This window comes from Streptomyces sp. YIM 121038, from assembly GCF_006088715.1.
Taxonomy (GTDB): domain Bacteria; phylum Actinomycetota; class Actinomycetes; order Streptomycetales; family Streptomycetaceae; genus Streptomyces.
The window spans coordinates 4398345-4456015 of sequence record NZ_CP030771.1; the positions used below are offsets into that span (position 1 = coordinate 4398345).

The 57671-nt window shown below is 74.7% G+C and carries 48 protein-coding genes (2 of these 48 cut by a window edge); 19 read left to right on the forward strand and 29 right to left on the reverse strand.

Annotated features, from left to right (window positions below; all coding sequences use genetic code 11):
- Positions 1–1026, forward strand: partial view of an NAD(P)/FAD-dependent oxidoreductase gene (locus tag C9F11_RS18355; protein ID WP_138960314.1) — the 3' portion only. 165 nt of this gene lie to the left of the window's left edge; only the last 1026 of its 1191 coding nucleotides appear in the window; its start codon lies beyond the left edge, outside the window; the stop codon is at positions 1024–1026.
- Between the two features lie 355 nt (positions 1027–1381).
- Positions 1382–3607, forward strand: a complete 2226-nt coding sequence (locus C9F11_RS18360; RefSeq protein WP_138960315.1) for an acetate--CoA ligase family protein — start codon at positions 1382–1384, stop codon at positions 3605–3607.
- A 15-nt stretch (positions 3608–3622) separates the two neighbouring features.
- Here C9F11_RS18360 and C9F11_RS18365 read toward each other — a convergent pair whose 3' ends face one another.
- A complete protein-coding gene (locus C9F11_RS18365; RefSeq protein WP_138960316.1) occupies positions 3623–4645 on the reverse strand; it encodes a helix-turn-helix domain-containing protein in 1023 nt (340 codons plus the stop codon).
- Between the two features lie 59 nt (positions 4646–4704).
- On the opposite strand from C9F11_RS18365, the gene C9F11_RS18370 reads away from it, so the two are divergent.
- On the forward strand, positions 4705–6036 hold the full coding sequence (locus tag C9F11_RS18370; protein WP_138960317.1) for an MFS transporter: 1332 nt from the start codon (positions 4705–4707) through the stop codon (positions 6034–6036).
- Between the two features lie 10 nt (positions 6037–6046).
- Here C9F11_RS18370 and C9F11_RS18375 read toward each other — a convergent pair whose 3' ends face one another.
- The 5 genes from C9F11_RS18375 to C9F11_RS18395 form a co-directional block, all read right to left on the reverse strand.
- A complete protein-coding gene (locus tag C9F11_RS18375) occupies positions 6047–6655 on the reverse strand; it encodes a flavin reductase family protein (RefSeq protein ID WP_138960318.1) in 609 nt (202 codons plus the stop codon).
- Positions 6656–6801: 146 nt separating this feature from the next.
- The gene (locus tag C9F11_RS18380; RefSeq protein WP_138960319.1) at positions 6802–7593 is read right to left on the reverse strand and encodes an enoyl-CoA hydratase-related protein; all 792 of its coding nucleotides are present in this window, start codon (positions 7591–7593) and stop codon (positions 6802–6804) included.
- Between the two features lie 65 nt (positions 7594–7658).
- Positions 7659–8708, reverse strand: a complete 1050-nt coding sequence (locus tag C9F11_RS18385) for a Zn-dependent alcohol dehydrogenase (protein ID WP_138960320.1) — start codon at positions 8706–8708, stop codon at positions 7659–7661.
- Positions 8709–8718: 10 nt separating this feature from the next.
- A complete protein-coding gene (locus tag C9F11_RS18390; protein ID WP_138960321.1) occupies positions 8719–9924 on the reverse strand; it encodes an acyl-CoA dehydrogenase family protein in 1206 nt (401 codons plus the stop codon).
- 8 nt (positions 9925–9932) lie between these two features.
- Positions 9933–10913, reverse strand: coding sequence for an SDR family NAD(P)-dependent oxidoreductase (locus tag C9F11_RS18395; protein WP_138960322.1), 981 nt, complete (start codon positions 10911–10913; stop codon positions 9933–9935).
- A gap of 83 nt (positions 10914–10996) precedes the next feature.
- Between C9F11_RS18395 and C9F11_RS18400 the strand changes: the two genes are divergently transcribed.
- On the forward strand, positions 10997–11953 hold the full coding sequence (locus C9F11_RS18400; protein ID WP_138960323.1) for a cyclase family protein: 957 nt from the start codon (positions 10997–10999) through the stop codon (positions 11951–11953).
- Positions 11954–12492: 539 nt separating this feature from the next.
- On the opposite strand, the gene C9F11_RS18410 is transcribed toward C9F11_RS18400, so the two are convergent.
- From C9F11_RS18410 to C9F11_RS18420, 3 genes are all read right to left on the reverse strand, one after another.
- Positions 12493–12960: an ATP-binding protein gene (locus C9F11_RS18410; protein WP_138960325.1), complete on the reverse strand. Its 468-nt coding sequence runs from the start codon at positions 12958–12960 to the stop codon at positions 12493–12495.
- 504 nt (positions 12961–13464) lie between these two features.
- Complete coding sequence (locus tag C9F11_RS18415; protein WP_138960326.1) at positions 13465–14325, reverse strand: acyl-CoA dehydrogenase family protein; 861 nt, start codon at positions 14323–14325, stop codon at positions 13465–13467.
- Between the two features lie 8 nt (positions 14326–14333).
- The gene (locus C9F11_RS18420; protein WP_138960327.1) at positions 14334–15467 is read right to left on the reverse strand and encodes an acyl-CoA dehydrogenase family protein; all 1134 of its coding nucleotides are present in this window, start codon (positions 15465–15467) and stop codon (positions 14334–14336) included.
- Positions 15468–15637: 170 nt separating this feature from the next.
- Between C9F11_RS18420 and C9F11_RS18425 the strand changes: the two genes are divergently transcribed.
- Positions 15638–17188 carry an AMP-binding protein gene (locus C9F11_RS18425; protein WP_138960328.1) on the forward strand — a complete coding sequence of 517 codons (1551 nt, stop codon included), beginning with the start codon at positions 15638–15640 and terminating at the stop codon, positions 17186–17188.
- A gap of 86 nt (positions 17189–17274) precedes the next feature.
- On the opposite strand, the gene C9F11_RS18430 is transcribed toward C9F11_RS18425, so the two are convergent.
- Positions 17275–17766, reverse strand: a complete 492-nt coding sequence (locus tag C9F11_RS18430) for an EF-hand domain-containing protein (RefSeq protein WP_138960329.1) — start codon at positions 17764–17766, stop codon at positions 17275–17277.
- 306 nt (positions 17767–18072) lie between these two features.
- Positions 18073–18447, reverse strand: coding sequence for an STAS domain-containing protein (locus C9F11_RS18435; protein WP_138960330.1), 375 nt, complete (start codon positions 18445–18447; stop codon positions 18073–18075).
- Positions 18448–18720: 273 nt separating this feature from the next.
- Here C9F11_RS18435 and C9F11_RS18440 point away from each other — a divergent pair, with 273 nt between their 5' ends.
- Both C9F11_RS18440 and C9F11_RS18445 read left to right on the forward strand, forming a co-directional pair.
- Positions 18721–19329, forward strand: coding sequence for a sigma-70 family RNA polymerase sigma factor (locus C9F11_RS18440; protein ID WP_138960331.1), 609 nt, complete (start codon positions 18721–18723; stop codon positions 19327–19329).
- A 161-nt stretch (positions 19330–19490) separates the two neighbouring features.
- Positions 19491–20690 (forward strand): maleylpyruvate isomerase N-terminal domain-containing protein, encoded by a 1200-nt coding sequence (locus C9F11_RS18445; protein ID WP_249402195.1) that lies wholly within the window; start codon positions 19491–19493, stop codon positions 20688–20690.
- A gap of 43 nt (positions 20691–20733) precedes the next feature.
- Here C9F11_RS18445 and purU read toward each other — a convergent pair whose 3' ends face one another.
- Together purU and C9F11_RS18455 are read right to left on the reverse strand one after the other, a co-directional pair.
- Positions 20734–21639, reverse strand: coding sequence for a formyltetrahydrofolate deformylase (gene purU / locus C9F11_RS18450; RefSeq protein ID WP_138960333.1), 906 nt, complete (start codon positions 21637–21639; stop codon positions 20734–20736).
- 51 nt (positions 21640–21690) lie between these two features.
- On the reverse strand, positions 21691–22191 hold the full coding sequence (locus C9F11_RS18455) for a hypothetical protein (RefSeq protein ID WP_138960334.1): 501 nt from the start codon (positions 22189–22191) through the stop codon (positions 21691–21693).
- 118 nt (positions 22192–22309) lie between these two features.
- On the opposite strand from C9F11_RS18455, the gene C9F11_RS18460 reads away from it, so the two are divergent.
- Positions 22310–23608 carry an ABC transporter substrate-binding protein gene (locus C9F11_RS18460; protein WP_138960335.1) on the forward strand — a complete coding sequence of 433 codons (1299 nt, stop codon included), beginning with the start codon at positions 22310–22312 and terminating at the stop codon, positions 23606–23608.
- A 19-nt stretch (positions 23609–23627) separates the two neighbouring features.
- On the opposite strand, the gene C9F11_RS18465 is transcribed toward C9F11_RS18460, so the two are convergent.
- Positions 23628–25397, reverse strand: coding sequence for a hypothetical protein (locus C9F11_RS18465; RefSeq protein ID WP_138960336.1), 1770 nt, complete (start codon positions 25395–25397; stop codon positions 23628–23630).
- A 208-nt stretch (positions 25398–25605) separates the two neighbouring features.
- Positions 25606–26994 (reverse strand): transcriptional regulator, encoded by a 1389-nt coding sequence (locus C9F11_RS18470; RefSeq protein ID WP_138960337.1) that lies wholly within the window; start codon positions 26992–26994, stop codon positions 25606–25608.
- A 403-nt stretch (positions 26995–27397) separates the two neighbouring features.
- Between C9F11_RS18470 and C9F11_RS18475 the strand changes: the two genes are divergently transcribed.
- The 4 genes from C9F11_RS18475 (at position 27398) to C9F11_RS18490 (ending at position 32317) form a co-directional block, all read left to right on the forward strand.
- Positions 27398–28060 carry a bifunctional DNA primase/polymerase gene (locus tag C9F11_RS18475; RefSeq protein WP_138960338.1) on the forward strand — a complete coding sequence of 221 codons (663 nt, stop codon included), beginning with the start codon at positions 27398–27400 and terminating at the stop codon, positions 28058–28060.
- Between the two features lie 68 nt (positions 28061–28128).
- Positions 28129–28902, forward strand: a complete 774-nt coding sequence (locus C9F11_RS18480; protein ID WP_249401786.1) for an ABC transporter ATP-binding protein — start codon at positions 28129–28131, stop codon at positions 28900–28902.
- Positions 28899–30527: a transporter gene (locus C9F11_RS18485; RefSeq protein WP_138960340.1), complete on the forward strand. Its 1629-nt coding sequence runs from the start codon at positions 28899–28901 to the stop codon at positions 30525–30527. The genes C9F11_RS18480 and C9F11_RS18485 overlap by 4 nt, the downstream gene beginning before the upstream one ends.
- Positions 30528–30949: 422 nt before the next feature.
- The gene (locus C9F11_RS18490) at positions 30950–32317 is read left to right on the forward strand and encodes a PAS domain-containing protein (protein ID WP_138960341.1); all 1368 of its coding nucleotides are present in this window, start codon (positions 30950–30952) and stop codon (positions 32315–32317) included.
- A gap of 42 nt (positions 32318–32359) precedes the next feature.
- On the opposite strand, the gene C9F11_RS18495 is transcribed toward C9F11_RS18490, so the two are convergent.
- Positions 32360–33151, reverse strand: a complete 792-nt coding sequence (locus C9F11_RS18495; RefSeq protein ID WP_138960342.1) for an SIS domain-containing protein — start codon at positions 33149–33151, stop codon at positions 32360–32362.
- Between the two features lie 179 nt (positions 33152–33330).
- On the opposite strand from C9F11_RS18495, the gene C9F11_RS18500 reads away from it, so the two are divergent.
- The gene (locus tag C9F11_RS18500) at positions 33331–34023 is read left to right on the forward strand and encodes a metal-dependent transcriptional regulator (RefSeq protein WP_030361523.1); all 693 of its coding nucleotides are present in this window, start codon (positions 33331–33333) and stop codon (positions 34021–34023) included.
- A 617-nt stretch (positions 34024–34640) separates the two neighbouring features.
- Positions 34641–35507, forward strand: coding sequence for an alpha/beta hydrolase (locus C9F11_RS18505; RefSeq protein ID WP_138960343.1), 867 nt, complete (start codon positions 34641–34643; stop codon positions 35505–35507).
- Between the two features lie 47 nt (positions 35508–35554).
- On the opposite strand, the gene pdxH is transcribed toward C9F11_RS18505, so the two are convergent.
- Positions 35555–36196 (reverse strand): pyridoxamine 5'-phosphate oxidase, encoded by a 642-nt coding sequence (pdxH, locus tag C9F11_RS18510; protein WP_138966670.1) that lies wholly within the window; start codon positions 36194–36196, stop codon positions 35555–35557.
- A 326-nt stretch (positions 36197–36522) separates the two neighbouring features.
- On the opposite strand from pdxH, the gene C9F11_RS18515 reads away from it, so the two are divergent.
- Positions 36523–37623, forward strand: a complete 1101-nt coding sequence (locus tag C9F11_RS18515) for a citrate synthase 2 (protein ID WP_171075776.1) — start codon at positions 36523–36525, stop codon at positions 37621–37623.
- A gap of 72 nt (positions 37624–37695) precedes the next feature.
- Here the strand turns inward: C9F11_RS18515 and C9F11_RS18520 are convergent, their stop codons facing one another.
- The 9 genes from C9F11_RS18520 to C9F11_RS18560 form a co-directional block, all read right to left on the reverse strand.
- On the reverse strand, positions 37696–38328 hold the full coding sequence (locus C9F11_RS18520; RefSeq protein WP_138960345.1) for a TetR/AcrR family transcriptional regulator: 633 nt from the start codon (positions 38326–38328) through the stop codon (positions 37696–37698).
- Positions 38316–39065 carry an enoyl-CoA hydratase family protein gene (locus C9F11_RS18525; protein WP_138960346.1) on the reverse strand — a complete coding sequence of 250 codons (750 nt, stop codon included), beginning with the start codon at positions 39063–39065 and terminating at the stop codon, positions 38316–38318. Before C9F11_RS18525 ends, C9F11_RS18520 begins: the two co-directional genes overlap by 13 nt.
- 29 nt (positions 39066–39094) lie before the next feature.
- Positions 39095–40261: an acyl-CoA dehydrogenase family protein gene (locus C9F11_RS18530; protein WP_138960347.1), complete on the reverse strand. Its 1167-nt coding sequence runs from the start codon at positions 40259–40261 to the stop codon at positions 39095–39097.
- A gap of 5 nt (positions 40262–40266) precedes the next feature.
- Positions 40267–42210 carry a biotin carboxylase N-terminal domain-containing protein gene (locus tag C9F11_RS18535; RefSeq protein ID WP_138960348.1) on the reverse strand — a complete coding sequence of 648 codons (1944 nt, stop codon included), beginning with the start codon at positions 42208–42210 and terminating at the stop codon, positions 40267–40269.
- A gap of 12 nt (positions 42211–42222) precedes the next feature.
- Positions 42223–43821: a carboxyl transferase domain-containing protein gene (locus C9F11_RS18540; RefSeq protein WP_138960349.1), complete on the reverse strand. Its 1599-nt coding sequence runs from the start codon at positions 43819–43821 to the stop codon at positions 42223–42225.
- On the reverse strand, positions 43818–45536 hold the full coding sequence (locus tag C9F11_RS18545) for an acyclic terpene utilization AtuA family protein (RefSeq protein WP_171075777.1): 1719 nt from the start codon (positions 45534–45536) through the stop codon (positions 43818–43820). Before C9F11_RS18545 ends, C9F11_RS18540 begins: the two co-directional genes overlap by 4 nt.
- The gene (locus C9F11_RS18550; protein ID WP_212767824.1) at positions 45533–46336 is read right to left on the reverse strand and encodes a TIGR03084 family metal-binding protein; all 804 of its coding nucleotides are present in this window, start codon (positions 46334–46336) and stop codon (positions 45533–45535) included. The genes C9F11_RS18545 and C9F11_RS18550 overlap by 4 nt, the downstream gene beginning before the upstream one ends.
- A gap of 128 nt (positions 46337–46464) precedes the next feature.
- The gene (locus tag C9F11_RS18555) at positions 46465–47442 is read right to left on the reverse strand and encodes an EamA family transporter (RefSeq protein WP_138966676.1); all 978 of its coding nucleotides are present in this window, start codon (positions 47440–47442) and stop codon (positions 46465–46467) included.
- A gap of 159 nt (positions 47443–47601) precedes the next feature.
- A complete protein-coding gene (locus C9F11_RS18560) occupies positions 47602–50478 on the reverse strand; it encodes an FAD-binding and (Fe-S)-binding domain-containing protein (protein WP_138960350.1) in 2877 nt (958 codons plus the stop codon).
- A gap of 1032 nt (positions 50479–51510) precedes the next feature.
- On the opposite strand from C9F11_RS18560, the gene serC reads away from it, so the two are divergent.
- Entirely contained in the window at positions 51511–52629 is a 1119-nt protein-coding gene (serC, locus tag C9F11_RS18565) for a phosphoserine transaminase (protein WP_138960351.1), read from the forward strand.
- A 95-nt stretch (positions 52630–52724) separates the two neighbouring features.
- Here serC and C9F11_RS18570 read toward each other — a convergent pair whose 3' ends face one another.
- A complete protein-coding gene (locus C9F11_RS18570) occupies positions 52725–53579 on the reverse strand; it encodes an ABC transporter permease (protein WP_138960352.1) in 855 nt (284 codons plus the stop codon).
- Positions 53576–54532, reverse strand: coding sequence for an ATP-binding cassette domain-containing protein (locus tag C9F11_RS18575; RefSeq protein ID WP_249402197.1), 957 nt, complete (start codon positions 54530–54532; stop codon positions 53576–53578). The genes C9F11_RS18570 and C9F11_RS18575 overlap by 4 nt, the downstream gene beginning before the upstream one ends.
- A 231-nt stretch (positions 54533–54763) precedes the next feature.
- On the opposite strand from C9F11_RS18575, the gene C9F11_RS18580 reads away from it, so the two are divergent.
- Both C9F11_RS18580 and C9F11_RS18585 read left to right on the forward strand, forming a co-directional pair.
- Complete coding sequence (locus C9F11_RS18580) at positions 54764–55531, forward strand: TetR/AcrR family transcriptional regulator (RefSeq protein WP_138960354.1); 768 nt, start codon at positions 54764–54766, stop codon at positions 55529–55531.
- Between the two features lie 31 nt (positions 55532–55562).
- Positions 55563–56003: a PPOX class F420-dependent oxidoreductase gene (locus tag C9F11_RS18585; protein ID WP_138960355.1), complete on the forward strand. Its 441-nt coding sequence runs from the start codon at positions 55563–55565 to the stop codon at positions 56001–56003.
- Between the two features lie 25 nt (positions 56004–56028).
- On the opposite strand, the gene C9F11_RS18590 is transcribed toward C9F11_RS18585, so the two are convergent.
- Positions 56029–57018, reverse strand: coding sequence for a WD40 repeat domain-containing protein (locus C9F11_RS18590; RefSeq protein ID WP_138960356.1), 990 nt, complete (start codon positions 57016–57018; stop codon positions 56029–56031).
- Positions 57019–57104: 86 nt separating this feature from the next.
- Between C9F11_RS18590 and C9F11_RS18595 the strand changes: the two genes are divergently transcribed.
- Positions 57105–57671, forward strand: partial view of a GDSL-type esterase/lipase family protein gene (locus tag C9F11_RS18595; RefSeq protein ID WP_138960357.1) — the 5' portion only. The gene runs 111 nt beyond the window's last position; the window shows 567 of its 678 coding nt (coding positions 1–567); the start codon lies at positions 57105–57107; its stop codon lies beyond the right edge, outside the window.

The following is a 57671-nucleotide window of genomic DNA, read 5'->3' on the forward strand; positions in this document are numbered from 1 at the left end:
CGCGTCGGCGCGTCCTGGCGCGGTCACTACGACCGCCTCCATCTGCACACCACGCGCCGCCTGTCCGGGCTTCCGGGGCTCGCGATGCCGCGCTCGTTCGGCCGCTGGGTCGCCCGGGACGACGTGGTCCGCTATCTGGAGAAGTACGCGGAGTACCACGAACTGGACGTCGTCACCGGCGTGGAGGTGACCCGTCTGGAGCGCGCCGACGGCGGCGGCTGGCTCCTGCGGGCCACCGGCGGGCGCGAGCTGACCGGCCGCGCGGTGATCGTCGCCACCGGTTACAACCACACCCCGCACGTGCCCGACTGGCCGGGCGCCGACACCTTCCCCGGCGACCTCCGGCACGCCTGCGCCTACCGCGAGCCCAGCCCCTACGCGGACCAGGACGTCCTCGTCGTCGGCATCGGCAACACCGGCGCGGAGATCGCCGTCGACCTCGCGGAGGGCGGCGCCGCCCGCGTCCGGATCGCCGTGCGCACCGCGCCGCACATCATGCGCCGCTCCACCGCGGGCTGGCCCGCCCAGCGCTCCGGCATCCTGTGCCGCAGGCTCCCCGTGCCGGTCGTCGACCGCCTCGGCCGCGCGATCGCCCGCGTCAGCGTGCCCGACCTGTCCGCGCACGGCCTGCCGCGCCCCGGCACCGGCCTGTACTCGCGCGTCCGCGAGGGCGCCATCCCGGTGCAGGACGTCGGCCTGATCGACGCGGTGCGCTCGGGCCGGGTCGAACCGGTCGCCGCCGTCGAGTCCTTCGAGGGCGGCAAGGTGCTCCTCGCCGACGGCAGCCGCGTCGGCCCCGACGCCGTCATCGCCGCCACCGGCTACCGCCGCGCCCTGGAGCCCCTCCTCGGCCACCTCGGCGTCCTCGACCCCCGCGGCCGCCCCCGGGCCCTCGGCCCGCGCACCGCCCCCGAGGCCCCGGACCTGTACTTCACCGGCTTCACCACCCCCATCAGCGGCACGCTGCGCGAACTGGCCAGGGACGCGGGCCGGATCGCCCGCGCCGTGGCCCGCGCCGGGGCGTGAACCCCTCGCCGGTGCGCCCCACCGCCGCGCCGGACGTCCGCGGCACCGTCGCGACCGGCCGCGCGGCTCTCCGCGCCCCCGGCGGGGCGACCCCGCACAACCGGCCAGTTGCCCGAGGCGGTCTTGGCAGGCCGCGGGTTATGCGGTTCCGTGGGAGGGCCCTGTGCGCTGCCGCCGCAGCGGCCCCGGACGCCCCACCGGACTTTGCCCGCAGCCCCATTCCTGACAGGCCGTCAGTTCAGTAATCTGACTAAGCGTCAGTTTCGAGTTCCGGCACTGTCGCAGCCGTCCGCGGCCCCGCACCCCGGGGCCCGGCCGGCCCAGTCGTCGCCGTCACACAGGAGCGGGCGTACCGATGCTTGGATCGACGTACGGCACCTTCACCTCCGACCCCCGCCGCGCACGCGCCGTCGCCTGTGGCGGCCTTCCCGCCGCCACCGTCCACGGCCGTGCCGCCACCCCCGGTGACCTGGACGTCAGCGGGCGCCCGCTGTACGCCGACGTCCCCGACCTCGACCGGTTCTTCCGCCCGGAGTCCGTCGCCGTCATCGGCGCCTCGGACGCCGAGGGGCGGCCGCACACCGGCATCACCCGCCAACTCGTCGCCTGGTCCTGCCGCGTCGGCGCCCGGCTCCACCCCGTGCACCCCAGCAGGCCCGCCGTCTTCGGCATCCCCTGCGTCCGCTCGGTCGCCGAGCTGCCGGGCCCCGTCGACGTGGCCGTCGTCCTGGTGCGCGATCCGCTGCCCGTCGTGGAGGAACTCGCCGAGGCCAAGGCGCGGTTCGCGGTGGTCTTCGCCGCCGGCTTCGCCGAGACCGGCGCGGCGGGCGCCGCCGCGCAGGACCGGCTCACCGCCGCCGTCGGGCGCTCGGGCCTGCGCCTGCTCGGCCCGAACACCAACCTCAACGCCTTCGAGGAGTTCCGCGAGGACCTCCAGGGCCCCGCCATCGCCCTCATCACCCAGTCCGGCCACCAGGGCCGCCCCGTCTTCACCCTCCAGGAGCTGGGCATCCGCCTCTCCCACTGGGCGCCCACCGGCAACGAGGCCGACCTGGAGACCGCCGACTTCCTCTCCTACTTCGCCGAACAGCCGGAGGTCGGCGCCATCGCCGCGTACGTGGAGGGCCTCAAGGACGGCCGCGCCTTCCTGCTCGCCGCCGACCGGGCCGCCCGGCGCGGCGTCCCGGTCGTCGCCGTCAAGGTCGGCCGCACCGAGACCGGCGCCCGCACGGCCGCGTCCCACACCGGCAAGCTGACCGGTGCCGACACCGTCGTGGACGCGGCGATGCGGCAGTTCGGCGTGATCCGCGTCGACGGGCTCGACGAACTCCAGGACACCGCCGCCCTGCTGGCGCGGGCCCGGCCGCCCCGCGCCGACGGCGTGGCCGTCTACTCGATCTCCGGCGGCACGGGCGCGCACTTCGCCGACCTGGCGACGGCGGCGGGCCTGCGCCTGCCGACGCTCCCGGAGACCAGGCAGACCGAACTCCACCAGTGGATACCGCACGACCTGAACGTCTCCAACCCCATCGACAACGGCGGCCACCCGGTCGGCGACTGGCGCGGCCGGAAGATCATCGACGCGATCCTGGCCGACCCCGCGATCGGCGTCCTGATCTGCCCGATCACGGGCCCCTTCCCGCCGATGAGCGACAAGCTGGCCGAGGACCTGGTGGCGGCGGCCGAGACGACGGACAAGCTGATCTGCGTGGTCTGGGGCTCCCCCGTGGGCACCGAGGACGCCTACCGCACGACCCTGCTCGGCTCCTCGCGCGTGGCCACCTTCCGCACCTTCGCCAACTGCGTCACGGCCGTCCGCGCCTACGTGGACCACCACCGCTTCACCGCCGCCTACCGCTCCCCCTTCGACGAGGCCCCGCGCACCGCGTCGCCCTCCTACCGCAAGGCCGAGGCCCTGATGCGCCCGGGCCGCCGGCTCAGCGAGCACGCCGCGAAGCAGCTCCTGCGCGCGTACGGCATCCGCGTACCGCGCGAACAGCTCGTCACCAGCGCGGCCGCGGCCGTCCGCGCCGCCGGGCAGGTCGGCTACCCCGTCGTCATGAAGGCCTCCGGCGCGCGCATCGCCCACAAGACGGAACTCGGCCTGGTCCGGATCGGCCTCACCTCCGCCAGCCAGGTCCGCGACGCCTACCGCGACCTCACCGACATCGCGCGCTACGAGGACATCGACCTCGACGGCGTCCTGGTCTGCCAGATGGTGGAGCGCGGCGTCGAGATGGTCGTCGGCGTCAGCCAGGACCCGCTGTTCGGGCCCACCGTGACCGTGGGGCTCGGCGGGGTGCTCGTGGAGGTCCTGCACGACACCTCGGTCCGCGTGCCGCCCTTCGGCGAGGACCAGGCCCGCGCGATGCTCGACGAGCTGCGCGGCCGGGCCCTCCTCGACGGGGTGCGCGGGGCGCCCCCGTCCGACCTGGACGCCCTGGTCGAGGTCGTCCTGCGCGTCCAGCGGATGGCCCTCGAACTGGAGGGACGGCTCGCGGAGCTGGACATCAACCCCCTGATGGTCCTCGGCCGCGGGCAGGGGGCGGTGGCCCTGGACGCCCTCGTGCGCTGCGGCTGACCGGCGGCGGGCGGGTCAGCGCCCGTTCGCGCCGCGGAACGTACGGCGGTACGCGGTCGGCGTCACGCCCAGGACCGACTGGAGGTGCTGGCGCATGGACTGGGCCGTGCCGAAGCCGCACTCGCGGGCGACCCGGTCGACGGACAGGGCCGTGGACTCCAGGAGGTGGCGGGCCCGCTCCACCCGCTGCCGGGTGAGCCACTGGCCGGGGCTGACGCCGACCTCCTCGCGGAAGCGGCGGGTGAAGGTGCGCACCGACATGGCCTCCTGCTCGGCGAGGTCGCGCAGCTGGAGCGGCTCGTGGAGGCGGCCGAGGGCCCAGGCCCGCGCGGTGGTCGTCGTCGCCAGCTGCGGCTCGGGCACCGGGCGCTGGACGTACTGCGCCTGCCCGCCGTCGCGGTGCGGCGGCACGACCGTGGAGCGGGCCACCTCGTTGGCGACGGCCGAGCCGTGGTCGCGGCGCACCACGTGCAGACACAGGTCGAGGCCCGCGGCGACCCCGGCGGAGGTGAGCACGTCGCCGTCGTCGATGAACAGCACGTCCGCGTCGACCTCGACGCGCGGGAAGAGCCGCTGGAAGTGGTCCGCGTGCGCCCAGTGCGTGGTCGCCGGGCGGCCGTCCAGGAGGCCCGCCGCCGCCAGGACGTAGCCGCCCGTGCAGATCGACACCATGCGGGTGCCGGGGCGCACGAGCGCGAAGGCCGCGGCGAGGTCGTCGGTCAGACGGCCCTCCTCGTACACCGGGCCCAGCTCGTGCGACGCGGGCACCACGACCGTGTCGGCGGTGGCGAGCGCCTCGGGCCCGTGCTCGACCAGGACGGCGAAGTCCGCGTCGGTGCGGACCGGCCCCGGCGGCCGTACGGAACAGGTCACGACCTCGTACAGGCGCCGTCCGCCGGCATCGCGCGCGCGGCCGAAGATGCGCTGGGGAATGCCCAGCTCGAAGGGGATGACACCGTCCATGACGAGGACGGCGACGCGGTGCGGGGCCAGAGACCGCCGCCCCCGCCCGCCCCCGCGCACCCGCTGCTCGGCCATGGCCCGATCCTAGCGAACGCTGTCCCCCCGGCCACTCGATCGCACCGGCCCCGGACCGGATGCTGGCTGACGTGACCCAGACAAGCGAGACCTCCGCACGGGCGGACGGCACCGAGTCCCCACGGGGCCCGCGGCGGCGGGCGCCCCGCGTCCACCGCGCCTGGTTCGTCGCCGCCGTCACCTTCGTGACGATCATCGGCGGCGCCGCCTTCAACTCCCTGCCCGGCCTGCTCATCGACCCGCTGCACGAGGAGTTCGACTGGTCCCGGGGCGAGATCGGCCTCGCCGTCTCCGTCGACATGGCGCTGTACGGGCTCACCGCGCCGTTCGCCGCCGCGCTCATGGACCGCTTCGGCATCCGCAAGGTCGTCGTGACCGCGCTCGGCCTGGTCGCGGCGGGCGCGCTGCTCAGCGTGTGGATGACCGCGAGCTGGCAGCTGCTGCTCTACTGGGGCCTCCTGGTCGGCCTCGGCACCGGGTCCATGGCGCTCGCCTTCTCCGCGACCGTCACCAACCGCTGGTTCGTCGAGCGGCGCGGCCTGGTCACCGGCGTCCTGACGGCCGCGGGCGCCTCCGGCCAGCTGGTGTTCCTGCCGCTGTGCGCGTGGATCGTGGACGAGCACGGGTGGCGGCCCGCGTCCGTGACGGTCGCGCTCGCCGCCCTCGTCGTGGTGCCGTTCGTGTGGCTGCTCCTGCGCGACCACCCCGCGGACGTCGGACTCGCCCCGTACGGCGGCGCGTTCACGCCCAAGCCGGAGCCGACGCGGGGCGCCGCCGCGCGGACCGTGCGGGTGCTGCTCGACGCGGCGCGCACCGGCCCCTTCTGGCTGCTCGCGGGGACCTTCGCGATCTGCGGGGCGTCCACCAACGGGCTCGTCCGCACGCACTTCGTGCCGTCCGCCCACGACCACGGCATGCCGGTCACCGCCGCCGCGTCGCTGCTCGCCGTGATCGGCGTCTTCGACGTCGTGGGCACGATCGCCTCCGGCTGGCTCACGGACCGCTTCGAGGCCCGGCGCCTGCTCGCCGTCTACTACGCGCTGCGCGGCGTCTCGCTGGTGTTCCTGCCGATCCTGCTCGCGCCCAGCGTGCACGTGCCGATGGTGTTCTTCATCGTCTTCTACGGGCTCGACTGGGTGGCCACGGTGCCGCCCACGCTCGCGCTGTGCCGGGAGCACTACGGGGCCGACAGCGCGATCGTCTTCGGCTGGGTGCTGGCCTCGCATCAGGTCGGGGCGGCGCTCGTGGCCTTCCTCGGCGGCGTGGCCCGGGACGTCTTCGGCTCGTACGACGTGGTCTGGTACGCGTCCGGCGGGCTGTGCGCGGCCGCGGCCCTGATGTCCCTGGTGATCCGGCGGGGCACCGGCCGGGGAGCGGAACTGGCGGTGTGAGCGCGCGCCTTCAGGACAGGCGGCCCCGGTGGAAGAGCAGCGGGGCCGCGTCCCCGTCCGTGGCGTCCAGGGCCTCCACCCGGCCGACCACGATGAGGTGGTCGCCGCCGGTGTGCACCGCGTGCACGGCGCAGTCGATCCACGCCACGGCGCCCGCCAGGCGCGGGGCACCGGTCACGGGCGCGGCGTCGTAGGAGACCCCCGCGAACTTGTCGGCGCCGCTGACCGCGAACGCCCGGCACAGGTCCGCCTGGTCCGCGCCCAGGACGTTGACGCAGAAGACGCCCGCGCGGGCGATGCGCGGCCACGTCGTGGACGTACGGCCCACCATGAAGCAGACCAGGGGCGGGTCCAGGGACAGCGAGGAGAAGGACTGGCAGGCGAAGCCCGCGGGGCCCAGGGGGGCGGCGCCGGGGGCCGTCACCACGGTGACGCCGGTCGCGAAGGCACCGAGGACGCGGCGGAACTCGGCCGCGTCGAGCGGCGCGCGCTCGTCCTCGCGGACGGCCCGCAGCCGGGGCCGCGACACGTCCCCGGGCGCCGCCGTAGGGGCCCCCACCGACCTGAGATAACGAACGACCGTGGCCGCCATGCCCGCGTGTCCCATCACACCCCCCATTGAACCTGACGGGCCATCAGATGTGAAGGCGGCACGGAGAACCGCCCCGAGCAGGAGCGCCCCAAAGGGGGCGCGGGGAACTGCGCGACCAGCCACGACGGAGCCGCAGACGCCCGACGGCCAGCGCGGCACACCCCGCGAAGCGCCTAGCGCCCCTCGAAGGAGGGCGCCCGCCGCTCCCCGAAGCTGGCCACGCCCTCCCGCGCGTCCCGGGAGCCCATGTTGATCTCCTGGGCGGCAGCCTCCGCCGCGAGGGCCGTGGCGCGGTCGGCGTCCAGCGAGGCGTTGACGAGCTGCTTGGTGAGGGCGAGGGCCCGGGTGGGCCCGGCGGCCAGGCGCTCCGCCCACGCCCGGGCGGTCTTCTCCAGGTCGCCGTCGGGCACGACCCGGTTGACGAGCCCGAGCCGCTCCGCGTCCGCCGCGGCGAGCGCGTCGCCGAAGAACATCAGCTCCTTCGCGCGCTGCGGGCCCACCAGGCGCGGCAGCAGATAGGCCCCGCCGCCGTCCGGGACGAGGCCCCTGCGGACGAACACCTCGATGAACGCGGCCGATTCGGCCGCGAGCACCAGGTCGCAGGCCAGGGCCAGATGGGCGCCGAGCCCCGCTGCGGTGCCGTTCACGGCGGCGATCACGGGCTTCTCGCAGTCGAGGACCGCCGTGATCAGCCGCTGGGCGCCCTCGCGCAGGGTCCGGGCGATGTCCCCGGCGACGCGCTCGCCCCCGGTGCCCGCGCCGCGCAGATCGGCGCCCGAGCAGAAGGCCCCGCCACCGCCGGTGATCACGACGGCCCGCGTGTCCGGGCTGCGGGACGCCTCGCCCAGCAGCCCGATGAGGCGGTCCCGGTCGGCCGGGGCCAGCGCGTTGCGCACCTCGGGCCGGTCCAGGGTGATCCAGGTGACGTGGCGGCTGGTGGTGTGGTGGATCCGGGGGTCGGCCATGGGGGTCCGCTCTCTCGGAGGGGTGGGGATGGACGGGCGAGCACCGGCTGAGGGCCGTGGGCGGTTCAGAACACCACCACCCCCCGCGCCACCCGCCCCGCCTCCGCGTCCGCGCGGGCCCGGGGGAAGTCCTCCACCCCGTACGTGCGCGTCACCAGCTCGTCCAGGAGCAGCCGCCCCGCCAGATAGAGCTCCGCGTACAGCGCGAAGTCCCGCTGCGGACGGGCCGACCCGTACCGGCAGCCCAGGATCGACTTGTCCAGGAACAGCGAGGAGACCACGAACGACGCCTCGGCGGTGGCGGACGGCATCCCGAGGAGCACCGCCTGCCCGTGCCGGTCCAGGAGGTCCACGGCCTGCCGGACGAGCTCGACCCGGCCCACGCACTCGAAGACGTGGTCCGCGCCCGTCGGCAGGATCTCCGCCACGCCCTCCGCCGACGGCAGGAAGTGCGTGGCGCCGAACCGCCGCGCCGTCTCCTCCTTGTCCGGGTTCGCGTCGACGGCCACGACGGGCCGCGCGCCCGCGATCCGCGCGCCCTGGAGCACGTTGAGCCCGATGCCCCCCGTGCCGATGACGACGGCGGAGTCCCCGTACGCGACCCGGGCCCGGTTGAGGACCGCGCCGACGCCGGTGACCACCGCGCAGCCGATGAGCGCGGCCGACGGCAGCGGGATCTCCTTGGGGATCCGCACGGCCTGCACGGCCTTGACGAGGGTCCGCTCGGCGAAGGAGGAGTTCGCCGCGAACTGGTACAGCGGCCTCCCGCCCCGCGTGAACGGCTGCCGGGGCCTCCCGATCGCCTTGCGGCACATGGTGGGCCGCCCCCGGTGGCACTCGGCGCAGGCCCCGCAGTTCGCGATCGTCGACAGGGCCACGTGGTCACCGGGGACGACGTGCGTGACGCCGGGCCCCACGGCCTCCACCACGCCCGCGCCCTCGTGCCCGAGCACCACCGGCACCGGGAACGGGATCGTCCCGTCCAGCACCGAAAGGTCGCTGTGGCAGAGCCCGGCCGCCGCGACGGCCACCAGGACCTCGCCGGGCCCCGGGTCCCTGACCTGGAGGTCGTCGACGACCTCCACGCTCCGCCCGTCGAACACCACGCCCCTCATCGCACACCCCTCACCGAGGCCCCCGGGCCTCTCTCGGCAGACCGAGCACGCGCTCGGCGATGATGTTCCGCTGGATCTCGTCGGAGCCGCCGTAGATCGTGTCGGCGCGCGAGAAGAGGAAGAGCCGCTGGACCGCGTCGAGTTCGTAGGGCGCGTCGGCGGACCAGTCGCCGGGCCCCGCCGCGCCGAGCGCCCCGCGCACCCGCACCGCGAGCTCCCCGAGCCGCCGGTGCCAGCCGCCCCACAGGAGCTTCGCGACGCTGGGCGCGCCCGGGTCGCCACCGCCCAGGGTCCGCAGCGCGTTCCACCGCATGACCCGCAACTCGGCCCAGAGAGTGACCAGTTGGTCCCGTAGCACCGGATCGCGCACCGCACCGCCGCGCACCGCGTCCCGGACGACGGCCGCCAGCTCCTGGGCGAAGCCGATCTGCTGGGCGAGCGTCGACACGCCGCGCTCGAAGCCGAGCAGCCCCGTCGCGACGCGCCACCCCGCGCCCTCGCCCCCGACGACGTGCCCGGCCCGCGCGCGTGCCCCGTCGAAGAAGACCTCGTTGAACTCGGCCGTCCCGGTGAGCTGCCGGATGGGCCGCACCTCGACCCGCCCCGGCTGGTCCATCGGCACGAGCAGGAACGACAGGCCCTCGTGCCGCCGCGCTCCGGCGCCTCCGGTGCGCGCGAGCACGAAGCACCAGTCGGCCTCGTGCGCGAGCGAGGTCCAGATCTTCTGGCCGCTGATCCGGTACGCGTCCCCGTCGCGCTCGGCGACCGTGCGGACGCCCGCGAGGTCGGAGCCCGCGCCCGGTTCGCTGTACCCCTGGCACCACAGGACCCGCCCGCGCGCGATGTCCGGCAGGAACTCGTCCTGCTGCTCCTCGCTCCCGTACGCGAGCAGCGTCGGCGCGAGCAGCTTCTCGCCGATGTGCCCGCAGCGTCCTGGCGCCCGCACGCGCGCGTACTCCTCGGCCCACACGACCTGCTGGGTGAGCGAGGCCGTACGGTTCCCGTACGCGCCCGGCGCCGTGTCCCAGCCGATGCCGATCCACCCGCCGCGCCCCAGCTCCCGCTCCCAGGCCCGGCGCAGCTCCGGGTCCTCGTGCTCGCCGCCGGGTCCGCCGCGCCCCGCGGCCGCCGCGAAGCCGCCGGTCAGATGCCCGTCGAGCCACTCGCGCGCCACGGCCCTGAACTCCTCGTCCGCGGGCCCGCATGCGAAGTCCACGGCCGGGCCTAGGCGGGGGGACCCGACGCGGCCCGGCCGGCCGGACCTCCGGGCGGGGCCCCGGCCGGGGCGCCCGGACCCGCGTTGGGCCGCGCGCCCTCCGCCGCCGCCCGCGCCATCGCCTCCACCCGCTCCAGGAGCGGCATAGGGTCGGTGCCCACCGTGCCGGGCAGCAGGTCCGCGATCCGCTCCGGCGTCCAGCCGCCCTCGGCGTACGCGGCCCGCAGCTCGCGCGGCTGCGCCCACACCGCGATCTTGGACCCGGCGACGGTGTACACCTGCCCGGTGATCCGCTCGTCCCGGGCCCGGTCGCTGAGCAGGTACACCACGAGCGCCGCGACGTCCTCCGGCTCGCCGATCTCCGTCAGCTCCATCGGGACGTTCGCGGACATCCGGGTGCGCGCCACGGGCGCCACCGCGTTGGCGGTCACGCCGTACTTGTGCAGACCGAGCGCGGCGCTGCGCACCAGCGAGATGATCCCGCCCTTGGCCGCGCTGTAGTTGGCCTGCGCCACCGAGCCCTGGTGGTTGCCGCTGGTGAAGCCGACGAGGGTGCCGGAGCGCTGGGCGCGCATCACGGCGGACGCGGCCCGGAAGACGGTGAAGGTGCCCTTGAGGTGCGTGGCGAGGACCGGGTCCCACTCCCGCTCGGTCATGTTGAACAGCATCCGCTCGCGCAGGATCCCGGCGACGCACACGGCCCCGTCGAGCCGCCCGTACGCGGCGCGGGCCACGTCGACGACGCGCTGCCCGCCCGCCATGGTGGAGATGTCGTCGGCGACGGCCACCGCCTCGCCCCCGGCCGCCTCGATCTCCTTGACCACGGCGTCGGCTATCTCGCTCGCGGGCTCGCCGCCCTCGACCGACACTCCGTAGTCATTGACGACGACCTTGGCGCCCTCGGCCGCCGCGGCGAGGGCGACGGCCCTGCCGATGCCGCGCCCGGCACCCGTCACGGCGACCACCTTGCCTGCCAAGAAGTTCCCCACACCGGCCCCTTCCCACGGTTTCTGACGGACCGTTAGATTCTATGACCCGTCGGACACGGTGAGACAAGCCCCGGGGAGGACCCATGTCGGCTCCGCTGCGCGGACCGGACCTGCCGGCCATGCCGCCCGAGTTCCACGAGATCGCCGAGCGCGTCAACAACTGGGGCCGCTGGGGCGCCGACGACGAACTGGGCACCCTGAACCTGATCACCGACGCGGTGGTGCGCGAGGCCGCCGCCGAGGTGCGCACGGGCCGCCGCGTCCCGCTCGCGCTGCCGCTGCGCCACGACGGCGTCCAGGCGGGCCTGATCCCCGGCCGGGTCAACCCGCTGCACACGATGGTGCAGATCAACCAGTGCCTCTTCGGCCCCGGCACGGTCGCGACCAGCGACGACGCGGTCACCATGGGCCTCCAGGCAGCCACCCACTGGGACGCCCTCCCGCACGTGTCGCACTCGGGCCTGCTCTACAACGGCCGCCCCGCCGACAGCGTCACGGCCCACGAGGGCGCCCGCTTCAGCGGCATCGAGAAGGTCCCGCACCTCCTCTCGCGGGGCATCCTGCTCGACGTGGCGCGCGCCCACGGCCTCGACCGGCTGCCCGGCGACCACGCGGTCACCCCCGAAGACCTGTCCCTGGCCGAGGAGTTCGGCGGCGTGACGGTGCGCGCCGGGGACGTCGTGCTCGTCCGCACGGGCCAGGTCCAGCTGTATCTGGCGGGCGACAAGCACGCGTACGCGCTGCCGTCGCCCGGGCTCTCCTGCCGCACCCCGGAGTGGTTCCACGCGCGGGACGTGGCGGCCGTCGCCAACGACACGCTCACCTTCGAGATCTTCCCGCCGGAGATCGAGAACCTGTGGCTGCCCGTGCACGCCCTCCACCTGGTGGAGATGGGCATGCTCCAGGGCCAGAACTGGAATCTCGAAGAGTTGTCCACAGCCTGTGGAGAAGAGCGGCGCCACAGCTTCCTGCTCGCGGCGATGCCCGAGCCGTTCACGGGCGCGACGGGCACCCCGGTGGCCCCGGTGGCCGTCCTCTGACCCGTGCGGAGTTCGGGTGGCGGCGCGTCGGCGCTCCGCCCCGAGCGCGTGACCGCGCGCCGCCATCCGGCTCCGGCGTACGAGCCCCGCCCCCCTTCCGCCCTGAAAGGAGCGCGACGCCGAATCGCGAACCGCACCTCGTCAAGGACCGGGCCACAGGCTCCACCGCCCCTCGACGTCCCCTCGCGGCGAATCGCTGCCCACCAGCGTGATCAACCGAATACGGTACGTCAACACCCGTTCGGGGATTTATGAATTATGCCGCTTTTGCACCGCCCGCGCACGGCCGCGCACCGTGGCACGCGACGGCGCACGCGCCAGCACACCGGGGGCACGACGGGCATCCGGCTCCGGGCCGTCCAGCCCGTCAGCGGCACCCTCCAGCCCGTCAGCGGTACCCCTCCAGCCCGTCCGGCGTTTGAGGACGAGGCGCGAAGCGCCGAAAAGCGGGGGCACGGGGGCGGAGCCCCCGGATCGGGAAGGGGCGCCCGCGCGCGGAGCGCGCTGATGGACACAGTGGGGCGCACCGCGAGGGACGGTCAGCGCGCCCCGAGAGCAACCTCTTCATAAGCGAGCCCCCGCGAAGCGGAAGCAGCGGCGGCGGCACACCGGTCGACCTCGCACCAGATCCGCTTCCCGGCCCCGTCCGGCTGCCACCCCCACCGGTCCGCGAGCCCGTCCACGAGCTCGAGCCCGCGCCCGTTGGTCTCGTCGCCCTCCGCGTGCCGGGGCCGCGGCGGCCGCGCGCTGCGGTCCGTGACCTCGACGCGCACCGTGCCCGGTTCACTGGCGGGCACACCGGGGAGCAGCATGCGCAGGACGGCCGGACAGCCCGTGTGCACCACGGCGTTGGTGACGAGCTCCGAGATCAGCAGGATGAGCGTCTCGGCCAGCGGCTCGTCCGCCGCTATGCCCGACCCGGCGAGCCGTGACCGCGCCCATCTGCGGGCCCGCCCCACTTCCGCGGGGTCCGGCCCGACTTCCAGCTGAACTTGAAGCACCTGCACCGCTCACACCATCCGAACCGGCGGACACAACGCCTCGTGACGCCTCAGGGTCACGGAACGTGAGCCCCTGAGGAGACAGCATGGTTGACGTACAGTCACCCCAACAAGCGCTTCGGGCATATTCCAGCGCGAAGGAGTACGCGTGCGGCATACTGTGCGACGCGCACCGCAGGGGGTCGAACAGGCGGGCGCTCGGCCGCGTCCTGTGCGGCGAGCGGAGCGCGCTACCAGGCACGGAGCTGCCTCGGGGGCAACACCGGCACGGCTCGGCCTCAGGACCACTCGCATCTGACACAAGGTACCGGAGCCGGGCGCCGACTCCGCGTCGCGACGAGTCACGCGTAGGACACAACCCGATATCGACGCTCCGTAGCCTTCCCGCCGTTTCCGGGTTTCTCAAGTCGATCAAGCCGCCCGCCAGCACCGCGTGACGACGCGACCCCAACGAGCGACGCGCACCCCGTGGCGCGGCGGCCGCCCCGGACCGCGACACCCGCCCCGGCGTCACAGCGCGGCGGCCAGCTCCTCCTCCGCGCGGGCCGCCGTCGTGCCGAGTCCGGCCCGCACCCAGGCCCGCTTCAGATGCAGATGCACGTCCGCCTCCCAGGTGAACCCCATGCCGCCGTACACCTGGAGGCAGTCGCGGGCGTTGCGCGCGGCGGCGTCGTCGGCGAGGAGTTTGGCCCCGGCCACCTCGCCCGGGTCGCCCGTGACGGCGGCGGCGTACACGGCGGCCCGCGTCACCTCGGTGCGGACGAGCAGCTCGGCGCACAGGTGCTTGACCGCCTGGAAGGCGCCGACGGGCCGCCCGAACTGCTCCCGCTCGCGGGCGTGTTGGACCGCCAGGTCGCGGGTGCGGCAGGCCGACCCGAGCTGTTCCGCGGCGAGCAGCAGCGAGGCGTCGCCCGGCGCCCCGGCGCGCCCGCCCGGAACGCGGTGCAGCGGTGTCAGGGGGTCCACGGAGCGCAGCGCCTCGGCACCGGCGGCGTCCCCCAGGACGACGTCGGCGGCGTCGAGCCAGGGTACGAGCGTGCCGTCCACGGCGGTCACGACCACCTCGCCGGCCGCCGCGCCCTCGACGTCGCCCGCCGCGAGGAACGTCGCCGCCAGGGGCCCGGGCAGCAGCGCCCGCCCGGCCTCCTCGAAGACGAGCACCGCCTCGGCCGCGCCGAGGCCGAGCCCGCCGTGCGCCTCCGGGACGCACAGGGCGAAGAACCCGGCCTCGCCGAGGGCCCGCCAGAGCCCCCGGTCGAGGCCGGGCGCGGCCACGGCGGCCCGCAGCGCGTCCCGTCCGAAGCGGCCGCCGAGCAGCGCGCGCAAGCCGTCGCGCAACGCCCTCTGGTCGTCGTCCGGTTGGAAGTCCACTGCGGCCGTCACCGTCCCTTCGGCAGGCCGAGGATCCGCTCGGCCACGATGTTCCGCTGGATCTGCGAGGTGCCCGCCGCGATGGTGTACGACAGCGAGGAGAGCCGCTCCCGGGTCCAGGGGCTCTCCAGGTCGAGGGCGGCGTCCCCGAGGACCTCGGCGGCGGCGTCGTACAGCTCCTGGCGCGCGTGCGAGTAGCGCAGCTTGAACACCGAACCGCCCACGCCGGGCACGCCGCCGGTGCGCTGGGCCTCGCTCACGTTCCACTGCGTGAGGCGCCACAGGGCCTGGAACTCGGCGCCGAGGCGCCCGAGCCTGCGGCGCAGCACCGCATCGTCCCAGCGGCCGTTCGCGCGGGCCTCGCGGGCGAGTTCGCCGAGCACGCGGCGGCAGGCGACCACCTCGCCGACGAAGGCGGTGCCGCGTTCGAAGGACAGCGTCACCATGGTGACGCGCCAGCCGTCGTCCTCGGCGCCGACCCGGTTGGCGACGGGCACGCGCACCTCGTCGAGGAAGACCTCCGCGAACTCCGTGGACCCGGCGAGCGTCCGCAGCGGCCGCACCGTGATCCCCGGCGCGTCCATCGGCAGGGCGAGCCAGCTGATGCCCCGGTGCTTGGGCGCCTCGGGGTCGGTCCGCACGAGGAGTTCGCACCAGTCGGCGACCTCGGCGTGCGAGGTCCAGACCTTGGAGCCGCTCACCACGTAGTGGTCGCCGTCGCGCCGCGCGCGCGTGCGCAGCGCCGCCAGGTCCGAGCCCGCGTCCGGTTCGCTGAAGCCCTGGCACCAGACCTCGTCGCCGCGCAGGATCGGCTCCAGCCAGCGCGCCCGCTGTTCGGGGGTGCCCTCGGCGGCGATGGTGGGCCCGGCGTGCAGCAGCCCGACGAAGTTCGCGCCCACGTACGGCGCCCCGGCGCGCTCGCTCTCCTCCAGGAAGATCATCCGCAGCGTGGGCGACGCCTCCCAGTGGACGTCCGCGTACCCGGCGTCGTACAGCGTCCGCTGCCAGCCGGTGTCGTACGCGCGCCGCCCCGGCCAGTCGAGCGGGTCGGGGCGCTCGGGCAGCTCGGGCAGCACGTCGGCGAGCCAGTCCCGCAGCCGGGCGCGGAAGTCCTCCTCCTGCGCGGTGTACGAGAGGTCCACCCCGGGTCACCCGCCTCGACAGTTTCTGATGGTCCGTCAGGCGGCAGGCTAGCCCCGCACCCCTGGACCGACAAGGCGTGGCGCCCTACGCTCTGCGCACGATCTGACGAAGCGTCAGCAATGGGCGCCGTCGGGCCGTTCCGTCGTCCGGCCGCCGGAGGGGGCACCCCGTGACCGACACCGCCCACGCGCTCGCCGCCTGCCGCACCCTGTGGGAGCTGATCGAGCGGCGCGCCGCGCTCACCCCCGGCGCCCCCGCCCTCATCCAGGCGGCCGACGACCCCGGCGACGACCGGACCCTCACCTTCGGCGGCCTGCGGGAGCGCTGCGAGCGGGTCGCGGCGGGGCTGTACGAGCGGGGAGTCGGGCCCGGCACCGTCGTCGCCTGGCAGCTGCCCACGCGCATCGAGACCGCCGTGCTCTCCTTCGCCCTGGCCAGGCTCAGCGCCGTCCAGTCCCCCGTCATCCCGTTCTACCGCGACCGCGAAGTCGGCTTCGCGCTGCGCGAGTCCAAGGCCGAGTTCTTCGCGGTGCCCGGGGTGTGGCGGGGCTACGACCACACGGAGCTGGCCCGCCGCCTCGGCGCGCGCGGCGTCTTCACCGCGTACGACGAACTGCCCGAAGGCGACCCCGGCGTGCTGCCCGTGCCGCCGCGCGACGGCACGGCCGTGCGCTGGATCTACTGGACCTCCGGCACGACCTCCGACCCCAAGGGCGTGCTGCACACGGACCGTTCGCTGATCGCGGGCGGCGCGTGCCTCGCCCACGCCCTGAAGCTCTCCCCGCGCGACGTCGGCTCCATGGCCTTCCCCTTCGCGCACATCGCGGGGCCCGACTACACGGTGATGCTGCTCCTGTACGGCTTCCCCGCCGTGATGTTCGAGCGCTTCGCGCTGCCGGAGGCCCTGGACGGCTACCGGCGGCACGGGGTGACCGTCGCGGGCGGCTCCACCGCCTTCTACTCGATGTTCCTCGCCGAGCAGCGCAAGGACCCCGGCCGGCCCCTCGTCCCCACCCTCAGGCTGCTCGCGGGCGGCGGCGCCCCGAAGCCGCCCGAGCTGTACCACGCCGTGGTGCGCGAGCTGGGCTGCCGGCTCACCCACGGCTACGGCATGACCGAAGTACCCATGATCACGATGGGCTCCCCCGACGACAGCCCCGAGCACCTCGCCACCACCGAGGGCCGCCCGCCCGCGGGCATGGAGATCCGCGTCACCGACCCCGCGGGCCGGGAGCTGCCCACCGGCGCGGACGGCGAGGTGCGGCTGCGCGGCGAGGCCGTCTGCCGCGGCTACCTCGACGCGGCCGCGACCCGCGAGGCCTTCGACGCCGACGGCTTCCTGCGCACCGGCGACCTGGGCCGCGTCCTGGACTCCGGGCACCTGGTGCTCACCGGCCGCGCCAAGGACGTCATCATCCGCAAGGGCGAGAACATCTCCGCCAAGGAGGTCGAGGACCTGCTGCACGCCCACCCCGCCGTGGCCGACGTGGCGGTGATCGGCCTGCCCGACCCCACCCGCGGCGAACGCGTCTGCGCCGTCGTGGAACGCGCCCCCGGCACCCCCGGCCTGACCCTCGCGGAGGCGACCGCACACCTGCGCGCGGCGGGCCTGTCCGTCCACAAGCTCCCCGAACAACTGGAACTCGTGGACGAACTGCCGCGCAACGACGCCCTGCGCAAGGTGCTCAAGTACAAGCTGCGGGAGCGGTACGCCGACTGAAGACGGCGGGAAAGCGCTCCGCGCCGTCGGGTTCACGGGTGGGCGGGTGGGAGGAATCCGCCGCGAAGCGGCGGCACGGGAACCCGCTACTCGGGGACGGTGAAGTACGCGGCGAACGCGGTGAGGACCTGCTCCTCAGTCACCGGCCCGAGGGACTGCGCGGCCAGGGACGCGATCTCCCGCTGCACGCCCAGGGCCCGCAGGGCCCGCTCTACATCCGCCCCCTGTACAGCCCCGTCGCCGTCCGCCAAGGACAACGCGGCGTGCAGGAACGGCCGCGCGATCTCCGCGAACCGCGCCGGGTTGTCCCGCAGCCGCTTCACGGCCCCGCCCACGAACTCGTCCCGGGTGATCCGCTGGTCCCCGTCGCGGTCGGCGATCCCGGCCATGCCCTGCCAGAACGCCTCGGCCCCGATGTACAGGGCCTGGCCCTTCTCGGACCGCGCGGTCACCCCGAACTCGGCGAGCAGCGCCGCCGCCGCCGTGCTGAAGTCCTCACGGGAGATGTAGCCGTTGCCGTCCTGGTCGAAGGTGGCGAAACGGGCCGCGATCTTACGCTCGTACTCGGCACTGTCCATGGTGTTGGGGCCGCCTCACTTCTCATGCGGTGGAGTCTTCCGGCGCGGCCGTGGGCCGTGCCGGACGTCCTTCAGGTATCTGTCCAGCGAGCGTACGACGCCGTCGGCCGCCGGGAGGCAGAAAAGCGACGCTTGTGCCAAGACCGCGGGAATTCCGCGACAAGAGCGTGTCGCGCACGCGCCCCGGGCCCGGCGGTGGCGCCGACGGTGGCATCCGCTCGGAAAGGTTGTATCAGCAAGCTGATCTTGACGGGTAGAGGGGGTTCCGCTTCCGCCCGCCTCCGGGTCCTGGCCGGGGGCCGGGGCCTACGCCGACAGGGGTTCCGCCGCGTCGTCCACGGCCCGCTCCGCATCCGGGTACACCTCGAACAGGCGCCGTACGCCGAGGGCCGCGAGGACCCGGTTGACGTGCGAGCCCTCGACCGCGCCCCGGGCGGGCAGGATCAGCCGCAGACGGCCCCGGCACGAGCGCATCAGCCGGCGCGTGGCGATCAGCACGCCCACGCCGCTGGAGTCGCAGAACAGCACGTCGGACAGGTCGAGGACCAGGCTGCGGCGGCCCTCGGCCACCGCTTCGTGGACCCGCTGGCGCAGCACCGGTGACGTCAGGAGGTCCATCTCGCCCGAGACCCGCAGCACGGCCCAGCCCTGCTGCTCGCCGACGGCCACCTTCAGCGTCACGCGCCACGCCTCTCGTCCACCGAAACCACCAAGAACCCTTCCGCTTCCCTGTTTCGCGGCTGCCCCACCGTCGTTCCATGAAACACCAGGCCCGTGCGGGCACGGGAAGCGGGCGTTGCGGACGAGCCGGTCAATATCATCCGCGGCGCCCCGAAGCCCCGCGTTGCCGCAAAGAGCGGGAAAGCACGGGGAAAGACAGGTGCGTCCTCGGGGACGCCGACTACATTCGATTCAACGGTGAAGGTGAGCACGGCGAGTGCACGAGGGGGCCGCATGCCGAAGGACGCGCCGCGTCGTTGGGACCGCCGCATGCAACAGCGGCTCTCCCACGGGGAAGCGGCGGCACTCGGAGAGCTGTACGACCGCTTCGCCTCGCTCGTGCACGGCCTCGCGCACCGCGTGCTCGGCGACGTCGCGGCGGCCGACCGCATCACGCGCGACGTGTTCACGCACGTGTGGGAGAACCCCGACGCCTACGACCCCAAGCAGGGCCCGCTGCGCTCCTGGATCGCCACGCTCGCCCACCAGCAGGCCGTGCGCAGGCTGCGCCAGACCGAGTCCGCCGCGCTCGCCCGGGGCGGCGCGGGCACCACGGAGGACCTGGAGCGCAAGGTGCGCCGCGCCTCCGCCGCCGCCCGCGCCGACTACATCGTCACGGCCATGCCCGCCCCGCTGCGCGCCGCGCTCGAACTGGCCTACTTCCAGCGGCGCGACTACCGCCAGACCGCCGCCGACCTCGGCGTCACCGAGGACGAGGCCCGCCGCAGGCTCCGCCTCGGCCTGCAGCTGCTCTCCACCGCCCACGACGCCACCGCGACCGCCTTCGGCGACGGCCCGTCCGATCAGGACCACGGCACGCACGGGTACGGGAGAGCGCTGTGAACTGGCCGGGCCGCCCCGATCCGTACGGCAGCGGGGACGAGGGCCCGGGCCGCGGGCCCGGCGACGAGTTCCCCGCGGGCGCGGGCGGCGCCGGGGCCGCGGGTTCCGGGCGGGGCGACGGCGGCGTCGGCAAGCCGCGCATACCGGCACCGCGCGCGTCCGTGGAGGACACCGGCGCGCCCCTGCCCGACGCCGGGCCCGCCGCGGCCGCGCCCGAGCCGCTCGTGCTCGACCACCGCGTCCTGAAGTCCCTCCTCGGGGCGTGGGCGCTCGCCGCCTGCTCCGCCGCGGAGTCGAGCGCCGTCGAGGAGCACCTCGGCGACTGCGGGCCGTGCGCGGAGGAGGCGCTGCGGCTGCGGGACGCCGTCGGGCTCCTCCACCCCGAGGAGAGCCTCGACCTCGACCCCGGTCTGCGCACCCGCGTCCTGGCGAGCTGCCTGGGGCGGCGCCCGCCCCGCGTCCCGCTGCCGGAGTGGGCCGCCCCGTACGACGCGGAGACCGCCCGGCTCGACGCGCTGCTCCAGGACATCGGGGACTCCGAGTGGCACGCGCCGGTGCGGCTGCGCTGGTTCGACGACGACCACCCCGTGACCCGCAAGACCACCGTCGCGGGGGTGATCGCCCACCTCCTCGCCGTCGACGGCCTGGTCGGCACCGCGCTCGGCCTCGACGACCCGCTGGGCACCGGGGCGCCGCCGAGCCTCGACCCGGGGGAGCGCACGGAGGCGTACTGGCGCGCGTCGCAGTTCCCGCCCACGCGGGCGGTGCGCGGGCCCTGGCGGGACCAGACGCACGAGCTGATCCGGACGGTGTCGTTCGCGGGCGGCGGGTCCGGGCGCCTCGCGGTGACGTACGGGGTCGCGCCGGACGCGCCCGGCGGCGAGGCCGGGCGGTTCGAACTCCCGCTGCGCGACTCCATGCTGGAGCGGGCCTTCGAGTGCTGGATCCACGCCGAGGACATCGCGCAGGCCGTCGACTACCCCTACGAGCCGCCCGCGCCCCGGCATCTGCACCACATGATCGACCTGGCGGCGCGGCTGCTGCCCGTGACGCTGGCCGAGCGGCGCCGGGCCGGGCGTGCGGGTCCCGCGCGGGAGCTCGTCGCCGCGGGGGCGCCGGGGCGCAGCCTGCGTCTTGAGGTCGAGGGCGTCGGGGGCGGCGAGTGGCTGATCCCGCTCGACTCGCCCGGGGCCAGCGGCTCCGCCGACCTGGAGGTCGCGCACGTGGCCCTCGACGGCGTGGAGTTCTGCCGCCTGGCGGCGGGCCACGTGTCCCCCGAGGAGGCGGCCGCGGGCCAGGTCGGGGACCGCGAGGCCATCCGGGACGTCCTCTTCGCCGCGGCGTCCCTGAGCCGCATGTAGCCCCGGGCCGCAGGGCGCCCCGGGCCCGGCGGAGCGGCGAAGGTCAGGCGAAGACGACCGTGCGGTGGCCGTTCAGGAGGATGCGGTGCTCCGCGTGCCACTTGACGGCCCGCGCGAGGGCCTGGCACTCGACGTCACGGCCGATGGCGACGAGCTGCGCGGGCGTCACCTCGTGCCCCACCCGCTCGACCTCCTGCTCGATGATCGGCCCCTCGTCGAGGTCCGCGGTCACATAGTGCGCGGTGGCACCGATGAGCTTCACACCGCGCGCGTGCGCCTGGTGGTACGGCCGCGCGCCCTTGAAGCTCGGCAGGAACGAGTGGTGGATGTTGATGATCCGTCCGCTGAGCTGCTTGCAGAGGTCGTCCGAGATCACCTGCATGTAGCGGGCGAGCACGACGAGCTCGACGTCCAGGTCCCGGACGAGCTGGAGGAGGCGCGCCTCCGCGTCGGCCTTGGTGTCCTTGGTGACCGGGATGTGGTGGAACGGAATCCCGTACGAGGCGGACAGCTCGGCGAAGTCCGTGTGGTTGGAGACGACGGCCGCGATCTCCACCGGCAGGGCGCCGATGCGGGAGCGGAAGAGCAGGTCGTTCAGGCAGTGGCCGAACTTGGAGACCATCAGGACGACCCGCATCCGGTCCTCGGCCCGGTGGATCTGCCAGTCCATGTGGAAGGAGTCGCCGATCGCGGCGAAGCTCGCGCGCAGCTTGTCCACGGTGACGGGCGACTCCGCCGAGAAGTGGACCCGCATGAAGAACAGCCCGGTGTCGTGGTCGCCGAACTGCTGGCTGTCCTCGATGTTGCAGCCGGTCATGAACAGATAGCTCGACACGGCGTGCACGATGCCCTGTTTGTCCGGGCACGAGAGCGTGAGGACGTACTGCTCGGCGCGGTCGGTCGTGCGGTCGGCGGGCTTCTCGCTCACGGCGGCGGACTGCTCGTTCATCCGCCCAGGGTCCCATATCCGGACGGGCCCCCGGCCCCGTACCGGAACCGCTCAGGCCGACCGCGTGAGGATGCGCAGGACCTCCAGGGTGCGCGGCGCGCTGTCCGGGTCGTCGTCGTCACCGGTCGCGAGCCGTACGTGCGCGTCCCGCGCCGCCCGCACCGCCTCCGGCCACCCGGGGTGGTCCAGATACGCGGCGACCGCGGCGTCCGGGCCCACCTCGTGCATGATCCGCAGGACCCGCAGCACGGCCACGTCGACGAGGGCCGCCTCCTGGGAGTCGCGGAAGATCGTCCCGACGTATTTCTCCGCGGACCAGTTGTCCAGCCACGTATCCTCGACCAGGCGGTACACGGCGTCCGTCACGTCCCCGTACTCCTCGCGACCCGCGAGCCAGCACTCCCGCTGGAAGTCCTGGTCCGAGAGCATGTGGAGCGCCGAGCGCACGTTGCAGCGCCAGCGCCACCAGGGCATGTCGTTCGTTGGCATGGCGCCTATGGTCCTTGACCGACGGCCGCGACGGGAAGACTTCTCCGAACCTTGCACGGTCATCGATCGTACGTTCCCACACGTTCCCCGCTTCTCGGGCCCCACCCGTTCACGTGTTCGTCACCGACCGTTGGGTTGGCGTCACTCCCTGGTTGTTCCCCTCGCGGAATCGTGCGGGTCCATGGCCGCCTTGCGACGCGTCTTCCTCCCCCGCCCCGCCGAGACCGCGCACCGAGCGCGCACAGCCGTGCTCAGCGCGGCGGCCCTGGCGGCGTGCGCGTCCCTGACGGCCGGCTGTGGGGTCATCCCCGGTACCACGGGGGGTTCCGGGGATGCCCCGATCACCGTCATGACCTGGGCGCCGGACGGCACCAAGGCCACCAACAAACCCGGCATGCCCGCGATGGCCAAGGCCTTCGCCCGCTGGGTCAACGCGAGCGGCGGCCTCGACGGCCACCAGCTCAAGGTCATCACCTGCAACGACCACAACGACCCGGTGGAGGCCGCGGGCTGCGCCCGCCGGGCCGCCGACGAGAAGGCGGTCGCGGTCGTCGGCTCGTACAGCCAGCACGGCCGGTCCTTCATGTCCCCCCTGGAGGTCGCGGGCATCCCGTACATCGGCGGCTACGGCCTCACCGACGACGAGTTCTCCAGCCCGCTGTCCTACCCCGTCAACGGCGGCCAGCCCGCGCTGCTCGCGGGCAACGGACGCCAGCTCGCCGGGGTCTGCGACCGCGTGTCCCTGGTGCGGCCCGACACCACCACGGGCGACAACCTCTCCAAGCTCCTCGACTCCGGCCTCGCCGAGGGCGACCGCGCCGCCTCCGCCGACATCCGGGCGCCCGAGGACGCCTCGGACTACACCGGGCAGGCGCGGCAGGCCCTCGACCGCTCCGCGCGCGGCGGCAGGAAGGGCTGCGTGGCGGCGGCGCTCGGCGCGCGCACGGACACCTTCTTCGACTCGTTCCGGCGCGTCGAGGCGAGCTATCCGAAGGTGCGCACCGCCTCCGTGCTCGGCAGCGTCGACCAGTCCCTCCTGGACCGCACCGGCGGCGCCGACGGCCCCTACGAGGGCGCGTACGTCACCGGCTGGTACCCGGCCGAGGGCGACAGGCGCTGGGAGCCGATGCGCGAGGTGATCCGCAAGCACGCCTTCGACGACACCCGCGTGGACCCCGCGGACGCGGGCGTGCAGACCACCTGGATCGCGTACACCGTGCTGCGGCAGGCCGTCGAGTCGCTGAACGGCGGCGAGGTGACCTCCCGCGCCCTGCGCAAGACCCTCGACCAGGGCCTGCGCGTGGACACCGGCGGGCTCACGCCGATGCTGAGCTGGCGCTTCGACGACATGCTCGCGGCGGGCGAGTACCCGCGTCTGGTGAACGCGGACGTGACCTTCCAGGTGGTGCGCGACGGCCGCCTGGTGGTGACGCGCAGGTCGTTCGTGAACGTGCAGAAGACCCTGGAGTCCGTCCGCTGACCCACGCGCCGCGCCCCGGCTAGAGCTGGGTGGGGTTCCGCTTGGTCAGGCCGTGCTTGTCGGCGATCGCGTTCCACAGCGCCGCCGCCTGCCGCTTGGCCTTCGTGGCCTCGCCGCTCGCGCGGTTGCCCGCCGCCGTCTGCGGGGTCGTGCGGGCGCGGCCCTTGTGGCAGCCCTTCTTGCCGCCGACCTGGTCGGCCCAGGCGGCGTAGTGGTCGTCGGCCGACGCGGACGCCTTCCAGGCGCGGTTGAGCGCGGCGGTCAGCCGCCCGTTCGAGGGCAGCTTGTCGACGGTCAGGCCGGACAGGCGGCCGACGAGGCCGTTGCGCTGCTTGGCCGCGTCGCGCAGGTCGGTCGCGGACTGCCGCAGGTTCTTGCACGTGCCCACGTTGCGCACGGCCCTGATCACCGACTCGCGGCTGTCGTTGCTGTCCGCGAGGAGCTTGTCCAGGGCGACGGCCTGCCGCTTGACGGGGTCGGCCGACGGGGACGGCTTCGCGCTCTTCTCGTCGTCCGGGGCCTCTGACGAGGTCGCGGCCAGCGGCTCCTTGCTGTCGGAGTTCTCCGCCTTCGCGTCGCCGCCGCCACCGGCGAGCATCGCGCCCGCGCCGACGCCGACCACGGCGATGGCCACGCCGACGGCGACGAGCAGCGGCGTCTTGGATCCCGTACGCCCCTTGCGGCGCGAGGCGGGTTCCGGCACCGGGTCCGGCGCCGACGGGGCGGCCGGGACGAGGGGCATCTGCTGGGTGGCGGAGGCGCCCTCCGGCTCCTGGCGGAAGAGGCTGTCGAACTCGGCGGGCGGCTGCCGCTCGCCGTACCCCCCGGCGGCCGCGGCCGGGGCGGGCGGGCCGTCGTCGGTGACGGGGGCGATGAACTGGGTGGGCGCGTTGTCCCCGTGGAAGGCGGTCTCTTCGGGTACGACGTCCGCGGCCTGGCCCAGGAACTGCGTGGAGTCGGCGCGGCCGAGGAACTGCGTGGAGTCCCCCGCGGGCATCACGTGCCCTGTGTGCCCCGCGCCCCCCGGGGGCATCTCGGGCGGCAGCGCGCCGGGCGCGACCGGGGGTATGTACTGCGTCGCCTGCGCGTCGGGCCCGCCCTGCGGGCCGCTCGGCTGTCCCGGCGACGGGAGGTGCGGGTCGGTGGGGCGCAGCACCTGCGTGTGCTCGGCGGCCGGGACCGGCGGGACGGGGCCCGCGGGCGGCAGCGGCTGGCCGTGGCCCACGGGCGGCGGCGCATGGCCCTGGTCCACGGGCGGATAACCGTAGCCCTGGCCGGAGTAGGGCGGCGCGTGGGGATGGCCCTGCGCGGGGCCGGGCGGCGGCAGCGGCCGACCCTGCGCGGCGGGCGGAAACGTCTCGCCGTGGACCGGCAGGGCCTGCCCCAGGGGCGGCAGCGGCTGCCCGTACCCCGGGGTCCCGTGCTGCTCCGGCGGCAGCGCGCCCGCCCCGCCGCCGTACGACTGCTGCGGCGGCGTGCTGGGCGGCAGGGGCGTGCCCTCGGGGGGCAGCGGCATGCCGCCCGCCGGGCGCGGCGCGGCTCCGGCGTCGCCCCGGTCGGCCCAGGCCTCGCCCTCGCCCCAGGACTGGCCGGGGCCCGCCGGTGGCTGGGTGGGTTCCGGACCCCACGGCTCGCCCCAGGGGCTGCCGACCGGCGGGGCCGCCTGGTGGCCGCCGGGCATCAGGGGTTCGCCACCGTCCGCGGGCAGCACGATGCCCTCGTGGGCGTGCCGCTCCGCGGGCTGCCGCGGGTCGGAGGACGCGGCGCCCTGACCGCTCTGCTGCGTCACCGGGACTCCTACTTATGGGGGACCTTCGGAACGTCGGCTCACGCTACCGGGTCCCCGTGGCCGTCTGCCACGCAGCTCAGAGCACTCTGATGACGCCCTTGTCACAGACGCCGCGGAAGTAACGGAAGTTGCGCGGGAGACGCTGTTCAAGGGGCGCCGCGGCCGCACCGCGTGCGACCGGCCGCCCCGGACGCGCCTCCCGCCCGCCTCACGCGGCCTGAAGCTCGACGCGCGCGCCGAACTCCCGCACCACCGGCTCCTCCCGGTACGGCTCAAGGCGCTGCTGGAAGTCCTCCAGATACTCCGCGCCGCGGTTGGAGCGCAGGGTGCCGAGGAGCTCCACGGCCTTCAGGCCCGTGTGGCAGGCCTGTTCCACGTCGCGCCGCTGCACCTGGGCGGTGGCGAGCAGCACGAGGCCGATCGCGCGCCGCCGCGCCCGCGTCTCCGGATGCCCGGCGAGGGCCTCCTCCGCGCGCCGGGCCGCGCCGTCGGCCTGGCCCAGATCGCGGTGGCAGTGCGCCAGTTCGTCCGCCAGATAGGCCTGGTCGAAGTGGCGGATCCAGACCGGGTCGTCGCCGGACCGCTCGCCGCCGACCGCCCGCTCCATCGCCTCGACCGCGCGGCCCGCGACGGCCTGGGTCGACCGGGCGTCGCCGAGCAGCGCGTGCCCCCGGGCCTCGGCCGCGTAGAACATGGACTCCGCGCGCGGGGTGACGCGCCCGCGCGCCCCCTCCTGCGCCGCCCGCGCGAGCTGGGCGATCTCGCGGGGGTTGCCGAGCTGGGCGGCGAGATGGCTCATCGAGGCCGCCAGGACATAGCCGCCGTACCCGCGGTCGCCCGCGGCCTGGGCCAGGCGCAGGGCCTGGATGTAGTACCGCTGGGCGAGGCCGGGCTGGCCGGTGTCCACCGCCATGTACCCGGCGAGCTCTGTCAACCGTGCGACGGCCGCGAACAGTTCGCGCCCGACCGCTTCCCGGTACGAGCCCGCGAGCAGTCCGGAGACGACGGAGTTCAGATAGTGCACGACGACCGGTCGCACGTGTCCACTGCCGTACTGGTGATCCAGTTGCGTCAGTGCCTCGGTCATGGCCTTGACCGCCGCCACGTCCGACAGGCCGACGCGTGGCCCCGCCGTCCGGCCCACCTGCGGGTCCGGCGAGGAGATCAGCCAGTCACGGCTCGGCTCGACGAGCGCGGACGCGGCCACGGAGGAGCCGGACAGGAAGTCCCTGCGCCCCACGTCGCTGCGCCACAGCTCGCAGACCTGCTCGATCGCGCCGAGAACGGTGGGCGAGAACTGCAGTCCCACCCCGGAGGCGAGGTTCTTGCCGTTCGCCATGCCGATCTCGTCGATCGTGACCGTGCGCCCCAGCTTGCGGCCGAGCGCCTCCGCGATGATGCCGGGGGCGCGACCGCGCGGCTGCTGCCCGCGCAGCCAGCGCGCCACCGACGTCTTGTCGTACCGAAGATCGAGACCGTGCTCCGCCCCGCACATGTTGACGCGGCGGGCCAGACCGGCGTTCGAGCAGCCGGCTTCCTGAATGAGTGCTTGCAGCCTTTCGTTGGGCTGCCGCGCGACGAGTGGCCTGGCGGCCATGGCGTACCCCCTGTGTGCACCTTGGACCATCTGGTAATTCGGGTGGGTTCTTCAGGTCGAGTGGCGAATGAGGAACGGTCCCGGACTGGTCCGTCCGAGCCGCCCAGATGATCAATGCCCGGGAAACAACCGGAAGATGCACCACAAACACCCACAAACACACCACACCCCGCTACAACGCATCGCAATACATCGCAACATGGCACAACGCGTCACACATCAGCGAGCCGGGTGAACTCGGGTGAACTCCGACTGCCCCTGGACGTGGCTACCCGCGCTCGGCCCCCCTTGCCCATGCGCGCCCCCACTCGTGCACCCATGCGCCCCGTAGCGGGAACGATGCTCCTCCCCCGCGCACATGACGGGCCGTAACCGGAGCTGACGAGCGGAAGTTGAGGACTCCGTGGAAGAGACCATCGGAGTCACGTCAGCCGCGCAGATCCCGAAGCAGCGCGGAGAGGCCCTGCAGGATTCGGCCGTACGGTACGCGGAGGAACGGCACTGGGACGTCTTCCCCGGCGCCTGGCTGGAGTCCGTCGACGGTACGTGGCGCTGCTCGTGCGGCGACGCGGCGTGCCCCGCGCCCGGCGCCCACGCCGTGCGCGACGACTGGCCGACCCAGGCCACGGGCAGTGCGACCGTCGCCCGGCGCCTCTGGGCGAAGCAGCCGAACGCGTCGATCCTGCTGCCGACGGGCCGTACGTTCGACGCCGTCGACGTCCCCGAGACCGCCGGGTTCCTCGCCCTCGCCCGCATGGAGCGCATGGAGCTGACGCTCGGCCCGGTCACGTGCACGCCCGACCGGCGCATGCAGTTCTTCGTCCTGCCCGGCGCCGCGGCGAAGGTTCCCGATCTCGTCCGCAAGCTCGGCTGGCCGCCCGCGACCCTCGACCTCGTCACCCTCGGTGAAGGCGCCTACGTGGCCGCGCCGCCCACGCGTTTCGGCGCCTCCGGAGCCGTGCAGTGGGCCTGCCGCCCCACCGCCGCCAACCGCTGGCTCCCGGACGCCGAGGAAATCATCTCCCCCCTGGCCTACGCCTGCGGCCGCGAGGCCCGCCGGAGGTAGCCACCCGGGCCCCACGCCGCCGACGTATCGTGCACACACATACGACAGCGCCGACAAAAGGGGCCACGGTGAGCCGAGCTGCGGTACAGGTGACCGACCTGTGGAAGGCCTTCGGCCCACAAGTGGCCGTGGCCGGGATCGACCTCACCCTCCCGGCAGGAAAGTTCGTCGGCCTCGTCGGCCCGAACGGCGCGGGCAAGACCACCACCCTCTCCATGGTCACCGGCCTCCTCCGCCCCGACCGGGGCACCGTCGAGGTCGTCGGCCACGACGTGTGGCGGGACCCGGCCGAGGTCAAGGCCCGCATCGGCGTCCTGCCCGAAGGCCTGCGCCTGTTCGAGCGGCTGTCCGGACGCGAACTCCTCGCGTACACCGGGCGGCTGCGCGGCCTCGCGGGCCCCGAGGTCGACAAGCGCGCGACCCAGCTCCTGGACGTCCTCGACCTCGCGGGCTCCCAGCACAAGCTCGTCGTCGACTACTCCACCGGCATGCGCAAGAAGATCGGCCTGGCCGCGGCGCTCCTGCACAACCCCGAAGTGCTCTTCCTCGACGAGCCGTTCGAGGGCGTCGACCCGGTGTCGGCGCAGATCATCCGCGGCGTCCTGGAGCGGTACACCGCCTCCGGCGCGACCGTCGTCTTCTCCAGCCACGTCATGGAGCTGGTGGAGTCCCTGTGCGACTGGGTCGCCGTCATGGCGGCGGGCCGCATCCGCGCCCAGGGCCCGCTCGCCGAGGTCCGCGGCGAGGCCCCCTCCCTCCAGCAGGCCTTCCTCGAACTCGTCGGCGCGCACGGCCGCGACACCGGCACCGACCTCGACTGGCTCGGCGGCGGCGCCCGATGACCGCCACCGCGCCCGGCGCCGCGCCCCTCGCCCCCGTCGAGACCGGCCTGATCCCCGTCTTCGTACGCCTGAAGCTGTCGCTCCTGCGCAACGGACTGCGCCAGTCCTCCGGCCGCCGCGCCGCCTACGTCGCCTCCGCGGTCCTCGCCCTGCTCATCACCGCGCTCCAACTCCTCGGCCTGATCCTGCTGCGCGGCGACCCGCACGCCGCCACCGTCTCGATCCTGCTCGTCGCGGTCCTCGCGCTCGGCTGGGCCGTGCTCCCGCTGTTCTTCCCCAGCGGCGACGAGACCCTCGACCCCACCCGCCTGGTGATGCTGCCGCTGCGCCCGCGGCCCCTGGTGCGGGCGCTGCTCGTCTCCTCGCTCGTGGGCATCGGGCCGCTGTTCACGCTGTGCCTGGCGCTCGGCGCGGTGATCGCGGTGGCGCGGGGCGGCGCGGCCGTCGCGGTGGCCGTGGCGGCCGTCCCCCTCGTCCTGCTGCTGTGCGTCGCGCTCGCCCGCGCCGTCGCCGCCGCCAACATCCGCCTGCTCACCAGCCGCAAGGGCCGCGACCTCGCCGTCCTCAGCGGCCTCGTCATCGCCGTCGGCGCGCAGCTCGTCAACTTCGGCGTGCAGCGCATCGGCTCCTCCGACGCGGGCCTCGGCGAGCTGGACCCGGCGGCGGACGTCGTCAGCTGGATCCCGCCCGCCTCCGCCCTGTCGGCCGTACGGACGGCCGGCGAGGCCCGCTACGGGGTCGCCGCCGCCCAACTGGCCCTGTCCGTGGTGGCCCTGGTGCTCCTGCTGCGGCTGTGGCAGCGCAGCCTGACCCGCCTGATGACCACGCCCGACGGCTCCACGCTCGCCGCGGCCGAACCGGACCGCACCCGGCGCGGCGGCGGCCTCGCGGGCCTGCTGCCCTCCGGCCGCACCGGCCCGGTCATGGAGCGCACCCTGCGCTACGTGTGGCGCGACCCCAAGACGAAGGCCGCCTGGGTCACCTCGCTCGCCATCGGCCTGATCGTGCCGCTCTTCAACGCCCTCCAGGGCACCGGATCCGTCTACTTCGCCTGCTTCGCGGCGGGCATGCTCGGCGTCCAGATGTACAACCAGTTCGGCCAGGACACGTCCGCCTTCTGGATGGTGGCGATGACCATCGCCTCGCCCCGCGACGCCTACGAGGAACTGCGGGCCCGCGCCCTCGCCCTGCTCCTCGTCACCCTCCCCTACGCCGTCCTCGTGACCGTCCTGACCACGGCCCTCCTCGGCGTCTGGCACGCCCTGCCCGAGGCCCTCGGGCTCTCCTTCGCGCTGCTCGGCGCCATGCTGGCCACCGGCGCCTGGGCGTCGGCCCGCTTCCCGTACTCCATCCCGCAGGAGGGCCACAAGAACGTGGCGCCGGGCCAGGCGGGCCTCGCCTGGATCTCCCTCTTCGGCGGCATGCTCGGCGCCGCGGCCCTGTGCGCGCCCGTCATCGCCCTCACCATCTGGCTGCACGCCTCGGACCGGGGCTCCTGGTCCTGGCTGCTGCTGCCCGTCGGCGCGGGCTACGGCGCCGCCGTCACCGTCCTCGGCCTGCGGCTCGCGGCGCCCCGCACGGCCGGGCGCCTTCCGGAGATCCTGACGGCGGTCAGCAAGGGCTGAGCCGAAGGCCCCGGAAACACAGCAACCCGCGAGCCTGGTCCTCCTCGCCCCTGGGGGCGGGAGGAGCCGGCCGGACGTACCGGCGGCTCGCGGGTCGGGTGACTGCTGTGGATTGGCCGGCTGCGCGCCTGTCTCGCGCGCTGGTCCGGCACCGCACTGAGCGTGGTGGCGGGCCGCTAGCCCGCAGCCACCTCTTCCGTCCGGTTTCCATACATCTGCCGAACCACCTCCTCTCCGAAGTAACACCCACCCTAGGAACCGGGCCGGGCGCGTTCAACTGTTTTTCCGCGTGCCGGGACTCACAACGATTTGCCTCAACTTCCGGGAACCTACTGTGGTCCGCGTCACGTTCGAGTTGAATGATCTGACGTGCATCACACTCAGCTCATGCGGAAGAGAACGCGGCCTGCAGGGGGTTCCAGGTGAGTGCTTCCCGACAGAGCGGGACGACGGACGAACTGGGCCCGGAAGAGCCCGAGCCCGGCGGGGCGGAGCTGCTCGCGGCGCTCCTCGACGGGATGGACGCCGCCCTGTGCGCCTTCGACGCCGACGGGGTCGTGACGCACTGGAACCGCGAGGCGGAGCGGATCCTCGGCTGGTCCGCCGCGGAGGCCGTCGGGCGGCGCGGTTTCGCCGGGTGGGCCGTGCGGCCCGCCGACGCCGAGGAGGTCGAGGAGCGGCTCCTCGCCGCCATGCACGCCCCCGGCCGCCAGGTGCACGAGTTCGCGCTCCTCACCAAGGGCGGCGGCCGCGTCCTCGTGCGCACCCAGTCCGCGGCCGTGCGCGGCGGCGACGGCAAGCCCGCCGGGGTGTACTGCGCCTTCAGCGAGGTGCACGCGCAGATCGACCTGGAGCGGTCCATCGCCCTCAGCGAGGCCCTGTTCGAGCACGCCTCCTGGGGCGTCGTCCTCGTCGACGCCGACCTCAGGCCCGCCGTCGTCAACGAACACGCCGCGCGGCTGCTCGGCATCGGCCGCACCGCGCTGCTCGGGCGGCCCCTCGGCGAGGTGCTGCTCCAGGGCGTCGAGGAGCTGGAGAGCGCTCTCACGCACGTGCTCGCCGAGGGCGCGCCGCCCGCGCCCGCCGAGATGTGGGTGACGGCCCGCGGCGAGGGCGGCGAGGCCGAGCGCCGGTGCTGGCGCAGCGGCTTCCTGCGGCTCGGCTCGCCCCTGGCCGAGGAGCCGGTGCCGCTGGGCGTCGGCTGGCTCTTCCGGGACGTCACGGACGCCAAGCGGGCCGAGCAGGACGCCGCGAAGCTGCGCTTCCGCTCGCAGCAGCTGCACCGCTCCGCGCGGGCCGCCGCCGAGTGCGAGGACCCGATGGAGGCCGCCACCGTCCAGCTCGACTTCGCCCTCGCCGGGTTCGCCGACCACGCCCTGATCGACCTCCTGACCGCCACCGAGCCCGCGGTGCGCCTCGTCCGGGCCGCGGCGACGCCCGCCGGGTCGCCCGGACCCTGTCTGCCCGCCGACAAGGCCGGCCTTCCGGTGCGCTATCCGGAGGGACATCCGGCGACGCAGGCCGTGGAGCGGGTGGGGTCCGTGCGCGCCAGCGCGGGGCTCGCGGCGCCCGAGCGGGCCCGCGCGTGGGCCTCGGCCCGCCAGTGGCCCGACTCCTCCGTGCACGCCCTGTGCGCGGTGCTGCGCAGCCGGGGCCGCACGCTGGGCGTCGTGACGTTCCTGCGGGGCGGCGCGCGCACCCAGTTCGAGCGCGCGGACGCGGCGTACGCGGAGAGCGTGGCGGCCCGCGTCGCCGCCGCCCTCGACCTCGCGGCGGCCCTGGGGACCTAGCCCTGGGGACCCGGGGCCCGCCCGGGGGCGCCCCGGGGCGGATCAGTGGCGGTAGAAGATCCGGTCGCCGTACTCCTGGAAGACGCGGCCGTTCCAGTCGTGGCCGCCGTCCACGTTCCCCGAGCGGAGCAGCGGCGGCTGGATCCCGCGCTCCGCGAGCCCCGCGGCCGCCGCGGCCATCATGGCCTGCATCAAGGCGCTCGCGACCATCGTGGAGGCCGGGCCGAAGGGCGCCTCGACGGAGTCGAGGGTCAGCTCCGCGTCACCGACGGCGATCTTCGTGTCGAGCACGACGTCGCAGTGGTCCTTCAGGAACGTGCCGGAGGAGTGCCGCGACTTCGTCCCCTCCGCGTACGCCACCGACGTCACGCCGATGACCTTGAGGCCGAGCGCGCGGGCGTTCACGGCCATCTCGACGGGCAGCGAGTTCCGCCCGGACAGGGAGATGATCACGAGGACGTCACCGGGCCGCACCGGGCTGGAGTCGAGGACGGCCCCCGCGAGGCCGTCGACCCGCTCCAGGGCGGAGCCGAGGGTCGCGGGCATGACGTCCACGCCGACGACGCCCGGTACGGACAGCAGGTTCATCAGGGCGAGCCCGCCCGCGCGGTAGACGACGTCCTGCGCGGCCAGCGAGGAGTGCCCGGCGCCGAAGGCGAAGAGCCGTCCGTCGGCGGCGACGGCGTCGGCGATGACGTCGGCCGCGGCGGTGATCGCGGCGGCCTCCTCGTCGCGCACCCGTTCGAGCAGGCCGATCGCGGCGTCCAGGTACCGTCCGGCGAGCCCGGCACCTCCGGGTCCGCCCGCGCCGCCGTCCCGCGTACCGTTGGTCATCCGCGAAACCCCTTCGTCCCGCCGCGTCCCGTCGTGTCGCGGATCACGGTGCGGTCTGAACCAGCGCCCTGTCAACACGGGCTCACAGCGCCTCTTCACCCGGCGCGGCCCGCTTGTCAGTGGTATGGGTCAGAATTGAGGGCAGGGCCAGCGCACGAGCGAATTCTGAGGGGCAACCCATGTCGGGGCTTATTGACACCACTGAGATGTACCTGCGCACCATCCTCGAACTGGAGGAGGAGGGTGTCGTCCCCATGCGCGCCCGCATCGCCGAGCGGCTCGACCAGAGCGGCCCGACGGTGAGCCAGACCGTGGCGCGGATGGAGCGCGACGGCCTGGTGGCCGTCGCGAGCGACCGGCACCTGGAGCTGACCGAGGAGGGCCGCCGTCTGGCCACCCGCGTCATGCGCAAGCACCGCCTCGCCGAGTGCCTCCTGGTCGACGTGATCGGCCTGGAGTGGGAGCAGGTGCATGCCGAGGCCTGCCGCTGGGAGCACGTGATGAGCGAGGCGGTGGAGCGCCGCGTCCTGGAGCTCCTGCGCCACCCCACCGAGTCGCCGTACGGCAATCCGATCCCGGGCCTCGAGGAGCTCGGCGAGAAGGACGGCGCCGACCCGTTCCTGGACGAGGGGATGGTCTCCCTCATCGACCTCGACCCGGGCACGGACGGCAAGACGGTCGTGGTGCGCCGCATCGGCGAGCCGATCCAGACGGACGCGCAGCTGATGTACACGCTGCGGCGCGCGGGCGTGCAGCCCGGCTCCGTGGTGAGCGTGACGGAGTCGGCGGGCGGCGTGCTCGTCGGCAGCAGCGGCGAAGCCGCGGAGCTGGCGGCGGACGTGGCCTCGCACGTCTTCGTCGCCAAGCGCTGAGACCGGCGCACCGGGCTCCGGCCCGTCCCGGCACGAGCGTCAACGACCGTTACCACAGCGGTGGTTGAGGCGGGTCCGGGACGCGCCGGAGTCCAAGATTCAGTGTGCCGAATCGCAGCGCCGGGACGATTTGCGTGCGACGCTGTCGCGAGAGGCATATGACCTGAGGGCTCTTGACCGCGCCGGTATCTGGACTTGGCCGAGTGGCCGCCGGACCCCGGCCGGAGAGGGGACAGACGATGTGCCCGGCTGGTGACCAGGGGTACGCGGGGCGGGGCCCCGGGCACCCCGCGGGCCCGCGCCCCCGTGGCGTGCGGCCCCGTGGCGTGCGGCTCCCGGACGGCAGAGGGCCCCGGCACCTCGCGGCGCCGGGGCCTGTCCTCCCCTGTGCTGACCCAGAGCCCCGAGCTCTCAGGGTCATCCCCCTCGGACCGGTCTCCCCGATCGGCCCGCCTCCCGCTGAAGATCTCCCCTCGGCGACGGCGGTCAATCCTTGAGCATGGTCACCCGAACGAGGGGTGTTGGCGGCAATACGGCCGCTCTCGAATGATAGTTCGATAGCGTGCCGGGGACGTGAGCGGAGAACCCGAGCGGAACCAAGGGGGGTGCCTGGGACCATGGTGCGGCGCATCGACGTGACCGGCGCGGGCGGCGTGAGCCTCGCGGCCTGGGAGTACGCCGACCCACCCAAAGCCGGGGAGGCCGAGCAGCCGCGCGGCGGCGTGCTCTTACTCCACGGGCTCATGGGCCGCGCCTCGCACTGGGCGGGCACCGCCCGGTGGCTCGCCGAGCGGCACCGCGCGGTCGCCATCGACCAGCGGGGCCACGGCCGCAGCGAGAAGCCCGCCGACGGCCCCTACACCCGCGAGGCCTACGTCGACGACGCCGAGGCCGCCCTGGAGCAGCTCGCCCTCTCCCCCGCCGTGCTCATCGGCCATTCCATGGGCGCCCTCACCGCCTGGCAGCTGGCCGCGCGCCGCCCCGACCTCGTCCGGGGCCTGATCATCTGCGACATGCGGGCCTCCGCGCTCGGGGCGGCCTCGCAGCGGGAGTGGGAGGCCTGGTTCAAGTCCTGGCCGGTGCCGTTCGCGACGCTCGCGGACGTCCGCAAGTGGTTCGGCGAGGACGACCCCTGGGTGGAGCGGCCCAACCCCTCGCGGGGCGCCTTCTTCGCCGAGGTCATGGCCGAGGGCCCCGACGGCTGGCGGCCCGTCTTCGACCCCGCGCAGATGCTCAAGTCCCGCGAGACGTGGGTGTACGACGCGCACTGGGAGGAGCTCGTCCAGGTCCGGTGCCCCGCCCTCGTCGTCCGCGGCCTCGACGGCGAGCTGGGGCGGGCGGAGGCCCAGGAGATGGTGCGGGTGCTGCCGCGCGGGGCCTATGCGGAGGTCGCCGACGCGGGGCACCTCGTGCACTACGACCGCCCCGAGGGCTGGCGCGAAGCCATCGAGCCCTTCCTCGACCGGGCCCTCACGGAACCCTAGGCCCGGCCCGGGGCGCCCGCCGGGGCTTCCTGGGCCCCCGCGGAGGGTCAGGGGCAGAGGCGCTGCAAGGTCCAGGCCCTTCCGGCCCGGGTGTAGCGGAGGCGGTCGTGGAGGCGGTTGGTGCGGCCCTGCCAGAACTCGACCGTTTCGGGGCGGACGCGGAAGCCGCCCCAGTGCGGCGGCGCCGGGACCTGCTCGCCCTCGGGATAGCGCGCGGCCAAGTCCGCGTACGCCGCGTCCAGTTCGGCGCGCGTGGCGATCACCGAGGACTGCGCGCTGGCCCAGGCTCCCAGCTGGGAGCCGTGCGGACGGCTGCGGAAGTAGCGGACGGTCTCCTCGCGGCCGGTCCGCTCCGCCACGCCCTCGACGATCACCTGACGCCCCATCGGATGCCAGGGGAAGAGCAGCGACACCCGGGCGTTCTCCGCGATGTCCCGGGCCTTGCGGGACTCGTAGTTGGTGAAGAAGACGAAGCCGCGCTCGTCGAAGCCCTTCAGGAGCACCGTGCGCGAGCTCGGCCGCCCCTCGGCGTCGGCCGTGGACACGACCATCGCGTTCGGCTCGGCGAGGACGCCGGCCGGGTCCGCCGCCTCCGCGGCCGCCTGCTGGAACCAGCGCTCGAACTGCTTGAACGGATCGCCGGGGAAGTCGGCCTCCGCGATGCCGTCGGTGCGGTACTGCGCACGCATGGCGGCCAGGTCTACGGCTGCTGCGGACTCGGAGGCGGTGGCGCGGGACTCGGTCACGCGGTCATCTTGCCGTATACGAATGCCGGGGCACGAAGCGGCAGTCGGCGGGCGTACGACCCCCGCGCGCCCCTCCAAGAGGTGATGTGTGGCACTGAGTGCCGCAGTCCATCGCGAAGGGTGGCACCAAGGGTTATCGTGCCGAAACCGTTTCGGTTGGGTGACCTCCGGCCGCGCGGGGCATCACCGGGTTACCCCAGAGCATCGCGAGGCCACTGGTCGCACGCCTCTGTCGTATACATCTCGCCCACATCATGAGGAGCCGCCTGATGTCCGACTTCGTACCCGGACTTGAAGGAGTCGTCGCGTTCGAGACGGAGATCGCCGAACCGGACAAGGAGGGCGGTGCCCTGCGCTACCGGGGCGTCGACATCGAGGACCTGGTCGGCGACGTCTCCTTCGGCAACGTGTGGGGGCTGCTCGTCGACGGCGCGTTCAACCCGGGCCTGCCGCCCGCCGAGCCGTTCCCCATCCCCGTCCACTCCGGCGACATCCGCGTCGACGTGCAGTCCGCGCTCGCCATGCTCGCCCCCGTGTGGGGCCTGCGGCCGCTGCTCGACATCGACGAGGCGCAGGCCCGCGACGACCTCGCGCGGGCCGCCGTCATGGCCCTGTCGTACGTCGCGCAGTCCGCGCGCGGGCAGGGCCTGCCGATGGTGCCGCAGCGGGAGATCGACAAGGCCGAGACCGTCGTCGAGCGGTTCATGCGGCGCTGGCGCGGCGAGCCCGACCCGCGGCACGTGCGGGCCGTCGACGCGTACTGGACGTCCGCCGCCGAGCACGGCATGAACGCGTCCACGTTCACCGCGCGGGTCATCGCCTCCACCGGCGCCGACGTCGCGGCCGCGCTCTCCGGGGCCGTCGGGGCCATGTCCGGGCCGCTGCACGGCGGGGCGCCCTCGCGGGTGCTCGGCATGATCGAGGAGATCGAGCGCAGCGGGGACGCCGTGGCGTACGTGAAGCAGGCGCTCGACCGGGGCGAGCGGCTCATGGGCTTCGGGCACCGCGTCTACCGGGCCGAGGACCCGCGGGCGCGGGTGCTCCGGCGCACCGCGCGGGAGCTGGGCGCGCCCCGCTTCGAGGTGGCCGAGGCGCTGGAGAAGGCGGCGCTCGACGAGCTGCACGCGCGGCGGCCCGACCGGGTGCTCGCCACGAACGTGGAGTTCTGGGCGGCGATCGTGCTCGACTTCGCGGAGGTGCCGGCGCACATGTTCACGTCGATGTTCACGTGTGCCCGTACGGCGGGGTGGTCGGCGCACATCCTTGAGCAGAAGCGCACGGGGCGGCTCGTGCGGCCGTCCGCCCGGTATGTCGGGCCTGCGGCCCGCAGCCCGCGGGACATCTCGGGGTACGGGGACATCGCGGGCTGAGGCCCTCGCGGGCGGCGCCCCGGTCCCGCCCCTTCCCGATTCCCGGGGGCTCCGCCCCCGGACCCCCGCTCCTCAAACGCCGGAGGGGCTGTTCATAGCCCCTCCCAGCGCCCCCGCGACCAGGTGGCTCCACTGGTGGACCACTCGGTCGCGGCGGGGGGCGTCGTCGGTGAGGAGGTTGGCGAGGCCGAGGCCGCGGGCCATGTCGAGGAGGCCCTGGACGGTTTCGCGGACGCCGGGGCGGGACTCGTCGACGGCGAGGAGCTCGACCGCTATGCGATGGGTCTCGCGGCCGACGCGGGCCTCCAACTCGGCGACGCGCGGCCCCAGTTGCGGCTCGTTGGAGGCGGCGACCCACAGCTGGAGGGCGGCGCGGAACAGCGGCCCGGTGTAGAGGTCGACGAGGGCGCGAACGACCGCGGCCCGGTCGGCGGCCCGGGCGCCCTCGGGGAAGAGGCCGCGCAGCGCGGCGGAGCGCCGCTCGGCGACGTACTCCACGGCGGCCGTGAAGAGGTCCTCGCGGGTGGGGAAGTGGTGCTGGGCCGCGCCCCGGGACACCCCGGCGCGCTCGGACACGACGGTGACCGTCGAGCCGGTCCAGCCGTGTTCGGCCAGACATGCCACCGCCGCCTCCAGGAGCCGCTGCCGGGTGGCCCGGCTGCGGTCCTGCTTGGGCGAACGGCCGGCCTCCGTCACAGCACCCATGGGCGCTCCCGTCGTTCCAGGAACGCCGCCATGCCCTCCTGTGCCTCGGCCGAGCGGAAGCGGCGCGCGGACAGGGCGATGACGGCGTCCGACTCCTCGTCGAATGCGGTCAGAACCTTAGCCGTGAGGAGTTTCTTGGTGTCGGCCAGCGCCTCGGGAGCCGCCTTGCGCAGACCGTCGAGGACGGGCGCGAGGGCCGTGTCCACGTCGTCGTCGTACGCGGTGACCAGGCCGATCCTGGCCGCCTCCGCCGCGTCGAAGCGCTCGCCGGTGAGGAAGTAGCGCCCCGCGGCACGGGCGTCGACGCGGGCCAGGAGCGGGATCGAGATCACGGCGGGGACGACCCCGATGCGCACTTCGGTCAGGGCGAAGGAGGCGGCCCCGGCCGCGCCGCCGCCCGCGACCGCGATGTCGCAAGCGGCGACGAGGCCGAGGCCGCCCGCCCGCGCGTGTCCGGCCACCCGCGCCACCACGGGCTTGGGCAGGGTCAGGATCCGCCGCATCAGCGCCACGAACGCCGCCGGGTCGGGCGGCTGCCGCAGGTCCGCGCCGGAGCAGAACGTCGAGCCCGTGTGCGTGAGCACCACGGCCCGTACGCCGTCGTCCGCCCGGGTCCGCTCCAGGGCGGCCGTCAGCTCGGCGACCAGGTCCGCGGAGAGCGCGTTGCGGTGGGCGGGCGAGTCGAGGGCGAGGGTCACGACGCCCCGGTCGGGCTGCGACGCGGTCACCACGGTCATGGGCACTTCCCTTCCCACGGGGTGCGGGGTCAGTAGGACTTGGGCAGGCCCAGGGTCTGGTGCGAGACGTAGTTGAGGATCATCTCGCGGCTCACCGGGGCGATCCGGGCCACCCGGGACGCGACGATCAGCGAGGCCAGGCCGAACTCCGCCGTCAGGCCGTTCCCGCCGAGGGTGTGGACGGCCTGGTCGACGGCCTTCACACAGGCGTCCGCGGCGGCGAGCTTCGCCATGTTCGCGGCCTCGCCCGCCGCCACGTCGTCCCCGCCGTCGTACAGGAGCGCGGCCTTGCGGGTCATCAGGCCCGCGAGTTCGAGGTCGACGTGGGCCTGGGCGAGCGGGTGGGCGATGGCCTGGTGCGCGCCGATGGGGGTCTTCCACACGGTGCGGTCCTTGGCGTACTCCACCGCGCGGGACAGCGCGTAGCGGCCCATGCCGAGGGCGAACGCGGCCGTCATGATCCGCTCGGGGTTGAGGCCCGCGAAGAGCTGGAGGAGGCCCGCGTCCTCGTCGCCGACGAGCGCGTCGGCGGGCAGCCGCACGTCGTCGAGGACCAGCTCGAACTGCTTCTCCGCCGCCTTGAGTTCCATGGGGATGGCGCGCCGCCCGAAGCCCGGCGCGTCCCGGTCCACGATGAACAGGCACGGCTTGAGGCGGCCGGTGCGGGCGTCCTCGGTGCGGCCCACGATCAGCGTGGCGTCCGCGATGTCGACGCCCGATATGAACACCTTGCGGCCGGTCAGGAGCCAGTCGCCGGTGCCGGGGTCCCTGCGGGCGGTCGTCGTGATGCGGTGGGAGTTGGAGCCCGCGTCCGGCTCGGTGATGCCGAACGCCATGGTGCGGCTGCCGTCGGCGAGGCCGGGGAGCCAGGCCCGCCGCTGCGCGTCGGTGCCGAAGCGGGCGATCACCGTGCCGCAGATCGCCGGGGACACCACCATCATGAGCAGTGGGCAGCCCGCGGCGCCCAACTCCTCAAGGACCAGGGAGAGTTCGGTGATGCCGCCGCCCCCGCCGCCGTATTCCTCCGGCAGGTTCACGCCCAGATAGCCCAGCTTGGCGGCGTCCGCCCACAGCTCGTCGGGGTGGGCGCCCTCGTTCACGACGCGGGTCAGGTAGTCGCGGCCGTAGCGGCGGCCGAGCGCGGCGACGGCGGCGCGCAGCGCGGTGTGTTCCTCGGTTTCCAGGGCTGTGCTCATGCCGGTCATGCTGAGACTTCCTCCCGGGACGTGGGCTCTGCTTGCTGCTCCTGTACGGCTTCCTGTGCGGCTTCCTGTGCGGCTTCCTGTACGACGGCGAGGAGCGCGCCCACCTCCACCTGCCGGCCCGGCTCCGCGTGCAGCGCGGTCAGGGTGCCGGACGCGGGGGCGGTGACGCGGTGCTCCATCTTCATGGCCTCCAGCCAGATCAGCGGCTGCCCCGCGGTGACCTCGGCGCCCTCCGCGAGCCCCTCGGCCACCCGGACGACCGTGCCCGGCATGGGCGCGAGCAGCGAGCCGGGCTCCTGCCGGACGGTGGGCTCGGGCAGCGCGGGCAGCGGCACGAGGGCCACGTTCCCGACGTGGACGCGCCCGTCGTCGCCGTACCGGGCGACCGGGAACTCCCTCCGGACGCCGTCCGCTTCGAGGACCACGCGGTCGGGCGTCACGTCGAGGACGCGGACGCCGTCCGCCAGGAGGCCGTCCCTGGTCCGCGTGTAGCGCACCTCGTGCTCGCTGCCCGCCGCGTCGCGGTACCGCTTGACCTGCGGCTGGGAGCGCAGGTTGCGCCAGCCGCCGAAGCGGGAGCGGCCGCAGGAGTCGGCCAGGGCGGCGGCCAGCGGGGCGTGCCGGGTGTGCGGGTCCGCGGCGGCCGCGGTCAGCTCGGGCAGGTGCCGGTCGTAGAAGGAGGTGTCCATGCGCCCGGCGGTGAACTCGGGGTGGCGCAGCGAGCGGACGAGCAGCTCGCGGTTGGTGACGGGGCCGTGGACCACGGTCCGTTCCAGGGCGCCCGCCAGCTTGCGGATCGCCTCGGCGCGCGTGGGCGCGTGCGCGACGACCTTCGCGAGCATGGCGTCGTAGTGCACGCCGACCGTGTCGCCGTCCGCGTACCCGGTGTCCAGGCGCACCCCGTCGGGCACGGCGACGCGGTGCAGCGTGCCGGTCTGCGGGGCCCAGCCCGCCGCCGGGTCCTCCGCGTACAGGCGGGCCTCGACGGCGTGCCCGGCGGGCCGGGGCGGGTGCGGCCCCGGCAGGGCGTGGCCCTCGGCGACGCGGAGCTGGAGCGCCACCAGGTCGAGGCCGCACACCTCCTCCGTCACCGGGTGCTCGACCTGGAGGCGGGTGTTCATCTCCAGGAAGTGCGGGGTGCCGTCGGCGTCGAGCAGGAACTCGACGGTGCCCGCGCCCCGGTAGCCGACCGTGCGGGCCGCGCGCACGGCCAGTCCGTGGAGGCGCTCGACGAGGGCGTCGGGCAGGCCCGGGGCCGGGGCCTCCTCGATGACCTTCTGGTGGCGGCGCTGGAGGGAGCAGTCGCGCGTCCCGAGCGGCCACACCGTGCCGTGCGCGTCGGCGACGAGCTGCACCTCCACGTGCCGCCCGCCCTCCACGTACGGCTCGACGAACACCTCGCCGTCGCCGAAGGCGCTCGCGGCCTCCGCCGCGGCCGCCGCCAACTCGCCCGGCAGCCGGGACAGTTCGCGGACGACGCGCATGCCGCGGCCGCCGCCGCCCGCCGCGGCCTTCACCAGGACGGGCAGGTCCGCCTCGGTGACGTCCGCGGGGTCCCGCGGCGCGAGCCCCATCAGCTCCTTCGCGCGGGTCTTGGAGGCCATCGCCTCGATGGCCTCCGGGGGCGGCCCGATCCAGGTGAGCCCCGCGTCGGCGGCCTCGCGGGCGAACGCGGCGTTCTCGGACAGGAAGCCGTAGCCGGGGTGGACCGCGTCCGCGCCCGTCGCCCGGGCCGCCGCCACGATCAGGTCGCCGCGCAGATAGGTGGCGGCCGGGGCCGCGCCGGGCAGGCGTACGGCCTCGTCGGCGGCGCGGACGTGCAGGGCCCCCGCGTCGGCGTCGGAGTACACGGCGACGGTGGCGACGCCGAGCTCCCGGCAGGTGCGGAAGACCCGGACGGCGATCTCGCCCCGGTTGGCCACGAGCAGCTTCGAGATCACGGGGACCGCCTCTCACATCCGGAAGACGCCGAAGCCGCCGCGGGCGCCTTCGTAGGGGGCTGTGTGCAGGGCCGACAGGCAGATGCCGAGGACGGTGCGGGTGTCGCGCGGGTCGATCACGCCGTCGTCGTAGAGCCGCCCGGAGAGGAACATCGGCAGCGACTCGGCCTCGATCTGCTGCTCCACCATGGCGCGCAGGGCCGCGTCGGCCTCGTCGTCGTAGGGCTGTCCCTTCGCGGCGGCCGACTGCCGGGCGACGATGGACAGGACGCCCGCGAGCTGCTGCGGGCCCATGACGGCGGACTTGGCGCCGGGCCAGGCGAAGAGGAAGCGGGGGTCGTAGGCGCGGCCGCACATGCCGTAGTGCCCGGCGCCGTAGGAGGCGCCCACGAGCACGGAGAGGTGCGGGACCCGGCTGTTGCTCACCGCGTTGATCATCATCGAGCCGTGTTTGATGATGCCGCCCTGCTCGTACTCCTTGCCGACCATGTAGCCGGTGGTGTTGTGCAGGAAGAGCAGCGGGATGTCGCGCTGGTTGGCGAGCTGGATGAACTGCGCGGCCTTCTGCGACTCCTCGCTGAACAGCACGCCCTGGGCGTTGGCGAGGATCCCGACGGAGTAGCCGTGCAGCCGGGCCCAGCCGGTGGTGAGCGAAGTCCCGTACAGGGGCTTGAACTCGTCGAAGTCGGAGCCGTCGACGATCCGGGCGATGACCTCGCGCGGGTCGAAGGGGGTGCGCAGATCGGCGGGGACGACGCCGAGGAGTTCGTCGGCGGCGTACTTCGGCGGCTCGGCGGGCGGCGGATCGGCGTACGCCTTGCGCCAGTTGAGGCGGGCGACGACGCGGCGGGCCTGCCGGAGCGCGTCGTGCTCGTCCTGCGCGAGGTGGTCGGCGAGGCCGGAGGTGCGGGCGTGCATCTCGGCGCCGCCGAGGGACTCGTCGTCGCTCTCCTCGCCGGTGGCCATCTTCACCAGGGGCGGGCCGCCGAGGAACACCTTCGCGCGCTCCTTGACCATGATCACGTGGTCGCACATGCCGGGGACGTAGGCGCCGCCCGCGGTGGAGTTGCCGAAGACGACGGCGATGGTCGGGACGCCCGCCGCCGAGGCCTGCGTGAGGTGTTTGAACAGGGCGCCGCCCGGGATGAAGATGTCCTTCTGCGAGGGCAGGTCGGCGCCGCCGGACTCCACGAGGTGGATCGAGGGCAGCCGGTTGGCGTGCCCGATCTCGTGGGCGCGGAAGGCCTTCTTCAGCGTCCAGGGGTTGCTGGCGCCGCCGCGCACGGTCGGGTCGTTGGCGGTGATGAGGCACTCGACGCCCTCGACGACGCCGATCCCGGTCACCATCGAGGCACCGACGGGGTACTCGCTGCCCCAGGCCGCCAGCGGGGACAGTTCGAGGAAGGGCGTGTCGGGGTCGAGGAGCAGCTCGATCCGCTCCCGGGCGAGGAGCTTGCCGCGCCCCCGGTGCCGCCGCACGTACTTCTCGCCGCCGCCCTCCAGGGCCTTGGCCTGCTCGGCGTCGAGGTCGGCGAGCCGGGCGAGCATGGCCTCGCGGTGGGCGGCGTACTCGGGGCCCGCGGTGTCGAGCGCGGACGCGAGGACGGTCACAGGAGCACCTCCGGTATGTCCAGGTACCGGGACCGCAGCCATTCGGCGAGGCCCTTGGCCTGGGGGTCGAAGCGGGACTGGGAGGCGACGCCCTCGCCGAGGATGCCGTGGACGGTGAAGTTGAGGGCGCGGAGGCCGGGCAGGAGGTGCCGGGTGACCTTCAGCGTCCGGCTCTCGGGGAGCAGCTCCTGGAACTCCTCGACCGTGAGCCGGTGGGCCAGCCACCGCCACGCCTCGTCGGTGCGCGCCCACACCCCCACGTTCGCGTCCCCGCCCTTGTCGCCGCTGCGGGCGCCCGCCACGTACCCGAGCGGAACCCTGCGGGTCGGCCCCTCGGCGGCCAACGGCTTGGGCAGCGGCGGCGGTTCGGCGTCCACCAGGTCGCGGGTGCGGGCCGCCGCCGGTACGTCCACGCGCCGCCCGTCCGGCAGGACGGCCACGTGCCGCACGGTGCCCGCGGGCACGTACGCCGCCTCGAACACCCCGTAGGGCGTGCCCGCGCCGGGCGGGGCCGTGACGTGGAAGCCCGGGTAGCTGCCGAGGGCGAGCTCCACCGCCGCGCCGGTGAGGGCGCGGCCCACGGCCGCCGCGTCGGGGTCGCGGACGACGAGCCGGAGCAGCGCGCTCGCGGCCTCCTCGGTGGCGGCGTCGCGGTGGTCGGTGCGGGCCAGCTCCCAGCGGACCTCCGCGGGGCGGGCCGCGGCGGTGCCGAGGGCGTCCTCGACCTGGGCGCGGACCAGGTCGGCCTTGGCGTCGACGTCGAGCCCGGTGAGCACGAACACGACCTCGTTGCGGTAGCCGCCGAGGCGGCTCAGGCCGACCTTGAGGTCGGGGGGCGGGGGTTCGCCGCGCACGCCGTCGACGCGGACGCGGTCGGGCCCGTCCTGGCGGAGCCGCACGGAGTCCAGGCGGGCGGTGACGTCGGGGCCCGCGTACCGGGCGCCGGAGGTCTCGTAGAGGAGCTGCGCGGTGACCGTGCCGACGTCCACGACGCCGCCGGTGCCGTCGTGCTTGGTGATGACGCAGGAGCCGTCCGCGTGGACCTCGGCGAGCGGGAAGCCGGGGCGGCGCAGCAGGGCCGGGTCGTGCTCGGCGAAGAAGGCGTAGTTGCCGCCGGTCGCCTGGGTGCCGCACTCCAGGACGTGCCCGGCGACGACGGCGCCCGCGAGCGCGTCGTACGCGTCCGGGGCCCAGCCGAAGTGGGCGGCGGCGGGCCCGGTGACGAGGGCGGCGTCGGTGACCCGCCCCGTGACCACGACGTCGGCGCCCGCGCGCAGGGCCTCGGCGATGCCGAAGCCGCCGAGGTAGGCGTGGGCGGTGAGGGCGCCGGGGAAGCGGGCGCCCAGGTCGTCGCCCTCCACATGGGCCACGCGCGTGGGCAGGCCGAAGCGCGCGGCCGCCGTCCGCAGGGCCCTGGCGAGTCCGGCCGGGTTCAGGCCGCCCGCGTTGGCGACGATGCGCACGCCCCGGTCGTGGGCCTCGCCCAGGCACTCCTCCAGCTGCTTCAGGAAGGTCTTGGCGTAGCCGAGGTCGGGGTCCTTGAGGCGGTCGCGGCCGAGGATGAGCATGGTCAGCTCGGCGAGGTAGTCACCGGTGAGGACGTCGAGGGGGCCGCCGGTGAGCATCTCCCGCACGGCGTCGAACCGGTCGCCGTAGAAGCCGGAGGCGTTGCCGATGCGCAGGGGCGGGACGGGCAGGGGTCCTGGGTCCGTCACCGCCGCCCGCCCTTCGCCGCCCGCCCGGCGCCCGGCGGGCCCGCGAACGCCTGGGCGACGTCCAGCCAGCGGTCGGCGCCGGCGCCCTCGGCGCGCAGGGCGAGGTCGGCGCGGTGGGCGCGCCGGGTGACCAGGAGGCAGAAGTCGAGCGCGGGCCCGGTGACGCGCTGGGCCGCCTCTTCGGGCCCGTACGTCCACAACGAGCCGTCCGGCGCGACCAGTTCGACGCGGAACTCCTCCCCGGGGGCGTCGAGGCCGTGCACGGCGTGGGCGTAGTCGCGCGCCCGCACCCCGATCCGGGCGACGTGCCGCAGCCGGGCCGTGGGGGCGCGGGTCACGCCGAGCGTGTCGGCGACGTCCTGGCCGTGGGCCCAGGTCTCCATGATCCGCGCGGTGGCGACGGACGCGGGCGCCATGGGCGGCCCGTACCAGGGGAAACGGGCTCCGGCGGGGGCCGCGCGCAGGGCCCGCTGGAGCGCGTCACGGCCGGTGCGCCAGCTCTTGAGGAGGACGGCGGGCGGCTGGGCCGCGCCCTCGCGGGCCCCGTCGTCGACGAAGGTGTCCGGCGCCGTCAGGGCGGCGGCCGCCTCCTCGGCGAACGCGTCGGGGTCGGTCGCGGCGAGCAGCGCGGCCCGGTCGGTCCAGGCGAGGTGCGCGATCTGGTGGGCGACGGTCCAGCCGGGCGCGGGCGTGGGCAGGGCCCAGCGCGCGGGCTCCAAGTCACCGACGAGGCGGTCGAGTTCGTCGCTCTCGTCGCGCAGATCGTCGAGTACGCCGATGACGGCGCGGGCGTCGGACACGGTGCGCTCCCCTCAGGGCACGGCGGTGTGCCCTGGGAGCATGGCAGCGGCCGGAGAAACAATCAAGCGTGCTTGGATTGTTTTTCCCCGGGCGCCCGGCCGCCCGCGCCCCGCCCCTCCGCCGGGGCCTAACCAGCCCCGGTGGCACCGCCCTTGGCCTCGTCCGGGAGCCCCTTCGCCCGGCCGCGCCCCACCTGGGTGCGCACCGCGCCCATGCTGGCGGCGATGACGAGGGCGATGGCCAGGCCCTCGACGAGGGTCAGGCCCTGGTCGAGGATGAGGAAGCCGGCGACGGCCGCGATGGCCGGTTCCAGGCTCATCATGACCGCGAAGGTGGACGCGGGAAGGCGCCTGAGGGCGAGGAGTTCGAGGGTGTAGGGCAGCACGGAGGACATCACGGCGACGGCCGCGGCGAGGCCGAGGGTGCTGGGCACGGTGAGCTTGGACCCGGACTCCACGATGCCCAGCGGCAGGGCGAGCACCGCGCCGACGGCCATGGCCAGGGCGAGCCCGTCGGCCTGCGGGAAGCGGCGGCCGGTGCGGGCGCTGAAGACGATGTACACCGCCCAGGCGGCTCCCGCGCCGAGGGCGTAGGCGACACCGGCCCGGTCGAGGCCGCCGAAGCCGCCGCCCCCGCCGAGCAGGAAGACGCCGCAGAGGGCGAGCCCCGCCCAGACCACGTTCACCAGGCGGCGGGAGGCGAGGACGGAGAGTGCGAGCGGGCCGAGCACCTCCAGGGTGACGGCGGGGCCGAGCGGGATGCGGGCCACGGCCTGGTAGAAGAGGCCGTTCATGGCGGCGAGCGTGACGCCGAAGGCCAGGACCGTGCCCCAGTCGGCGCGCGAGTGCCCGCGCACCCGGGGGCGGCACACGAGCAGGAGGATCACGGCGGCGAAGAAGAGCCGCAGCGTCACGATGCCGAGCGCGCCCGCGCGCGGCATCAGGCTGACGGCGACGGCCCCGCCGAACTGCACGGAGACGCAGCCCGCGAGCACGAGGCCGAGCGGCCCGAGCGCGGCGCCGCGCGCCCCGCCGTCCCGGGCCGCGGGCCCGGCGCCGGCCGCCCCCGCAGCCTCCGGCTGCCCCACCGTGGCGGGCGCGGCCACGGCCGCCTCCACCGCCCCGTCCGTCCGCGATACGTTCACGCCGAGCCGCCTCACAGTCCATCTTCCTGCACTCTTACGTACAAGGTAATGGACTACGTCTGGGATGTCGAAGTAGTTCGCAGCGTACGAAGCCGGAGGCGGGCCGTTAAGCCCCGACGGCTAGGGCCCGTCCGACGACGGGCCCCGGGCCCCCTCGTCCAGGGCCTCGGCGAGGACCTCCGCCAGATGGCGTCCGCGCACCCCCGCCAGCTGCTCCAGCTGCGTACGGCAGGAGAACCCGTCCGCCAGGACCGCGGCGCCCGGGCCGGCGCCCGCCACGGACGGCAGGAGCTGCTCGTCGGCGCAGGCCCTCGACACCTCCCAATGCCCCTTCTCGAAGCCGAAGTTGCCCGCGAGGCCGCAGCAGCCGCCGCTCAGGGCGCCCGTCAGGCCCGCCTTCTCCCGCAGCCTGCGGTCGGCCGCGTCGCCCAGGACCGCGTGCTGGTGGCAGTGGGTCTGGCCCGCCACGGGCCGGTCGACGCGCGGGGGCCGCCAGTCGGGGGCGTACTCCTCCAGGGCCTCGGCGAAGGTGCGCACCGAGTCGGCGAGCACGCGCGCGTGCGGGTCCGCGCCCGCGAGGTCCGCCAGGTCCGCCTTGAGGGCCGCCGCGCAGCTCGGCTCCAGGACGACGACCGGGGTGCCCGCCTCCAGGAACGGGCGCATCCGGGCGAGGGTCCGCCGCTGCACGGCCCGGGCCCGGTCCAGCTGGCCCGTCGAGACGTACGTCAGACCGCAGCACACGTCCCGCGGCGGCACCCGGACGGTGAGGCCCGCGGCCTCCAGGACGCGTACGGCCGCCTGCCCCACGGCGGGCGCCAGGTGGTCGGTGAACGTGTCCGGCCACAGCACCACCGCCCGCCCCGCCCCCTGTGCGCGCGACCGCCCGCGCCACCAGCGGCGGAACGTGCGCGGAGCCACCCGCGGCAGCGCGCGGCGCGGCTCGATGCCGCCGAGGCGCTTGGCGAGGGCGGCGAGCGGGGGCACCGCGGCCAGGGCGTTGACCAGGCGCGCGGTGCGCGTGGCCGCGACGGCGCGCAGCCAGCGCGGCAGCCAGCCGAGGGCGTAGTGCGCGGCGGGACGCACCCGGCCCGCGTAGTGGTGGTGCAGGAACTCCGCCTTGTACGTGGCCATGTCCACGCCCACCGGGCAGTCGGAAGCGCAGCCCTTGCAGGACAGGCACAGGTCGAGGGCGTCCCGCACCTCCGTCGAACGCCAGCCGCCGGTGACCACCTCGCCCGCGAGCATCTCGTGCAGGAGGCGGGCCCGGCCGCGCGTGGAGTGCCGCTCCTCGCCCGTCGCGCGGAACGACGGGCACATCACGCCGCCGCCCGCCGCCGGTGTCGTCGTACGGCACTTGGCGACGCCGACGCAGCGGCGCACGGCGGCGGAGAAGTCGCCGTTGTCGTGCGGATAGCCGAAGGCCGTGACCGGCGGGCCGACCGGTTCGCGCGGCAGGACGGCGAAGCGGAGGTTGGTGTCGAGGGGCGCCGGGCGGACCAGCATGCCCGGGTTGAGCAGGCCCGCGGGGTCCCAGAGGTCCTTGGCGCGCTCGAAGAGCCGCACCAGCTCGGGCCCGTACATCCGGGGCAGCAGCTCCGCGCGGGCCTGACCGTCGCCGTGCTCGCCCGACAGGGAGCCGCCGTGCGCGACGACCAGGTCGGCGACGTCCTCCGAGAACCGCCGGAAGCGGGCCACGCCGGGGGCCGTGAGCAGGTCGAAGTCGATGCGGACGTGGATGCAGCCGTCGCCGAAGTGGCCGTACGGGGTGCCGCGGAGGCCGTGCTCGGCGAGGAGGGCGCGGAAGTCGCGCAGATAGGGGCCGAGGCGGGCGGGCGGGACCGCGCAGTCCTCCCAGCCGGGCCAGGCCTCTCCGCCACGTCCTCGGCTTCGCCCGGACAGGGAGGTGCCCCCCTCGTCCGGCATCCGGGTCGCCGTGCCCGACGCGTCCTCGCGCACCCGCCACAGGCCGCGCTGCGCCACCGGGTCGGTGACCACCACGGCGTCCCCGCAGTCCGCCGCCCGTACGATCCCGGCGGCCCGCGCGCGGGCCTCGGCCGGGGTCGCGCCGCCCGTCTCCACGAACAGCCAGGCGCCGCCCCTGGGCAGCCCTTCGGCGTCCCGTACGAGGTCCGCGGCCATGCCCTCGACCGTCAGCGGCCCGTACGGCAGGAGGCCCGCGGCCGCCTGCGCCGCCGCGCTCTCGTCGGCGTACCCCAGGACCGCGAGCGCCCTGGCGCGCGGCGCCTCGACGAGCCGGACCGTGGCCTCCGTGAGGATGCCGAGGGTGCCCTCGCTGCCGCAGAAGAAGCGGGTCAGGTCGGGGCCGCCGCCCTCCGGGAGCAGGGCGTCGAGCGCGTAGCCGGAGATGCGCCGGGGCAGGTCGGGGAAGCCCGTCCGCAGCGGGGCGAGATGGGCGTCGACCAGGGCGCGCAGCCCCTCGGGCGCGCCGTCCCAGGTGCCGGGCGCGAGCGTGACGGCGGTGCCGTCGCCCCGGACGACGGCCAGCTCCCCCACGTTGTCCGCCGTCGTCCCCCACGCCACGGAGTGCGCTCCGCAGGAGTTGTTGCCGATCATGCCGCCGAGGGTGCAGCGGCTGTGGGTCGACGGGTCCGGGCCGAAGGTGAGGCCGTGCGGGGCCGCGGCGGCCCTGAGCGCGTCCAGGACCACGCCGGGCTGCACCCGGGCCGTGCGGGCCCGCGCGTCCAGCTCCACGATCTCCGTCATGTGCGCGGTGAAGTCCAGGACCACGCCCGTGCCCGTCGCCTGCCCGGCGATGGACGTGCCCGCGCCCCGGGCCACCACGGGCTCGCCGTGGGCGCGGCAGACGGCCAGGGCCGCGGCCACGTCCGCCGCGTCGCGCGGGGTGACCACGGCGGTCGGGGTCCTGCGGTAGTTGGAGGCGTCCATGGTGACCAGGGCCCGCGCCGTGGGCGTCGTGTCCACACCGCCCCGCACCGCGCCCCGCAACGCCCGCACCAGCTCCGTCTCCACACCCATGCCCCGGAGCCTGCCCCCACCCACCACCCGGGTAACAGCCCACCCGCCTCCCACGCCTGGGGCCCAGGCCCCACACACCCGAGCCGTAGGGCACACCCCGGCCAGCCCGGCGCATCGAGGCCATCCCGGCGCAACCTGGCCATCCCGGCGCAACCAGGGCAGACGACCCCGGCCCGCAGCACGGGGCTGACCCACCACCCGAGCCGTTGGACACCCCCAGGCCAGCCCGGCACAGCCCGGGCAGACAGCCCCGGTCCGCAGCGCGGGGCGGACCCACCACCCGCCCCCACCCGGGCACGAGGCACGCCCGGGCCCAACCCGGCGGACGACCCCGACCCGCAGCGCGGGTGGCCCCTCGCCCAGAGCACAGAGCCGAGGCCCGCCCCCGCACACCCCGGGCAGGCGACCCCGGTCCGCAGCGCGGGTGGCCCCCGCCCAGAGCACAGAGCCGAGGCCCGCCCCCGCACAACCCGAGCAGGCGACCCCGGCCTGCCGCACGGCACGGCCCCCCAGGGCGAAGGGCCCGCACCCGGCGCCCGACCCCGCACAGCCCACGAGGCAGCCCCGGTCCGCAGCGCGGCGCGGACCCACCACCCGCCCCCGCCCAGGTCCACAGCGACCACCCCCAACGGACAGCCCCAGAACGCAGCGCGGGGTGGGCCCGCCACCCGCCCCCGCCAGGGCGGGGAGCCGTAGGGCGCCACGCGTCGGGGTCTGGCCCGCAAGGCCGGGGAGAAATGGGCGGGCGGGTGGGAAAGACCACCGCGGTAGCGGTGGTGGCGACCGCCGGACCGCAGCGCCACGCGTCGGGGTCCGGCCCCGCAAGGCCGGGGAGAAATGGGCGGGCGGGTGGGAAAGACCACCGCGGTAGCGGTGGTGGCGGCGAGGCGGGGCAGGCCCGGGCGGCCGGGGCGGAAGGGCCCCGCCCCCGGGCCCCGCCGGGACGCCCCGGGGAACGCCCCGGCGGGACGGGGCGTCTCGGGGGGTGGACGGGGCCCGCGCAGGGCCCCGGAGGGCGGATAGGCTCGCGGCGTGGCTGAGATCGAGATCCCCGCAGACATCAGGCCCACCGACGGACGCTTCGGCGCGGGCCCCTCCAAGGTAAGGCCGGAGGCCCTGGCGGCCCTGGCCGCCACCGGCACCTCCCTGCTCGGCACCTCGCACCGCCAGGCCCCGGTGAAGAACCTGGTCGGCCGCGTGCGCGAGGGCGTGCGCGAGCTGTTCCAGCTGCCGGACGGCTACGAGGTGGTGCTGGGCAACGGCGGGTCCACCGCGTTCTGGGACGTCGCGACGCACGGGCTGATCGAGAACAAGTCGCAGCACCTGTCGTTCGGCGAGTTCTCCTCGAAGTTCGCGAAGGCGGCGAAGCTCGCCCCGTGGCTCGCGGAGCCGACGGTGATCGCCTCGGACCCGGGCACGCACCCCGACCCGGAGGCCGAAGCGGGCGTGGACGTCTACGCGTTCACGCACAACGAGACCTCCACGGGCGTCGCCGCCCCGCTCGCGCGGGTCGCGGGCGCGGACGAGGGCGCGCTGGTCCTGGTGGACGCCACGTCGGGCGCGGGCGGCCTGCCGGTCGACATCGCCGAGACGGACGTGTACTACTTCGCCCCGCAGAAGTCGTTCGCGTCGGACGGCGGCCTGTGGATCGCCGCGTTCTCCCCGGCCGCACTTGAGCGGGCGCGGCGGGTGCACGCGAGCGGCCGCCACGTGCCGGAGTTCTTCAGCCTGCCCACGGCGATCGACAACTCGCTCAAGAACCAGACGTACAACACGCCCGCGCTCGCCACGCTGTTCCTGCTCGGCGAGCAGCTGGACTGGCTCAACGGCCAGGGCGGCCTCGACTGGTCGGTGCGCCGCACCGCCACCTCGGCCCGCACGCTGTACGGCTGGGCGGAGGAGTCGAAGTACGCGACGCCGTTCGTGACGGACCCGGCGAAGCGCTCGCAGGTGATCGGCACCATCGACTTCGACGACGAGATCGACGCGGCCGCGGTCGCGAAGGCGCTGCGCGCCAACGGCATCGTGGACACGGAGCCGTACCGCAAGCTGGGCCGCAACCAGCTGCGCGTGGCGATGTTCCCGGCCATCGACCCGGCGGACGTCGAGGCGCTGACGCGCTGCGTGGACTACGTGATCGACAAGCTGTAACGGCACCTTTGACACAGCGAAGGGCCCGGCGCGCACCCAGCGCGCCGGGCCCTTCACCGTTCCCCTTCACCGTTCCCCGGCCCCGGCCCCGGTCGTCACCGGCTCAGCGCCTTGAACTTCCGTACCGCGAGCGGCAGGAACAGCGCGGTCAGGGCCAGCGGCCACACCGCCGCCATGAGGACGGCGTGCTGCTCGACCCAACTGGCGCCGCCCGCACCCGGGTTGCCGAACAGCTCGCGCGCGGCGGTGCCCGTGGACGACACCGGGTTCCACGCGGCGACGGGGGCGAGCCAGTCGGGCATCAGGGACGGCGCCACGAACACGCTGGAGATCATCGTGAGGGGGAAGGCCACCGCGTACAGACCGCCCGCCGCCTCCGGGGTGGGGACGACGAAGCCGAGCCACACGCCGACCCAGATCAGGCTGAAGCGCAGGAGCAGCAGCAGGGCGAAGGCGGTCAGGGCGTTGCCCGCGCCGTTGTCGGGGCGCCAGCCGATGGCCACGGCGGTGAGCGCGAGGATCGTCAGCTCGGCGCAGGCCACGACGAGGTCGGCGAGGCCGCGCCCGGCGGCCACGGCGGACGGCGCCATGGGCATGGAGCGGAAGCGGTCGATGACGCCCTTGGACGCGTCGGTGACGACGCCCATCGCGGTGTTCATGAAGCCGAAGGCCATCGTCATCACGAACATGCCGGGCATCAGGAAGTCCTTGTAGTCGCCCGTGCCGCCGGGCACCTTCATCGCCTCGCCGAAGACGAAGCCGTACAGGAGCACGCTGATGATGGGGAAGCCGAGCTGCCAGGCGATGAGGACGGGCACGCGCCGGAAGTGGGTGAGGTAGCGCCGGGCGATGTTCAGGGTGTCGGCGACGGCCCAGTAGGCGCGGCCGTGCGCGGGGCCCGGGCCCGCGGCCAGGGCGGACGGCCCGTCGGGGGTCAGTACGTCGCTCATGCCGCCGCCTCCGTCCGGGGCGTCCGCTCGCTCTTCGCCCCCGTGAGTTTCAGGAACACGTCGTCCAGGCTCGGCCGCCGCAGGCCCACGTCCTCCACGGCGATGCCCTCGTCCCGCAGGGTGCGGGCGACGTCGGCGAGGGCGCCGACGCGGTCGGTGACCGCGGCCCGTACGCGCCGCTCGGCGTCGACCGCCTCGGGCTCGCCGTCGGCGACGCGCGCCACGGCCTTCACCGCGGCGGGCAGGTCGGCGGCCGCGCTGACGACGACCTCCAGCTGGCTGCCGCCGACGGTGGCCTTGAGGCCGTCGGGGGTGTCGTCGGCGATGGCGCGCCCCTGGTCGATGACGGTGACGCGGGAGGCGAGGCGGTCGGCCTCCTCCAGATACTGCGTGGTGAGGAGCACGGTCGTCCCACCGGCCACCAAGTCCCTCACGGAGTCCCATACTTCGCTGCGGCCGCGCGGGTCGAGGCCGGTGGTCGGCTCGTCGAGGAACAGTACGGACGGGGCGAGGATCATGGACGCGGCGAGGTCGAGGCGGCGCCGCATGCCGCCGCTGTACTGCCCGGCGCCCTTGTCGGCGGCGGCTTCGAGGCCGAACCGCTCCAGGAGCTCCTGCGCGCGGCGGGCGGCCCGGCGCGCGCCGAGGTGGAAGAGGCGGCCGAACATCTCCAGGTTCTGCCGGCCGGTGAGGACCTCGTCGACGGCCGCGTACTGACCGGTGAGGCCGATGCGGCCGCGCACGACGGCCGGTTCGCGCCCGACGTCGGCGCCGCCGACGGTGGCACGGCCGCCGTCGGGGCGGACCAGGGTGGCCAGGACGCGCACGGCCGTGGTCTTGCCCGCGCCGTTCGGCCCGAGCAGGCCGTGGACCGTGCCGTGCGCGACGGTCAGGTCGAAGCCGTCGAGGGCCTTCTTGTCGCCGTACCGCTTCTCCAGACCACGGGCCGCCACCGCGTACTCCCCGCGGGCCGCCGCCGCGTACTCCCCGCGGTCCGCGACCCCGCGCTCCCCTCGGTCCGCCACCGCACGCTCTCCGCGGTCCGCCCCGCGTGTGTGTTCACCCATCACCGCTCCACCATCCGTTCCCCCTCGTCACGCCCTTGCCGACCCTTGCTGAGTACACCGTACCCAATAGAGAGTACGCCGTACTCAGTTTCTGTCCAAGGGCTTATCGTGAGATCCATGACGACCACGGAGACCAGCGGCAGCGGCGACATCACCCGCAGCCTCGAACTGCTCTGGGGCGACGGCGAGCGCCCCACCCGCGGCCCCAAGCCGGCCCTGACCCTGGAGCGGATCGTCACCGCCGCGGTCGCCCTCGCCGACGCCGAGGGCATCGCCGCCGTCTCGATGCGCCGCCTCTCGCAGGAGCTGGGCACCGGCACGATGTCGCTGTACCGCTATCTGCCGGGCAAGGCCGAGCTGCTGGACCTGATGCTCAACCACGTCCAGGCGCCCACCGACGACGAGGACGCCTTCACCGGCGGCTGGCGCGCCGGTGTCGAGGCGTACGCCCGCGAGGTCCTGGAGCGCCACCGCGCGCACCCCTGGCTGCTCCAGGTCAACCAGTCGCGGCCGGTGCTCGGCCCGAGCGCCGTCGGCGGTCTGGAGAAGGTCCTGTCCCGCATCAAGCCCATGGGCCTGCGCGACCCGGAGCTGATCTCGGTCCTGATCCTCGTCGAGGGGTACGTCACCGGGGTCGCGCGCATGCAGACGCAGTCGGTGGAGGCCGAGGCCGCCGGGCTCTCCGAGGAGGCCTTCTGGGAGAAGCAGGGGCCGGTGCTCGGCCGGATCATGACCAGCGGCAGCTATCCGCTGGTGGCCGGGCTCTCCGACGACACGTTCGGCCCGGACTTCGACCACTTCGAGTTCGGGCTCCAGCGGATCCTGGACGGACTCGACGCCCTGGTCGCACAGCGCGAGAGCGCGGCGGGGCGGCAGCAGGGGTGACAGACGGGCCCGCCTCTGTCTGTATGGAGGGATGAAGCCGAATCCCGCGCGTCCGGCGAGCCCGGAGCTCGCCCGGTTCGAGAAACAGCAGGCGGTCCTGCTGACCAGCCACAAGAAGGACGGCACCGGCGTCGGCACCCCGGTCCACTTCGCGGTCGACGGCGACCACGCGTACTTCCGCACCTTCGGCAGGGCGGGCAAGGTCAAGCGGCTGCGCCGGGACCCGCGGGTGGAGATCGCGCCCTCGACGCTGCGCGGCAAGCCCACCGGGCCCGGGATCACCGCACGGGTGCGGCGCCTCGAACACGGCACCGGCGAGGACGCGCGCGCCTCCCGCCTCATCGCCCGCAAGTACCCCGTGCAGCAGGGCGTGCTCGTCCCGCTGTGGCACAAGCTCCGCCGGGACGCGACGCTGCACTACGAGGTCCGGCCGGTCACGGGGCCCGGGGAGAAGACTCCCCCGGCGCCCTAGCGGGCCTGGTGGGCCGACGGCTGCCTCATCCGCCGCGCCGGAACAGACGCTTGAGGCCGAGCCCCGCGAGCACCACCGCCCCCAGGACCACCGCCCCCTTGGTCGCGCCCCCGGTGAAGCCGCCGTCCCCGTCACCGGAGCCCCCGCCGTCCGACGAGCCGCCCCCGCCACCCGCGCCCTTCACCTCGACGGCCTCGACGTCGCTCTGCTCGCCCTCCGTGCCGTACATCAGGTGGCTGCCGTCGGGGCTGTACGTCACGGACTCGCCCTGGCGCTGGAGCGGGACGCGCAGGCGGCCCTCGCGCTTGATCCTGCCCTCGCCGCGCCAGGCGAAGGCGACGCCGCCGAAGTAGCCGCGCAGGGCGAGGTGCTTGCCGTCGGGCGAGAAGGCGCCGTCGGTGACCCACAGGTCGGTGCTCGCGACACGGCGGAAGACGTTGGTGCCGGAGGTGGAGAGGCGGGCCGGGCCCTCGTAGAGGGAGCCGCCGTCCTCCTTCTTGTCGGCGATGTACACGCGGCCCGTCCTCGGGTGGACCATGAGCGCCTCGGCGTCGCGCGGCCCGTCGGCGTACTTCACGACGTACTGCGTGGCGCGGACCGACTGGTCCTTGAGCTCCTTGGGCTCGGGCAGCTTGTAGACCCACACGAAGGACCACTTGCCGCCGAGGTTGTCGCCGATGTCGCCGACGTACAGGCTGCCGTCGGGGCCCATCGAGATGGCCTCGACGTCGCGCGGCTTGCCGACGCCGGTCATGGTGATCCGGGCGACGGTCTTGCCGGTCCTGCTGTCGACGGCGTACAGGTAGGCGCCGCTGTCCTGGTCGTTGTGGGTCCAGTAGACGCCGGGGTGGGCGCGCGAGGGCACCAGGCCGCTGGACTCGGTGATGCGCGGGTCCTCGATGGTGAACCCGTCGTTGCCCGCCTTGCCGTCGGCCAGGGCGGGGCCGCCGGACGCCACCAGGACCGCAGCCACCACCGCCGCGGCCCCGGCCGCGCACACCCTCGAAGAACGCATGGCTCCAAGCCTGCCACCCCGCGCCCCGGCGGCAGGTGGCCAGGCTCACATCGCAGCGCACGGGCGCGATCCGCGATGATGAGCGGATGCTCAGGTTCATGTTCGTCGGCGACTCGATGACCATCGGCAGCGCCGGGGAACACACCTGGCGCTACTGGATGTGGCAGCATCTGTGCGCCACGCTCGGCGCCCCCTTCAAGGTCGTCGGCCCCCGCGAGGCCCTCTACGACAAGGCGGCCGAGGCCCCCACGTCGTACGCGTACGCCCAACCGGACTTCCCGCGGCGCCACTTGGCGGGCTGGGGCGAGGGCTGGCAGCACATGGTGCCGCTGATCGAGGACGCGGTGCGGCGGGAGCGGGCGGACGTGCTGCTCGTCTCCCTCGGCCTGATCGACCTCGGCTTCTACACCAACGCCGAGCAGACCGCCGCGAACGTCCGCGCCTTCGTGACGGCGGCCCGCGCCGCCAACCCGCGCGTCGCGATCGCCGTGCTCCCCGTCATCCCCAACGTCCGCGCGCACGACGACGCCGCCTTCGCCGCCGAGGTCACCCGCTTCAACGAGCTCCTCGCCAAGACCGTCGCCGACCTGGACACCCCGGCGTCCGCCCTCCTCCTGGCCTCGCCCCCGGACCCGTACGACATCCACTACGAC

Coding starts and splice junctions, on each gene's coding strand:
- C9F11_RS18360 (WP_138960315.1), top strand. CDS start 1,382: ATGCTTGGATCGACGTACGGCACCTTCACCTCCGACCCCCGCCGCGCA.
- C9F11_RS18365 (WP_138960316.1), bottom strand. CDS start 4,645: ATGGCCGAGCAGCGGGTGCGCGGGGGCGGGCGGGGGCGGCGGTCTCTG.
- C9F11_RS18370 (WP_138960317.1), top strand. CDS start 4,705: ATGCTGGCTGACGTGACCCAGACAAGCGAGACCTCCGCACGGGCGGAC.
- C9F11_RS18375 (WP_138960318.1), bottom strand. CDS start 6,655: ATGGGGGGTGTGATGGGACACGCGGGCATGGCGGCCACGGTCGTTCGT.
- C9F11_RS18380 (WP_138960319.1), bottom strand. CDS start 7,593: ATGGCCGACCCCCGGATCCACCACACCACCAGCCGCCACGTCACCTGG.
- C9F11_RS18385 (WP_138960320.1), bottom strand. CDS start 8,708: ATGAGGGGCGTGGTGTTCGACGGGCGGAGCGTGGAGGTCGTCGACGAC.
- C9F11_RS18400 (WP_138960323.1), top strand. CDS start 10,997: ATGTCGGCTCCGCTGCGCGGACCGGACCTGCCGGCCATGCCGCCCGAG.
- C9F11_RS18430 (WP_138960329.1), bottom strand. CDS start 17,766: ATGGACAGTGCCGAGTACGAGCGTAAGATCGCGGCCCGTTTCGCCACC.
- C9F11_RS18440 (WP_138960331.1), top strand. CDS start 18,721: ATGCCGAAGGACGCGCCGCGTCGTTGGGACCGCCGCATGCAACAGCGG.
- purU (WP_138960333.1), bottom strand. CDS start 21,639: ATGAACGAGCAGTCCGCCGCCGTGAGCGAGAAGCCCGCCGACCGCACG.
- C9F11_RS18455 (WP_138960334.1), bottom strand. CDS start 22,191: ATGACCGTGCAAGGTTCGGAGAAGTCTTCCCGTCGCGGCCGTCGGTCA.
- C9F11_RS18460 (WP_138960335.1), top strand. CDS start 22,310: ATGGCCGCCTTGCGACGCGTCTTCCTCCCCCGCCCCGCCGAGACCGCG.
- C9F11_RS18470 (WP_138960337.1), bottom strand. CDS start 26,994: ATGGCCGCCAGGCCACTCGTCGCGCGGCAGCCCAACGAAAGGCTGCAA.
- C9F11_RS18485 (WP_138960340.1), top strand. CDS start 28,899: ATGACCGCCACCGCGCCCGGCGCCGCGCCCCTCGCCCCCGTCGAGACC.
- C9F11_RS18495 (WP_138960342.1), bottom strand. CDS start 33,151: ATGACCAACGGTACGCGGGACGGCGGCGCGGGCGGACCCGGAGGTGCC.
- C9F11_RS18500 (WP_030361523.1), top strand. CDS start 33,331: ATGTCGGGGCTTATTGACACCACTGAGATGTACCTGCGCACCATCCTC.
- C9F11_RS18505 (WP_138960343.1), top strand. CDS start 34,641: ATGGTGCGGCGCATCGACGTGACCGGCGCGGGCGGCGTGAGCCTCGCG.
- pdxH (WP_138966670.1), bottom strand. CDS start 36,196: ATGCGTGCGCAGTACCGCACCGACGGCATCGCGGAGGCCGACTTCCCC.
- C9F11_RS18515 (WP_171075776.1), top strand. CDS start 36,523: ATGTCCGACTTCGTACCCGGACTTGAAGGAGTCGTCGCGTTCGAGACG.
- C9F11_RS18520 (WP_138960345.1), bottom strand. CDS start 38,328: ATGGGTGCTGTGACGGAGGCCGGCCGTTCGCCCAAGCAGGACCGCAGC.
- C9F11_RS18525 (WP_138960346.1), bottom strand. CDS start 39,065: ATGACCGTGGTGACCGCGTCGCAGCCCGACCGGGGCGTCGTGACCCTC.
- C9F11_RS18530 (WP_138960347.1), bottom strand. CDS start 40,261: ATGAGCACAGCCCTGGAAACCGAGGAACACACCGCGCTGCGCGCCGCC.
- C9F11_RS18560 (WP_138960350.1), bottom strand. CDS start 50,478: ATGGGTGTGGAGACGGAGCTGGTGCGGGCGTTGCGGGGCGCGGTGCGG.
- C9F11_RS18570 (WP_138960352.1), bottom strand. CDS start 53,579: ATGAGCGACGTACTGACCCCCGACGGGCCGTCCGCCCTGGCCGCGGGC.
- C9F11_RS18580 (WP_138960354.1), top strand. CDS start 54,764: ATGACGACCACGGAGACCAGCGGCAGCGGCGACATCACCCGCAGCCTC.
- C9F11_RS18585 (WP_138960355.1), top strand. CDS start 55,563: ATGAAGCCGAATCCCGCGCGTCCGGCGAGCCCGGAGCTCGCCCGGTTC.
- C9F11_RS18590 (WP_138960356.1), bottom strand. CDS start 57,018: ATGCGTTCTTCGAGGGTGTGCGCGGCCGGGGCCGCGGCGGTGGTGGCT.